Raw genomic sequence first — 56,607 nt, 5'->3', positions numbered from 1 at the left:
CGCCCGCAACCAACGACAGGCCCGCTGTCGTACGACAACGGCGCTGTCGCACCTTGCACACGCAACAGCCCGCGCCCGCAACCAACGACAGGCCCACTGTCGTACGACAACGGCGCTGTCGCACTTTGCACACGCAACAGCCCGCGCCCGCAACCAACGACAGGGTCGCTGTCGTACGACAACGACGGTGTCGCACCTTGCGCGCGACGACAGCCCGCACCCGCAACATCCTGCGCCCGCAATCAACGACAGGCCCGCTGTCGTACGACAACGACGGTGTCGTCCTGCGTCGACAGAGCGACCACGTCGAGTCGTCACGGCGACCCGACGACCCCGCGCGGACTCAGCCGGCGTAGCTCCCCACGAGCCGCACGGCGCCGCCGTCGACGCCCTTCGCCCCCTGCTCGAACCCGTCGAGGTCCCGCGCGGACATCGACACCGTGCCGACCTGCCACGCCGCGAGCCCGGCCGTCCCGAGCGCGTCGGCGACCGACGCAGCAGCCGAAGCGGACACGACCGCGAACATGCCGATGCCGAGGTTCCACGTGCTCTCGGTGTCCTCGATCGGCGTCCCCGCCATGGAGGCGAGCACGCGGAACACGGGGAGGGGCTCCCACGTCGAACGGTCGACCTCGACCCAGGAGCCGACGGGCAGCACGCGTGCCAGGTTCGCCGCGATGCCACCACCGGTCACGTGCGAGAGCGAGTGGACCGCACCGTCGCTCGAGGAGATCACGGAGAGCAGCGGGGAGGTGTAGAGCCGGGTCGGCTCGAGCAGCGCCTCACCCACGAGCCCTCCGAACTCCGGCAGCGAGTCGGTGTACCCGACCCCGCGGGTCGAGAGGATGTGCCGGACGAGCGAGTACCCGTTCGAGTGCAGACCGGAGGACGCGATCGCCAGGACGACATCCCCGTCGAGAACGCGATCGGCGCCCAGCACGGAGTCGGCCTCGACGGCGCCCACCGCCGCGCCCGCGACGTCGTAGTCGTCCGGCCCGAGGAGCCCGGGGTGCTCAGCGGTCTCGCCGCCGACCAGCGCGGTGCCGGTCTCGGCGCAGCCGCGGGCGATCCCGGCGACGATGTCGGCGATCCGGGACGGCACGACCCGGCCGCACGCGATGTAGTCGGTCATGAACATCGGCTTCGCACCGACCACGACGATGTCGTCGACCACCATGCCGACGAGGTCCTGGCCGATGGTGTCGTGCTTGTCGATCGCCTGCGCGATGGCGACCTTCGTGCCGACGCCGTCGGTCGAGGTCGCGAGCAGCGGCCGTGAGAAGTCCTTCAGGAAGGAGACGTCGTACAACCCGGCGAACCCACCGACACCACCCAGGACCGAGTCGTTGTGCGTCGCCGCGACTGCGGACTTCATCAGCTCGACGGCCAGATCACCTGCGGCGGTGTCGACCCCGGCCTCTGCGTACGGGTTGGGCATGCGGAGTCCTCCGTCGTGGCATGGCAGACTTGTTCGGTACCACCCGATTCTACGGTCTGGAGCACACCGCGAATGTGCGGCATCGTCGGCCTCGTTGCGCAGGGGCCTGCTAATCAATCCATCTACGACGCTCTGCTCCTCCTGCAACACCGGGGACAGGACTCGACGGGCATCGCCACGGTCGAGGGTCACATCCACCACATGCACAAGACCCGCGGGCACGTCCGCGAGTCCTTCCGCACCCGTGACATGCGTGCCCTCCTCGGCACCATGGGGCTCGGCCACGTCCGGTACGCCACGAAGGGTGCCGCCAGCAACGAGGAAGAAGCGCAGCCGTTCTACGTGAACGCGCCGTACGGCATCGTCCTCGTCCACAACGGCAACCTGACGAACACGCGGGAACTGACGCGTGAACTCTTCGACATCGACCGCCGGCACCTCAACACCAGCTCGGACACCGAGCTCCTGGTGAACGTCCTGGCGCACGAGCTCCAGGGCCAGGTGCGCGGGGCCGACCTCGACCCGGGCCAGGTCTTCGACGCCGTCGAGCGCGTGCACCAGCGGGTGGAGGGCTCGTACGCCGCCATCGCGACGATCGCCGGGCACGGACTGCTCGCGTTCCGCGACCCGTTCGGCATCCGGCCGCTGATCCTCGGCCACAAGTTCGACGACGCCGGCAAGTCCGAGTGGGTCGTCGCGTCCGAGTCGCTCGTGCTGGAGTCCGGCGGGTACGACATCGTCCGCGACGTCGCCCCGGGCGAGGCGATCTTCGTCGAGATGGACGGCACGATGCACGCCCGGCAGTGCGCGGCGAACCCGCGCCTGGTCCCGTGCTCGTTCGAGTACGTCTACCTGGCCCGTCCGGACTCGGTGATGAACGGCATCTCCGTCTACGACGCCCGCCTGCGCCTCGGCAACCGTCTGGCTGACACGATCGCGCAGCACGCCCCGACCGGCGACATCGACGTCGTGATGCCGATCCCGGACTCGAGCCGTCCCGCAGCGATGCAGGTCGCACAGAAGCTCGGCATCGAGTACCGCGAGGGCTTCTACAAGAACCGCTACGTCGGCCGGACGTTCATCATGCCGGGGCAGGCGGAGCGCAAGCGGTCCGTGCGCCAGAAGCTCAACGCGATGTCGTCCGAGTTCAAGGGCAAGAACATCCTCATCGTCGACGACTCCATCGTGCGCGGCACGACGAGCAAGGAGATCGTCGAGATGGCCCGTGCCGCCGGCGCGAACGAGGTCACCTTCACCTCTGCCGCTCCCCCGGTGCGCTTCCCGCACGTGTACGGCATCAACATGCCGACCCGCGCGGAGCTCATCGCGCACGACCGCAAGATCCCCGAGATCAACCGGGTGCTCGGCAGCGACCACCTGATCTACCAGGAGATCGGCGACATGCGGGACGCCATCATCGAGGGTTCCGACGTCACGGACCTCGAGATGAGCTGCTTCACCGGTGAGTACGTCACCGGCACGGTGAGCCCGGAGTACCTCTCCTGGGTCGAGGCGAACCAGCTCAGCTGACGCAACGAGACGACGGACGGGAGGGACGGTGCCAGCTGGCACCGGGCCTCCCGTCCGTTGGTCTGGTCGCGACTACCGCGCCTGGTCGCCGTGGTCCTCGATCTCGCCTTCCACGGTCTCCGGCGGCATCTCCACCTCGACGCGCTCCGCGGTGAGCCGCGCCGCGCGGCGGGAGAGCACGCGGTCGAGGACGATCGCGACGAGCGCGCCGACGAACCCGCCGATGGCGACGCCCCAGAGGCCGAAGTACCCCACCAGGCTCCCGAAGCTCTGCGTCTCGACCTGGTCGCCGCGGTCGAGGTTCATGGTGAGCGAGATCACGATCAGCGTGACGACGAAGCCGAGGAGCGCTCCACCGACGATGAAGACGCCGAACTTCGGGGCGCGACGGATGGTGACCTCGTCGGAGGAGGAGACGGTGCCGGGCGTCGGGACCGGAGCGTCGTCGGGTCGATCGGTGTTGCTCACGAGTCCATTGTCCCCCACTGTGGGACGTGCTCCGGCCTGTGTTCGCGTGCGGATCCGCGAGAGGATGGAGCGGATCGAGTGGTATCCCACGGGTGGAGGTGACGCGGGGTGAACGGATCGACGGCGGCTGACCGACACCCCGGTGTCCCGGCGCGCATCTCGTGGCCGATCGCGCAGCGGCGGGAAGAGGACCGCGCCGTCGCCGTCGTCGCCGACCACCGGTGCAGCGTCGCCCTGGTCGGCGCACCAGGGCTCGGGAAGAGCACCGCTGCCGCACGGGTGACCGACCGGGTCGCACGACGGGACACCGAAGGCAGGACGCTCGTCGTGCCGATCACCGCCGTGGCGACCGGGGCGTCGATGCCGTTCGGCGCCGTGTCCGAGCGCCTCGGTGAACTCCCGGAGGAGCTCCTCGCCGACGAGGCGGGCGCCGAACAGCGGCTGCGCGAAACGGCGGACCTCGTCGACCGCGACCTGCTGCTGCGGGTGGACGACGCCGACCACCTCGACGCGATCTCCGCCAGGTACGTCGCGTGGCTCGTGCGGAACCAGGGCGCCAGGATCGTGCTGACCTGCCGCGACTTCACCGCGCTCGCCGAGCCGCTCCGCGCACTGTGGCAAGACGACGTCCTCGAGCGGATCGACCTCGACCCGCTCGACGTCCACGACACCGCGGCGCTCATCGGCCAGGCGCTGGGAGCCCCGCTCGAGGCGGCGTCGGTCGAACGGGTGCACCGGGCGACCGCCGGGAACCCGCTCTACCTCCGAGAGGTCGTCCGTGCCGCGCTGACGTCGGGGGCCCTCGAGCACACGGCGTCCGGCTGGTACTGGCGCGGGCGCATCACCGCGTCCAACAGCCTCGCCGACATGTACCGCACGGAACTCGGCGCACTGCCGGAGGACCTCCGCGACGTCGTCGACATCGTCGCGCTCGCCGATCCGATCCCGCTGTCCCGACTGCTCGGGCTGGTGAGCGGCGGCGACGTCGACCGGGTCGTCGCGCTCGGACTCGTCCGGATCGACTCGCTCGACGAGGGCGCCCCAGCGGTCCGGCCGTCGCACCCCCTCGTCGGCGAGGTCGTCCGGTCCCTGGTGCCGGTCGCGCGCCGGACGATGCTGTTCGCCCGCGCGAACGCCTTCCGCGCCGACCTCGACTCCGGAGCACTGCCGGCCGCGCGGCTCCGGGCTGCACTGTGGGCGCTCGAGTGCGGGGTGCTGCCGCCGGTGCCGCAGCTGCTGGACGCGGCACACGTCGCCGTGCGGCTGCAGGAGCTCGAGAGCGCGGTCGCCCTGGCCACCGCCGCGCTCCGGGCCGAGCTCTCGCCGACCCAGCGGGTGGCCGCGCTCTGCCTGCGGTCGCTCGCCCACGGGTACAGCGACGGTCGAGAGGCCGGACGTGCCGATGCCGAGGCGGCGTGGGCGATCGCCGGTGCCGGCGCTGTCGACGACGACGCCGTCATCGAGGCGTGCGAGACGCTCGCGAACATCCGGCAGTTCCACGACGACGACACCCTGGCGGCCGTCGCCCTGACCGACGTCGCGATCGGGTTCGTCGGTCCCGAGGCCGCCGAACGGCTCCGCCTGCTCCGACTGTCGCACCTCGGCTGGGGCGGTCGGTTCGGGGAGATCCGTGCCGAGATCGAACGCTCCGGGATCGTGGACGCCCCGACCGTGCCGATGTCGTTCCTCTGCCTCGCGCCGTGCGCCGTGATGGCACTGGCGACGGCCGGCCGGCTCGACGACGCGATGCGCCTCGGCACAGCGGCGCTGACGACCGCGACCGCACACATCGAAGAGGCTCCGTGGAGCGTGGGCGAGCTGATGTCCGTGCTGCACCAGGTCCAGGTGTGGCGGGGCGACATGGACGGCCTCATCACCCAGGTCTCGCTCAACCGGTCGAGCCCGTTCCTGAAGTACGACTTCACCCTCGAGCTCATCGGTGCCGGCAACCTCGCGATCGGGCAGCGCCGGTGGGACGACGCGATCACGGCGTTCTCGGCCGCGTGCGAGCGGTACGCGGTGGCCGACCACGGTGGCTTCGGCGCCTACCCCTGGGCACGGCTCGCCATGGCGTACGCCTTCTCCGGCCGGGCAGAGGAGGCGAACGCCGCACTCGAGCACGCCCGAGCGACCCCGCCTCGGGCGATGCGCATCACCGGGGAACAGATCGCGACGACCATCTGCTGGACCGAGGCGGTGCTCGGCAACCCCGCTGGGCTCCGGCACGCCGACGAGCTGATGGACCGGGCGGCCGCGAGCGGGGCGTGGATGCACGTCCTGTACGCGCAGACGCTGCACTACTCGATGGACATGCTGAACGGGCGGGACTCCACCGCGTCACTCGACCGCATGCGCGAAGCAGCGACACGGGTCGACGGCCCGCTCGCGAGCGCGATCGTCGAGTACGCGGACGCCATCCGGTCGCGGGACCGCACGCGGATCGCCGACGCGCAAGCCGTCCTCGCGACGCACGGCATGGCCGTCACGGCGGCTCGGGCGCAGCGTCCTCCGCTCACCCGCCGCGAGTACGAGGTCGCGGCACTGGCTGCCCAGGGGCTCTCGAACCGGCGGATCGCCGAGCAGCTCGGGCTGTCGGTCCGGACGATCGACGCCCACCTGTCACGCGTGTTCGGCAAGTGGGACCTGCACGCACGGTCGGAGCTCGCCGAGCTGCTCTGATGCGCGCTCTGCGGGCCGGGAACCGCAGTTCCGTTGCGGAATGCAGCACGCCACGCCGAATGGTGCACACGAAGGGCCGGACATCGCGTACGGTGGTCGCTGTCGCCGGGTTCGGACCCGTTCGGGTCGGGTCCGAATCCCGGCGACTTCAACTCGGTTCCCACGCTACGTGCCAGGGTCTCCGTGCCACATCGGTAGGGACTACCTAATTCGATGCCGATCGGTATGCACTCGGCGTGTCGTCAGACGCCGGTCCGCACCGGCAGGTATGCCGTGAGGTCCGCCCGCGCGCCCGACGCACTCGCCCGCGCTGCCGAGACCGCCTCGGTCCAGGTCAGCGTGCCCGTCGCCAGCGCGATCCACGTGGCCGCGTCGGTCTCGACCACGTTCGGCGGTGTCCCGCGCGTGTGCCTCGGACCCGGGACCGCCTGGACGGCTGCGAACGGCGGGACCCGCACCTCGACGCTGTTCCCCGGGACGTCCTCGGCGAGACGCTGGAGCGTCCACCTGACCGCCATCGCCGTCGTCGGCCGGTCCGTCGCACCGGCGAGCACGGCTCGGAGCGCCACGGCTCCCTCGGCGTCGTCGATGGTCCTGCTCGGCATGTCCACAGGCTAGCCGGTGCATCGCGAGCCGGCGGTCGGGCTCGGTAGGGTGATCGGGTGCGAATCCTCGTCCTCGGTTCCGGTGCCCGCGAGCACGCGATCATCACGGCACTCCTGGCAGAACAGGCCGGCCACGTCATCACAGCGGCACCGGGCAACGCCGGCATCGCCGCCGACGTCGAGACCGTGTCGCTCGACCCGACGAACGGGCCCCTCGTCGCCGAGTACGCGATCGAGAACGGCATCGAACTCGTCGTGGTCGGTCCGGAAGCGCCGCTCATCGCCGGTGTCGCGGACCCCGTCCGCACCCGCGGCATCCCGGTCTTCGGTCCGAGCAAGGCCGCTGCAGCGCTCGAAGGATCGAAGGCCTTCGCCAAGCGCATCATGTCGGCGGCGAACGTGCCGACGGGCCGCCCGGTCTCCGCAGGCACCATCGACGAAGCCGTCGCCGCGATCGACGAACTCGGCGCACCCCACGTCGTCAAGGCCGACGGGCTCGCCGCCGGCAAGGGCGTCCTCGTCACCGAGGACCGTCAGGCCGCCATCGACCACGCGACCTACTGGCTCCAGCACGGTCCGATCGTGGTCGAGGAGTTCCTCGACGGCGAAGAGGTCTCGCTGTTCTTCCTCAGCGACGGTCACGACGTCCGCGCACTCAGCCCCGCACAGGACTACAAGCGTCTCGGCGACGGCGACGTCGGTCCGAACACCGGCGGCATGGGCGCGTACTCGCCGCTGCCCTGGCTCGCCGACCGATGGGGCTCAGAAGCCGCCTTCGTGGCAGAGGTCGCCGACCTCGTCGCGCTCCCCACGGTCCGCCGGCTCGAGCACGAGGGCACGCCGTTCGTCGGGCTCCTCTACTGCGGGCTCATCGTCACCGAGCAGGGCGTCCGCGTCATCGAGTTCAACGCGCGCTTCGGCGATCCGGAGACCCAGGTGGTCCTCCCCCGCCTCGCGACCCCGCTCAGCGCGCTGATGCTGGCGGCCGCGACGGGGCAGCTCGGCGGTGCTCCGGAGCCCGAGTTCCGCGACGACGCCGCGGTGACGGTGGTCCTCGCCAGCCAGGGCTACCCCGAGAACCCGCAGACCGGCCGTCCGATCTCCGGCATCGACGCGGCGAACGCCCGAGACGGCGTCGCCGTGCTGCACGCCGCGACGGGCCTGCTGGACGGCGACCTCGTCGCGACGGGCGGGCGCGTGCTCAGCGTCGTCGCCACCGGCTCCGACTTCACCGAAGCCCGCGACCGTGCCTACGCCGGCCTGCACGACATCACGCTCGACGGTGCCCAGTTCCGCACCGACATCGCCGCGAAGGTCACCCGATGAGCGCGCCCGCGGTCGACGGCTGGCAGCACGTCTCCTCCGGCAAGGTCCGCGAGCTCTACGTCCCGGCCGACACCGCCTCGGTCGCCACCGCGACCGAGCTGCTCCTCGTCGCGTCGGATCGCGTCAGCGCGTACGACTTCGCACTCGAGCCGCCGATCCCCGGCAAGGGCGAGCTCCTCACGCGCCTGTCCCGGTTCTGGTTCACCCAGCTCGGCGACGTCCCGAACCACCTGCTGACCCCGACGGCGACCAGCATACCGGTGCCCGACTCGGTGGCCTCCCGCTCGATGCACGTCATGCCCCTGCGGATGTTCCCCGTCGAGTGCGTCGTCCGCGGCTACCTCGTCGGCAGCGGCTGGGTCGAGTACCAGGAGTCGGGCAGCGTCTGCGGCGTGCCGCTCCCCGCCGGGCTCTCGAACGGCGACCGGCTGCCGGAGCCGATCTACACGCCCGCGTACAAGGCACCCCAGGGCGAGCACGACGAGAACATCTCCTTCGACCGGACCGTCGAGCTCGTCGGCGCCGAGGTCGCGACGCAGCTCAGGGACCGCTCGCTGCACGTCTACTCCGAGGCGGCGGCGATCGCCCTCGAGCGCGGTGTCATCATCGCGGACACCAAGTTCGAGTTCGGGCACGACGCCGACGGTCAGATCCGCATCGGGGACGAGGTCCTGACGAGCGACTCCAGCCGCTACTGGGACGCCACGACCTACGCCGAGGGCAACCGCACCAATTCGTTCGACAAGCAGATCGTGCGCGACTGGCTCAGCGCCAACTGGGACAAGCAGGGCACGCCGCCGGTCCTCCCCGACGAGATCGTCGAGCGCACGGCCGCCCGCTACCGCGAGCTCATCGAGCGCCTCGGCGCCTGACCGCGCCCGTCCCTCAGGGTTGCGCGTCGCGCGTCAGGCGTCGCGGGAGAGCACGACGACGGTGAGGTCGTCGCCCGGGTCGTGCGACGCCGCACGCGCCCGCACCCGCTCGAGGAACTCCTGCGACGACCCGGACGCGCGGTAGACGCCGCCGAGCCTCGAGAGCGACGCGAGCGTGGAGTCGAAGAGCTCGAGCGCCCCGTCGCTGACCACGATGAGCGTGTCACCCGGCTCGAGCAGCAGGGAGCCCGTCGAACGCGGAACCCCGGACGGGTGCAGGCCGATCGGCAGGTCGAGCGACCGGTGGATCGTCTCGGTGCCGTCGGCGTGCAGCTGCAGCACGAGCCCGTGGCCGGCATCGACCGAGTCGAGTCGGCCGGACGCCGGGTCGAGCCGTCCGTGGAACAGCGTGGCGAACGACGACGCGCGACCGAGCTCCGGCGCGACCTGGGCCTCGACCCCGGCGATCGCCGCCGACGGCTCGGCGGTACCGCGGGCGAGCACGGCCCCGCGGATGCCGGCGGCGAGGAGCCCGGCCGACATGCCCTTCCCCATCACGTCAGCGACGGTCACGTACAGCGCACCGTCCGACACGTGCCACTCGTGGAAGTCCCCGGAGACGACGCCGTGCGGCACCGACAGCCCGGAGATCGCGTAGCCGGGCACCGACACCTCCCGCGGGGACAGCCCGGCGAGCACCGATCGCATCCGGTCCTCGTCCGCGCCGGCTGCGAGCTCGCGCTCCGCCCAGGTCCCGAGCTCCTCGAGGAGCGCCAGGTCATCGGCGCCGAGCGTCCGCGGCGTCGGGTCGATGAGGCAGAGTGTGCCGACCTTGAGGGCGTCGCTCCCGACGCGCAGCGGGACGCCGGCGTAGAACCGGACGTTCGGGTCGCTGGTGACCATCGGCAGGTCCGCGTAGCGCGGGTCGGCCTGTGCATCGGGGACGAGGACCGGGCCGTCCTGCCCGAGCGTGCGACCGCAGAAGGTGTCCTCGAGCGGGATGAACGGGTCGAACCGCGCTTCGATCTGCTGCGACTTCAGGAGCAGGTGGGTCTCACCGGCGAGGTTGAGGAACGACCCGGAGACGCCGAAGGCCTCTCGTGCGATGCGGGTGATCCGCTCGAACCGCTCCTCGGCGCTGCCGTTCACCACGTCGAGCGCGGCGAGGAGCGCCCCGCGACGCACGGCTTCCGATGCGGAGTCGGGCGTCAGGGTCGTCGCGGTCTCACCGGTCATGCACCAACGCTAACGCGCCTTCCGGACATCGCCTGTCCCCCGTCCTGTGGACCAATGCCCCCAGTGCACGGGACAGCCAGCGCACGGGACACCCGTGACGGATGTCACGGTCGATCCGTGACGCCCGGCAGAGGCACGGGGCACCCGCCCGCACGACGCTGGGGTCATGGACAGCACACCAGTCATCCAGCTGAGCGGTCTCCGCAAGCGCTTCGGCGCCGTGACCGCGGTCGACGGCATCGACCTCACGATCCGTCCGGGCGAGGTCGTCGCCCTCCTCGGTCCGAACGGCGCCGGCAAGACCACCACGGTCGACCTCGCCCTCGGACTCTCCACGCCGACCTCCGGCTCGGTCCGGCTCTTCGGTGAGGACCCCCGCGCCGCCGTCGTCGACGGGCGGGTCGGCGCGATGCTGCAGGGTGGTGCGCTGCTCCCCGACATGACCGTCCGGGACATCGTCGCGCTGGTCGGCGCCGCCCACAGGAACCCGATGCCCGTCGACGAGGCGCTCCGTCGCGCACGGTGCACGGAGATCGCGGGTCGCCGGGTGAACAAGCTGTCCGGCGGGCAGCTCCAGCGCGCACGCTTCGCGGTCGCCGTGGTCTCCGACCCCGACCTGCTCGTGCTCGACGAGCCGACCGCGGCGATGGACGTCGAGGCGAGGCACGTGTTCTGGTCGTCGATGCGCGAGTTCACGGACGCCGGGCGCACGGTGGTGTTCGCCACGCACTACCTCGACGAGGCCGACACCTTCGCCGATCGCATCGTCATCATGCGATCAGGTCGCGTGGTCGCCGACGGCACGCCGTCCGAGATCAAGGCGATCGCCGCGACCCGCACGATCCGCTTCGGCGGGGTGCAGGAGTCCGCGCACGTCGCGCTCCGCGGTCTGCCGGGCACGGTCGGACTGGAGGCCCGTCACGGCTCCGTCACGCTCCGCACCGACCGTTCGGACCAGACGCTCAGAGCCCTCCTCGCCTCGTTCCCGGAGGCGCACGACATCGAGGTGGTCGCCTCCACGATGGACGACGCCTTCCTCGCCCTCACCGCAGACCAGCCAGACCAGCCAGGAGTCAGCGCATGACCACCACCGCCGCGGCGATCGCCGCCCCGCTCCCCACCACCGCCGTCCGCGGACGCATGCCGATCCGGTACGTGCTCCTCGAGACGAAGCGCCAGATGCGCAACGTCCGCGCGATGGTGTTCACGTTCGCCGTCCCGGTCGTCATGCTCCTCGTCTTCGGGGCCGCCTACGGCTCGACGAAGGACCCGACGACGGGGCTGCAGTACCTCGTCGTCACGACGCTCCAGATGGCCGCGTACGGCGCGATGATGGCGGCACTCAGCCAGGCGTTCGCGATCGTCAACGAACGCTCGATCGGCTGGAACCGCCAGCTCCGGGTGACGCCGCTGTCCGGCTGGGGGTTCCTGGTGTCGAAGGTCATCGCCGCGATGGCGTTCGCCGCGATCTCGATCACGATCACGACGCTCGTCTCCGTGCTCGCGCTCGGAGCGTCACTCGACCCGATGCGCTGGGTCGCCGCCGGGTTCGGGATCTGGTGCGGCGTCGTGCCGTTCGCCCTCATCGCGATCCTGATCGGGCAGTTCGCGAAGCCGACCTTCGCGCAGCCGCTGTTCATGGTCGTGTTCATGGGCCTGGCGATCCTCGGCGGGCTGTGGGTCCCGCTGTCGATCATGCCGAGCTGGATGGGCGGGGTCGCGCACCTGCTGCCGTCGTACTGGCTCAACCGCATCGGGCAGATGGGCGCGGGGGCCACGGGGACGAGCGGCATGCTCGAACCGGCGCTCGTGCTCCTCGGCTGGGCGATCGTCCTGGGGGCCGTCATCATGTGGCGCTACCGCCGCGACGCGGCGCGCCAGTGATGACGTGCCGGTGATGACGTGCCGGTGATGACGTGCCGGTGACGCTGCGCTCTACGCTGGCCGACATGGACCAGGCGACCGGGACGGCGGAGGCACGGGGCGCGGCGGACGCGCACCGGGCCTCCCGTCCGCGTCCCGACCGGTCCTTCCCGTGGGCCGTCGCACCGGGGCCGACCGACGACGAGGTCCGGGTCGCGCGGAAGCGCTGGTACGGCGGCGCCGTCTTCGGGCTGCTCTGGCAGGCGCTGCTCGTCGTCGCGGTGTGGACGAACGGCGGGTCCGTCGCCGACCGCGTCGTGGCGACGGCAGCGCTGCTCTGCTTCTACGCGGCGTACATGCTCGTCCCGGAGCTGCTGTGGCGCCGTTCCCTGTCGTTCCGCGTGGTGGTGCTCGCGGGCATGGCGCTCCTCGCCGGGCTGCTCCTCGTCCCGGTGGGACCGGCCGCGGTGTGGTCGTGGCTGCTCGTCGTCGCGCTCTGCGGGTTCGTCGCGGCGCGGCTCTGGCTGGTCGTCGTCATGGTGGCGGCGGTGTGCCTCGCGGAGTTCGCCGTCGTGACCGCCGTCGGCTGGAGCACGGCCGCGGCGAACGGCATCCTCTTCGCACCCGTCGTGACGGTGTCCATCGGGGCGTCGATGCTGTTCTTCGGGCGGCAGCGCGAAGCCGAGGACCGGCTGGGGGTCGCCCAGGACGAGATCACCCGGCTCGCCGTGGTCGAGGAACGCGCCAGGTTCTCCCGCGACCTGCACGACGTCCTCGGGCACTCGCTGACCGTCGTCGCGATGAAGTCCGAGCTCGCCGCACGCCTCGTCGACGTCGACACCGAGCGCGCGAAGACCGAGATGCAGGACGTCGAACGACTCGCCCGCGAAGCGCTCCAGGGGCTGCGGCAGGCGGTCAGCGGCTACCGCGAGGCGTCGCTCGGCGCCGAGCTCGTCTCCGCCCGCGCGGCACTGTCCGCCGCGTCGATCACCGGCACCGTCCCACCGGCGTCGGACGAGACCGTCGCCGCCACCGACGTGCGGAGCCTGTTCGCCTGGGTCCTCCGCGAAGGCGTGACGAACGTCATCCGGCACGCCTCTGCGTCGACCGTCCGGATCACGCTCACCCGCACGGCGCTCACGATCGAGGACGACGGCACCGGCCTGCTCGCGGTCCCGGCCGGCGGGCCGGTGCCCGCCGCCGGTCCGGTGCTCGGCGGCAACGGCCTGCGGGGACTCCACGAGCGCGCCGACGCCGTGGGGGCGACGATCACCACCGGCACCAGCGACCTCGGCGGCTTCCGGCTCCGGGTCGAGCGAGGACGACGATGACCGAACCGATCCGGGTGCTCCTCGCCGACGACCAGGCGCTCGTCCGGGGAGCGCTGGCGTCCCTGCTGTCCCTCGAGCGCGACATCGACGTCGTGGCGCAGGTGGCCAGGGGCGACGAGGTCCTCGACGCCGCACGTGCATCAGGTGCCACCGTCGCCCTGCTCGACGTCGAGATGCCCGGGGCCGACGGACTCACCGCCGCTGCCCAGCTCGCCGCGTCGCTGCCCTCGTGCCGGTCGCTCATCGTCACCACGTTCGGGCGTCCCGGGTACCTCCGACGCGCGCTCGAGTCCGGCGCGTCCGGCTTCGTCGTCAAGGACACCCCCGCCGAACAGCTCGCCGACGCCGTCCGCCGGGTCGCCGGTGGGTTCCGTGTGGTCGACCCGGTGCTCGCGGCCGAGTCCCTCGCCGCCGGACCGTCGCCGCTGACCCCGCGGGAGACCGACGTGCTCATCGCGTTCCGCACGGCGCCGACCGTCGCCGGGGTCGCGGGGGCGCTGCACCTGTCCGAGGGCACCGTGCGGAACCACCTCTCGGCGGCGATCGGGAAGACCGCGGCGCGGAACGCCACCGAGGCGCTGCGGGTCGCCGCCGACAACGGGTGGTTGCTCGGGTCGCGCTCGGGCTCGGGCTCGGGCTCGGGCTCGGCATCCGCTCGCTGACGCCTAGGCTGGTGGGGTGTTCCGCCGCTCCGTACCCGCTGCCCTCGTCCTGGGTCTCGCGGCAGCCATGACCCTCACGGGGTGCGGCGCCCAGGACTCCACCGGTCGCATCTCCGTCACGGTGTCCGGCAACGAGGCGGACCACCCGTACGAGGTGGAGGTCTCCGTGCCGAACGGCCGGATCGCTGCGCACCAGCGGGTCTTCCCGGGCGGCACGGTCGACTTCGCCGGCGTCGCCGTGGGCAAGGTCACTGTCCACGCGGACGAGCTCTGCCCGCAGGAGGCCACCGTGCACAGCGGCGAGGTCACCGACGTCACGCTGACGTCCAGCGGCTGCTGACCGCCCTCAGGCCCGGTCGCGCGGCTCCGACCGCACCAGGGTCTCGTGCGGGCTCTCCCCGAAGCGCTCCCGGTACGCGGCAGCGAACCGCCCGAGGTGCGCGAACTGCCACTTCCCCGCGACGTCCCGCACCGTCACCACACCGCGCGCCGGGCGGGCGAGGAGTTCCAGGTGCACCCGGTCGAGTCGCACCTCGCGGAGGTACCGCATCGGCGTCACGTCGAGGGTCCGGCGGAACAGGTCCTGCACGCCGCGCTCGCTGAGCCCCGCTGCCTGTGCGAGGTCACCGACCGCGATGTCGTCTCCGGCGTGGTCGTGGACGAACCGCACGGCACGACGGAGTCGGTTCTCGACGTCGGCACGGGAGCGGGTGAACGTCGAGAGCACGACCCGGGCGACCCGGCGGTTCACCGCGCGCCGCTCGGCATCGGGCAGCTCCGGGTCGAGGATCTGCGAGGTCAGCTCCCGCAGCAGGGTCCGGAGCGGCTCGAGTCGCACGTCGGAGGCATCGGGCTGGACGAACTCACCGGGTTCGGGATCGCCGACGTCCTCTCCTCGTGCGGCCACTGCGGCGAGGAACGCCGGCGAGAGGTGGAGCAGGGTCATCCGGCTCGCGTCCGTGTCGAACGCGTACGCGACGGGCGCGGAGAGCATGAGCGGCCGTCCCGGTCCGACCTCCCACCGGTCACCGGAGTCGGCGGTCACGACGGCGTGCCCGTCGGCGAGCCAGAACAGCACGTGCGTCGGTCGGGGCCCGATCGTGCCGGTCTGGGGTCCGCTCGTCCCGATCCGCCGGAGCATGACGTCGTCGTCGCCGCCCGTGACGTACTCGAATGGGTCCTGGTCCGCCAATCGCCGACCTCCCGTCCGCAGAGTCCGAGGGAACGCTACCGGATCAGCCCGCGTCGGGCACCTGGTCCCACTCGTTGCCGTACCGGGACAGCGCCGACCACCGGTTCGCCGGCCAGGTGATGACGAACGCCCGCCCGACGATGTCCGACTCGGGGACCGTCCCGTGCACGCGGGAGTCGGCGGACTCGTAGCGGTTGTCGCCCATCACCCAGATCTGCCCGGCCGGGACCTTCTCGGTGAAGTCCTGGCCGGAGACACGGTTCGAGCCGCTCTGCAGCACCACGTAGGGCTCGTCGACCGCGTGTCCGTTGACCTGCAGCCGGCCATCGGCATCGCAGCACGACACGGTGTCGCCGGGGAGCCCGATGACACGCTTGATGAGGTCGTCGCCCATCCCGGGGCCGAGCCAGCCGCCCGGATCCTGGAACACGACGACGTCCCCGCGCTGCAGGCCGACCGCCTTCGGCACGAGTTCGTTCACGAGCACCCGGTCCCCCACCAGGAGCGTGTTCTCCATCGATGCCGAGGGGATGTAGAACGCGCGCACCAGGTACGCCTTCACGAGGAACGAGGCGAGCAGCGCCGCGACGACGATGATCACCAGGTCCCGCAGGAACTTCCACCCGGGGCGCTTCCGCTCGGTCGACGTCTCACTCAATGCGTCAGCACCACCTTCACGAGTCCGATCACGAAGGCGACCGCGGCGAGCACGATGCCGCCCCAGAGCCCGAGGAACGTCGGACGCTTCCCACTGAACCGCTGCATGAAGACGCCGACCATGCCGATGCGCACGACCAGGATGACGAGCGCGGCGGTCTGCGCCCACGGCGAAGGGATCCACCCGACCCAGGCCGCGGCGTAGAGCACGGCGGGGATGAGCCCGGACGTCGCGATCGGGTTCGCGTTGCGCACGATCGTCACGACGGACTCCCGCCGTGCGTCGTCGTCCGTCTCGTCGTCGCCGATCCCGTGCGCGACGAGGTGCGAGAGCACGTGCGCCAGGTAGGTCAGCACCGCGGTCGCGAGGACGGCCCAGACCGCCGAACCGTGGTGGATCGCTGCGGGGTCGACGGCGATCGCCGCGGCGAGGACCGTGATGTTGCCGTAGATGTACGACGACATCCGGTCGCGCATCTGCTCGACGGGGAACGCCCCCGGGTCCGGTCGACGACCGCGGACACGGTCGGGCGCGCGGCCGCGGTCGGGCGCAGGTCGTGAGCGGGGCATCTCACCATCTTGGCCCTGTCGGGGCGCGCCTCGCCGACAGGACGCCGAGTGCGATGCCCATTTGGTTGACGCGTCAACCAAATGGGCGCACACTGATCCCATGCACACGGAGGACCTCCTCGCCGCCGACACCGGGATGGGTGCCGTCACCCTCCGCGTCGCGGACCTCGACCGGATGATCGGCTACTACCGCGAGGGCATCGGCCTGTCGCTCTTCTCGAACGAGGGCGGCATCGCCGTGCTCGGTCGGGGCGCCACGCCGATCGTCATCCTCGAGCACGCACCCGCGATGCAGCACGCCGGACCGCACGAGGCCGGGCTGTTCCACACCGCGATCCTCTTCGACAGTCGCGCGGACCTGGCGGCTGCGCTGTACTCCGTCGCGACGAAGTACCCGCAGACGTTCACCGGCAGCGCCGACCACCTCGTGAGCATCGCGTTCTACTGCACTGATCCCGAGGGCAACGGCGTCGAGCTGTACTGGGACCGGGACCGCACCGCGTGGTCGTGGACGCACGGCATGGTCGACATGGACACGAAGTACGTCGACCCGAACGCGTTCCTGCAGGAGCACCTCACCCAGCAGGCACTCCAGGACGCCGCGGCCCGACCCGGACGCGTCGGCCACGTGCACCTCTCCGTCGGGGACGTCGCATCGGCGCGGGCGTTCTACGTCGACACGCTCGGCTTCGAGACCACCGCGGGCTGGGGCGAGGCACTGTTCGTCAGCGCGGGCGGCTACCACCACCACATGGCGATGAACACGTGGAACTCCCGGGGCGCCGGACGCCGGCAGCTCGCGCTCGGGCTGGGGCTCGTGCGGATCGAGGTCCCGACCGCGGACGACCTCGGCGCACTGGTCGCCCGCATGCGGGACACCGGCGTGCAGACGGCCGACGACGGCCGCACGGTCGCCTTCGAGGACCCGTGGGCCAACCGTATCGAGGTCACGACCCCCGGTCGCGGCTGACCTGCGCGGCCGGCCCGCCGCCCAGCCAGCCAGCCCCGAGTCTCGGGCTGGGCGACATCTCTCGCACGGATCCCTGCGAGAGATGTCGGTGAGCCCGAGTCTCGGGATCGTACAGCGCCCCGGCCAGACGGTGGCAGGCAGGATGGACCCATGAGTGACGACATCCGATGGGAGGTGGTCGAGGAGAGCACGCTGACGCTCCCCGACCACGAGGCGGTAGCGGCGATGCTGGGGCAGGCGTTCCCGGACTGGTCGCACTGGTACGTGGGCGGCCGGAGCTGGTCCGGCATGCAGCCCGAACGCCGGGTGATCGCACGCGGCACGGACGGGGTCGTCCTGGCACACGTCGGGATCCGCCGGATGTACATCACGGTCGGCGGCGAGGACGTCCTCGTCGGGGACACCGGCCTCGTCGCCGTGGCACCCCGCCTGCAGGGAACGGGTGTCGGCCGCGAACTCATGGAGCGCGCGCACGCCGTCCTCGACGGGCTCCGCGTCCCCTACGGCTTCCTCGGCGCCGGCGAGAACCGCATCCCGTTCTACGCGAAGCTCGGGTGGCACGAGTTCCCCGACGCGGTGGGCACCTTCTCGGCGTTCACCGCCGAGGGTGCCGGCATCTCGAACACCGAGCAGGGCGGCTGGATGGTGCGGCCGGTGGCCGCAGCGCTCGAAGACTGGCCGGCCGGAGACATCTGGCTGAACGGCCAGCAGGTCTAACGGCTCCTGCGCAGCAGGACGACAAGTGCGCACGCGCCCGCGTGTGCACTTGTCGGCAAGGCGCGGAGGTGCTCGAGACGCACCCAACAGACGGACGGGAGGCACGGTGCCAGCTGGCACCGTGCCTCCCGTCCGTCTCGTGGGGACCGGGGACTACGCCTCGACCGCGACCGCCTCCGGGTCCTCGTTGGATCCCGGCGCGCTCGGCACGACCGCGGCCCGCACGCGCGCACCCAGGTCGGCGTCGACGTTGGTCCAGTACTGGAACACCCGCTCGCGCAGGTCGTCGCGCGTCACCTTCGCGACGTGCCCGGCGATGTTGCCGACGAGGCGCTCGCGGGCATCGTCGTCCAGGACCTCACGGACGAGCGTGCCGGCCTGGCCGAAGTCGTCGTCCTCGGGGTGGAGCGTCGCGGCCGCGCGCTGCAGCGTGCCGTCGGACTCCCAGCCGGGGGTCTCGTCGGTGGCATTCGGGTCGGCGTGCGCCCCGCCGAGCGAGTTCGGTGCGTACACCGGGACCTCGGCCTTCTGGAAGTCGAAGCGCATGGCGCCGTCCTTCGAGTACGAGTGCACCTCGTTCTTCGGGGCGTTCACCGGCAGCTGCTGGTAGTTCGTACCGACGCGGTAGCGGTGCGCGTCCGCGTAGCTGAAGATCCGCGCGAGGAGCATCTTGTCCGGGCTCGCGGCGATGCCGGGCACGAAGTTCGACGGCGCGAACGTCGCCTGCTCGATCTGCGCGAAGTAGTTCTCCGGGTTGCGGTTGAGCTCCATCGTGCCGACCTCGATGAGCGGGTAGTCGGCGTGCGGCCACACCTTCGTCACGTCGAACGGGTTGAAGCGGTACGTGGCGGCGTCCTCGTAGGGCATGATCTGCACCTTGAGCGTCCAGCGCGGGTTGTCGCCGCGCTTGATCGCCTCGTACAGGTCGCGGGTGTGGAAGTCCGCGTCCTCACCGGCGATCCGCTCGGAGTCCTCCTGCGTCAGGGTCTTGTGCCCCTGCTCGGAGATGAAGTGGTACTTGATCCAGGAGCGCTCGCCCTCGGCGTTGATCCACTGGAACGTGTGCGAGCCGTAGCCGTTCATCGTGCGCCAGCTCGCCGGCAGACCGCGGTCACCCATCAGCCAGGTCACCTGGTGCGCCGACTCGGGCGACAGCGTCCAGAAGTCCCACTGCATGTCGTGGTTGCGGAGGTTCGTGTGCGGCAGGCGCTTCTGCGAGCGGATGAAGTCCGGGAACTTGATGCCGTCGCGGATGAAGAACACCGGGGTGTTGTTGCCGACGAGGTCGTAGTTGCCCTCTTCGGTGTAGAACTTCAGCGCGAAGCCGCGGGGGTCGCGCCAGGTGTCCGGGGACCCCTGCTCGCCGGCGACGGTCGAGAAGCGTGCGAGCATCTCGGTCTGCTTGCCCGGCTGCAGGAACGCGGCGCGGGTGTACTTGCTCACGTCGTTCGTGACGGTGAAGGTACCGAAGGCGCCGCCGCCCTTCGCGTGGACGACGCGCTCCGGCACACGCTCCCGGTTGAACTGGGCGAGCTTCTCGACCAGGTAGTGGTCGTGCAGCGCGAGGGGGCCGTCAGCGCCGACACCCATGGAGTGCTGGTCGCTCGAGACGGGTGCGCCGCTGTTGGTCGTGGTCGTGGGGGTGACGGTCGGCGTGTTCTCTTCGGACACGGTTCCTCCTTGGTGGAACGGTTGGTTCGGTCAGGGATGCTCGGGTTGTCTGTGGGGCGGGTGGACCGCCTGGCGCGTACTGCGCGCGTCGGGCCGCTCGCGGGTCGGGGTCAGGCCATGACGGTCGTGGCGTCGTCACGCTCGGCCGCTGCGCACCGCTCGCAGATCCCCCAGTAGGTGACCTCTGCGGTGGTGACGGCGAAGCCGTGCGTGTCGGACGGGGTGAGGCACGGTGAGTGCCCGACGGCGCAGTCGACGTCCTCGATCGCGCCGCACATCGTGCACACGATGTGGTGGTGGTTGTCACCGGTGCGCCGCTCGTAGCGCGCAGGGCTGCCCGCCGGCTCGATGCGACGGACGAGTCCGACGCCGGTGAGCGCCGCGAGCACGCCGTAGACCGCCTGGTGGCTGGTCGTGGGCAACTCGGCGGTCAGCGCCGTGACGATGTCGTCCGCGGTGGCGTGCGGCATCGTGGCAGTGGCACGGAGGACCGCGAGTCGCGGCGTCGTGACGCGCAGACCGGCGTCGCGGAGCAGGTCGGCATCGACGTCCATCACGAACCCTTCTTTTGCAGCGATCAAGACAAGGACCACTGTACAACGAGTTCTCGTGGATGGTCACCAGGCTGACACATTCCCGCACCGGAATACGATGTGTCACGGTTTGATCGCGATCAACTGGAACGGGCCTGAGAGTCGCTGATCCGCCGGTAGCGTCCCGGCATGTCCACTCAGCAGGCACAGACCAGCGTGGACGTCCGGGGGATCATCGCGAAGCGTGACCTGGTCGTCGACCTCATCCGGACGGCATGCGTCGTCCTCGTCGTCTTCGTGCACGTCACGATGGTCGGGGTCGCGGCCGACGACGCCGGCATCCGGGTCACGAGCCCGCTCCAGGAACTCGACTGGTACATCGCGGCGACCTGGATCGGCCAGGTGATGCCGCTGTTCTTCGTCGTCGGCGGGTTCGCGAGCGCCGTCGGCTGGCGGAGCACCGTCCAGCGGGGTGGGGGTCCTCGCGACTACGTGGCCACGCGGCTCGTGCGGTTGTTCCGCCCGGCGATCCCGCTCTTCCTCGTGCTGGCGATCGGGCTGGTCACCGCGACACTGCTCGGCACCCCGCGGGATCTGCTGGCGGAGGTCGCGTTCGGCATCGGGTCGCCCCTCTGGTTCCTCGCCGCGTACGGCATCACCCAGTGCTGTGTCCCCCTGATGGCACGGCTGCACGAGCGGGCACCGTGGGCGACGCTCGCCGGACTCCTCGTCCTCGCGGCCGCGGTCGACGGTGTCCGACTGGCCACCGGGGTCGCCGACGTCGGGCTCCTCAACCTGGGCCCTGTGTGGCTCTTCGCCCAGCAACTCGGGTTCCTGTGGGCCGACGGGTGGTTCGCCCGACGCTCGAAGCTGCTGCTGCTCGGCGTCGCCGCTGCCGCCTACGCGGTGCTCGTCCCGATGACCTCGCTCGGACTCTGGGCGCCGGACATGCTGCAGGACCTCAACCCGCCGATGCTGCCGCTGGCGTTCCTGGCGATCGCGCAGGCCTGCCTCGTCCAGCTCGTACACGCGCCCCTCACCCGGCTGATGCGCACCCGGGCGGCGCAGGGCGCCGTCTTCGTGCTCGGGCGCGACGGCATGGCGATCTACCTCTAGCACCTGCCGCTGTTCATCGCGCTGAACGGGATCGCGCTGTTCATCGGCGTGCCGTTCCCCGACCCGGGATCGGCGACGTGGTGGGCGACCCGGGCGATCGCACTCGTCGTGGTGCTCGCCGCCGCACTCGGGGTCGCCAGGGGCCTCCGCCGGTTCGACCGCCCGCTCCCCCGGCTGGTCCCCGGTTCGGACCGCCCCGCGTGGCCGGTGATCGCCCTGGCCGTGCTCTGCACGATCGGACCGGCGTTCGCGGTCATGCAGCTGCACCTGTCGTTCTGGCTCGCTGCCGTCGGCGCGGTGCTGATCCCGATGGGGGTGTGGTGCCTGTCGCGGACGGTCCCCGCCGTCGGGGTCCGGCGTATCTGAACCGGTTCTCACCGCATCCGACCGTCCGTGCCGGACGACCGGGTCGAGGATGATCCTGCAGCGCGATCCGCAGGAGGCACCCCACGCCGTCACCGTCCGAGTTCTGGAGCACCTGGCAGTTCGACCCGTTCGCCGCCGCGCTCATCGTCGTCGCGGCGGTCGCGTACGGCTGGTGGGTCGTCACCGCTCGGCGACGCGGCACACGCTGGCCCTGGTGGCGGACGCTGTCGTTCGTGGCGGCACTGGTCCTGTTCGGCATCCTGCAGTTCGGCATCGTCGGTCAGTACGACCAGACGCTCCGATGGGCCTTCGTCCTGCGGCTGTCGCTGCTGTTCTTCGCGGTCCCGACGTTCGCCGCGTTCGCAGCGCCGCTCACGCTGCTCCGGACGGGAGGCCCGGCTCGCCTCGCCCACGCAGCCTCCGTGGCCATGGGGTCACGTCCGGTGCGCGTGCTCGGCAACGCGATCGTCTCGCCGTTGGTCGCGCTCGCGCTCTTCTGCGTGCTGCTCACCCCGTTGTCCGCGGTGATCCGCACGTCCCCGGCGTGGGCGGTCGCGATCACGGTGCTCGTGCCGATGCTGGGATTCGGCCTGCTGGCACCGCTGTCCGAGGCGGGAGCGCTGCGCTCCTCCACCTTCGTGACGGCGGAGTTCCTGCTGGCGTTCGTGGAGCTCATGCTCGACGCGATCCCGGGCATCGTCATGCGGATCACCGACCACGTGCTCGACCGGGCGACCGTGATGGCATCGGGTCCGGCGTGGTTCCCGTCACCGCTCCGCGACCAGCATCTGGCCGGCGACCTGCTCTGGTTCATCGCGGAGGTCGCCGACATCCCGGTGCTCATCTCGCTGTTCGTGCGGTGGCAGCGCACCGATCGCCGCGAGGCCCGCGCCGTCGACGCGCTCTCCGACGAGGAGATGGACGAACTCACGCGGGCGCACTTGTCGCGGCGGGGCTGAGGTGGCGCGGGCGCTCCCGACGCACCCCTTCCCCTGCCGACTCGGAACGACAACGTCGCTGTCGTACGACAACGACGTTGTCGCAACCCCGCGTGCGCAAGTGTTGCGCACGCGTGGGAGCGACAGAACCGAGGTCGTACGACAGCGATCCTGTCGTTCGGGGTCGGTCGGGAGGGTCTGGCGCGTGCACGCACGCAGGACGGAGCCCCCGACCGCTGGGCGATCGGGGGCTCTCGGTCGTGCGGGTCAGGCGTCGGCGTGACGACCGTGGTGGTCGGTCGAGGCCAGCTCCTCTTCCGGGCTGGTCGGCGCGGGAGCCGCTGCGTGCGAACCGTGCACGGCGACCGGCTCGGCCTCGGCCTCGGGCTGCTTCGCGACCGCACCGGTCTGGGCCCACGCCACGGTCTGCTTCGGCTTGCCGAGGAACAGCGCCGCGACGATCGCGACCACGAGGACCGATGCCGGCAGGATGAGCGACTGGCCCATCGCCTTCGAGAACGGGTCGAGCAGGAACGACGGCAGCGTGCCGACCTGCTGCTCTGCGCCGCCCGCCGACGCCCCGCCCGACTGTGCCGGGAAGTTCGCCGTGATGCGGGCCTCGATCAGTGCGGCGATGCCCGCGGAACCGAGCACCGCGCCGATCTGCCGGGTGGTGTTGTAGACGCCGGAGCCGGCACCGGCCAGGCGCGGCGAGAGGTTGCGCGTCGCGGAGACGGACAGCGGCCCCCACATGCAGGCGTTCGCGATGCCGAGGAGCGCGCTCGGCAGCAGGATGACCTGCCACCCGGCGTTCGCGGCGACGAGTCCGGCGAACCAGAACAGCCCGCCGGAGAAGCACGCGAGACCGAACGCCGCGACCCAGCGCGGGTTCCAGCGGTTCAGGTTCTTGCCGACGAGCGGGGCGAACGCCGCGGAGATCACGGCCATCGGGACCAGGAGCAGTGCCGCCTGGGTCGGGCTGAACTGCTTGACGTCCTGCGCCCACAGCATGAGCGGCAGCGCGAACGAGGAGATCGCGACGCCGACCGCGGTGATGGCGATGTTCGCGAGCGTGAAGTTGCGGTCCTTGAAGAGCCCGAGGGGCAGCAGCGGCTCGGACTTCTGCACGCCCTGCCAGACGACGAAGGCCGCGAGCACGACGATGCCGGCGATGATGAGCGACCAGACCGAGACCGGACCGGTGATGGTGCCCCAGTCGTACGTCTCGCCTTCCTGGATGCCGAAGACGAGCAGGAACATGCCGACCGCGGAGAGCACGATCCCGAGCACGTCGAAGCGGTGCTGGTGTCGGTCGAACGAGGGCACGAGGCGCTGCGCGAGGACGAAGGCCACGACGCCGACGGGGACGTTCACGAAGAAGATCCACTCCCAGCCGAACCCGTCGACGAGCAGTCCGCCCGCGATAGGTCCGACGAGCGAGGCGATCCCGGCGGTCGCACCCCAGAGGCCCATGGCCGCGCCGCGGTTCTGCGGCGGGAACATGCGCGTGATCACGGACATGGTCTGCGGCGTCATCATCGCGGCGCCGAGCCCCTGCACGACGCGGGCGACGATCAGCATCTCGATCGAGCCGGACAGGCCGCACCACAGGCTGGCGAGCGTGAACACGACGAGACCGGTCTGGTAGAGCACCTTCGGGCCGAAGCGGTCGCCCAGTCGGCCGGTGATCAGCAGCGGCACGGCGTAGGCGAGCAGGTACGCGCTCGTCACCCAGATGACGGCGTTGATGTCGGCGTCGAGCTTCGCCGCGATGGTGGGGGTGGCGACGGAGACGATGGTCGAGTCGACGAGGATCATGAAGAACCCGACGACGAGGGCCCAGAGCGCTGGCCAGGGCTTCTTCTCGGTCGTGGGCGGGTTCGTTGCGGTGGTCATGCGGAGGGTTCCTTGCTGTGGGGGGAAGTCGTGTCGTCGGGATGGGCCGGGCCGTCCCAGGGGATGTCACCGCTCGCGATGCGTTCGACGGTGGCGGAGAGCCACTCGATCTGCGCGGTGAGCATGGCATGGACGTACGACACGTCCAGCCAGTAGCGCTCTGCCAGTTCACGTTCGTGGACGCGCGCGAGTGCCGTGTCGATGTCGTCGCGCTCGCGTTGGAGGGCGACGACACGGGCCCGCACGGCATCGACCGCCTCCGGGACCGGGAGGTTCTCGAGCTCGGCGAGCGCGAGGTGGAACTCCGGGTACTCGTCCGCGGGTTCCGCCACCATCTGCCGGAGTGCTTCGGCGAGCGCGGTGCGGCCGGCGTCGGTGATGGCGTACGTGGTGCGCTCTGGTCGGTTGCCCTCGCGCTCGGTCCCGACGGCCTCGGCGTAGCCGAGGTCGGTCAGCCGGCCGACCTGGTGGTAGAGGGTGCCCGGCCGGACCTTCACGTTCCGCTCGTCACCGCGGAAGGTCATGGTCTGGAACATCTCGTAGGGGTGCATCGGCCCCTCGTTGAGGAGTCCGAGCGCGGCGAACGCGAGCGGCGTGAGCGACGGCATCCGAGCCTCCTGTCGGTGTTCCATGCGGACTATTCGACTTGGAATATACGCCTTGGAGGAGTTCTCCACAACCCGGTCCGGTGCGCCGCGCGCGCCGCATAGACTGGTCGGGTCCCACCCGACCCCCCGTGCTGGAGTGAACACGTGCCAACGATCGTCGTCGAGGTCATGCCGAAGGCCGAGATCCTCGACCCCCAGGGCAAGGCGGTGGGCAACGCCCTCGCCCGCCTCGGCAAGAACGACCTCACCAACGTCCGCATCGGCAAGCGATTCGAGGTGACCGTCGACGGCCCCGTCGACGACGCCAAGCTCGCCGAGGTCCGCGAGATCGCGGCCGACATCTTCTCGAACGCCGTGATCGAAGACGTCGTCTCGGTCAGTGTCGCCGAGACCACCGTCGCCGACGCGGAGTGACCTCCATGCGCATCGGTGTCATCACGTTCCCCGGTTCGCTCGACGACCGCGACGCCCAGCGCGCGGTCCGTCTCGCCGGAGCCGACCCCGTCGCGCTCTGGCACGGCGACCACGACCTGCAGGGCGTCGACGCCATCGTGCTCCCCGGCGGGTTCTCGTACGGCGACTACCTCCGTGCCGGCGCGATCGCGGCGAAGGCCCCGATCATGGCCGAGGTCATCGACGCCGCCGGCAAGGGCATGCCAGTGCTCGGCATCTGCAACGGGTTCCAGATGCTCGCAGAGGCCCGCCTGGTCCCCGGCGCGCACACGCGCAACGCGCACCAGCAGTTCATCCGTCGCGACCAGAAGCTCCGCGTCGAGAACGCGGACACCGCGTGGACGTCCGGCTTCGCCGCACAGCAGGAGATCACCATCCCGCTGAAGAACGCCGACGGGCGCTTCGTCGCCGACGCCGACGAGATCAAGCGCATCGAGGACAACGGCCAGGTCGTGTTCCGCTACGTCGGCGTGAACCCGAACGGGTCCATCGACGACATCGCGGGCGTCTCCAACGAGCGTGGCAACGTCGTCGGCCTGATGCCCCACCCCGAGCACGCGACGGAGCCCGGGTTCGGCCCGGACACACCCGCGGCGATGGCCTCCGGCACGGACGGCCTCACCTTCTTCACCTCCGTGATCGAGTCGACGCTCGTCAAGTGACGGCACCGACCGACGTGACCGACTCCACTGCAGCAGGGAACGACAACACCGTGACGACCTTCGTGCGCCCCAAGCCCGACACCGTCCAGGACGCCGCCGCGACGCCGGACAAGGACCAGCCGTACGAGGCCCTCGGGCTCAAGGCGGACGAGTACGCCAAGATCCGCGAGATCCTCGGCCGCCGCCCCACCTCTGGTGAGCTGGCGATGTACTCCGTGATGTGGTCGGAGCACTGCTCGTACAAGTCGAGCAAGAACTACCTCCGGCAGTTCGGCAAGAAGGTCACGCCGGAGATGACCGAGAACCTGATGGTCGGCATGGGCGAGAACGCCGGTGTCGTCGATGTGGGCAACGGCTGGGCGGTGACCTTCAAGGTCGAGTCGCACAACCACCCCTCCTACGTGGAGCCCTACCAGGGCGCCGCCACTGGTGTCGGCGGCATCGTCCGCGACATCATCTCGATGGGTGCCCGTCCGGTCGCCGTGATGGACCAGCTCCGCTTCGGTGCCATCGAGCACGAGGACACGGCGCGCGTCGTGCACGGCGTCGTCGGTGGCATCTCGTTCTACGGCAACTGCCTCGGCCTGCCGAACATCGGCGGCGAGACCTACTTCGACGCCGTGTACCAGGGCAACCCGCTCGTCAACGCCCTCGCGGTCGGCGTCCTCCGGCACGAGGACCTGCACCTCGCCAACGCCTCGGGTGCCGGCAACAAGGTCGTCCTCTTCGGCGCCCGCACCGGTGGCGACGGCATCGGCGGAGCGTCGATCCTCGCCTCCGACACCTTCACCGAGGGCGGCCCGACCAAGCGTCCGGCGGTCCAGGTGGGCGACCCCTTCGCCGAGAAGGTCCTCATCGAGTGCTGCCTCGAGCTGTTCCAGAAGGAGCTCGTCGAGGGCATCCAGGACCTCGGCGCCGCGGGCATCTCGTGCGCCACGTCCGAACTCGCCAGCAACGGCGACGGCGGCATGCACATCTCGCTCGACGACGTCCTGCTCCGCGACCCCACGCTCACGGCAGAGGAGATCCTCATGTCGGAGAGCCAGGAGCGCATGATGGCGGTCGTCACCCCCGAGAAGCTCGACGCCTTCCTGGCGGTCGTGAACAAGTGGGAGGTCGAGACCAGCGTCCTCGGCGAGGTCACCGGCACGGGGCGCCTCGTCATCGACTGGCAGGGCCAGGAGATCGTCAACGTCGACCCGCGCACCGTCGCCGTCGACGGCCCGGTCTACGACCGCCCGGTCGCCTACCCGACGTGGATCGACGCGCTGCAGGCCGACTCGGCGTCCGCGCTCGACCGCCCGGACACCGGCCCCGCGATCAAGGCCCAGTTCCTGCAGCTCCTCGGCTCGCCGAACCTGTCCTCGAAGAACTGGGTCACCAACCAGTACGACACCTACGTGCTGGGCAACACCGCGCTCTCCTTCCCCGACGACGGCGGCATGATCCGCGTCGACGAGGAGACCGGGCTCGGCGTGGCCGTCGCGACGGACGCCAACGGCCGCTACTGCCAGCTCGACCCGAAGCAGGGCGCCCGTCTGGCCCTCGCCGAGGCGTACCGGAACGTCGCGGTCACCGGCGCGGTCCCGGCCGCCGTCACCGACTGCCTGAACTTCGGCTCCCCGGAGAACCCCGAGGTCATGTGGCAGTTCTCCGAGGCGGTGGAGGGCCTGGCGGACGGCTGCATGGAGCTCGGCATCCCGGTCACCGGCGGCAACGTCTCGTTCTACAACCAGACCGGCACCACCCCGATCCACCCGACCCCGGTCGTCGGTGTCCTCGGGGTCATCGACGACGTCGCCAAGCGCGTCCCGTCCGGCTGGCAGGACGACGGCCACAACATCTACCTGCTCGGCACCACGAGCCTCGAGCTCGACGGCTCGGCCTGGGCCGGCACGGTGCACGGACACCTCGGCGGGCGTCCCCCCGCGGTCGACCTCGGCCGCGAGAAGGCCCTCGCCGAGCTGCTCCGCGCCGCCGCGGACGAGCAGCTTCTCACGAGCGCGCACGACCTGGCGGACGGCGGCCTCGGCCAGTCGCTCGCCGAGTCGGTGCTCCGCTTCGGCGTCGGCGCCCGGGTCGTGCTCGACGAGCTCGAGAGTCGTGACGGTGTCGACACCGCGACGGCACTGTTCTCGGAGTCGACCGGTCGTGTCATCGTGACCGTCCGGCGCGAGGACGACGTCCGCTTTCAGGGTCTCTGCAACGGCCGGGGCTTCCCGGTCCTGCGCATCGGCGTGACCGACGGCACCTCCCAGGCGCTCGAGGTCCAGGGCGTGTTCGAGGCTTCCGTGGACGAGCTCCGCGGCACGCACGGCGCGACCCTGCCGACCCGCTTCGGCGACGTGATCGAGGAGACCGTGACCGAGGGCGTCCTGGGCCGCGGCCCGCTGGCGTCCGACGGCACCTTCTCGCCGCGCACCGACGGCTGATCCGCACGCCGTGAGCACCGAGAACGGGAACCGGATCGTCACGCTGCCCTTCGCCGAGCTCGTCGACCGGTTCGGGCCCGTGCCCGACGGCATCGAGCTGGACGTGTGGGACCTCGAAGCGCCGTACCCGCGCGCGGACGAGGTCGCCATCACGTTCCTGCCGTTCTACTTCCGGGGACGGCACCGGTGGCAGTACGTCCACGACCTGCCGAACCTCGAACTGCTGCAGCTCCCGAGCGCCGGGTACGAGCACGCCGTGCCGCACGTGCCCGGCCACGCCCTGCTGGCGAACGGTCGCGGGATCCACGACGACGAGACGGCAGAGCTCGCCGTCGGCCTGGCGCTGACGTCACTGCGGGAGATCGGGCAGTTCCAGTTCGACCGCGCGAACGGCGTCTGGGATGCCCGGCAGACGCGGTCGTTGGCGGATCGACGCGTGACGGTCGTCGGCTACGGCGCCATCGGCAGCGCGATCGCGACCCGGTTCGAGGCGTTCAAGACCGACGTCACGGTGGTCGCCCGTACCGCCCGCGAGCAGGACGGCCGGCAGGTGCACGCCTTCGGCGAACTGCCGGAGATCGCCAGGACGACCGACCTCCTCGTGCTCATCGCCCCGCTCACCGACGAGACCGAACGGCTCGTCGACGCCGACCTGCTCGCGGCGCTGCCGGACGGTGCGCTCGTGGTCAACGTCGCACGGGGCAAGGTCGTCGACACCGACGCGCTGGTCGCGGAGCTCGCGAGCGGTCGCCTGTCCGCCGGACTCGACGTCACCGACCCCGAGCCGCTCCCCGAGGGGCACGCACTCTGGACGACGCCGAACACGGTCCTGACGCCGCACGTCGGTGGCAACACGGACCTCAGCGTGCCGCGGTCGATCGAGCTCATGCGCCGACAGGTGGCAGCACTGGCCGAGGGCCGCACGTTCGAGAACCTCATCGAGGTCTGAAGCGCGGAGCGAGCGCTACAGGGGGACGATGCAGGCGGGGCTGCCGACGGCGATCTGACCGGCGGGCTCCCCCACCACGCCGTCGTCGCCGACGGGCAGGACGGCGATCGCGTCGGACATCTGGTTGGCGACGAGCAGGTACCCGGGCACCAGGGCGAAGTGTCGCGGCCAGACCCCGCCGCAGGACCCTGATCCCACGACGGACAGGCCGCCGTCCGCCGCGGACAGCGTGACGATCAGGTCACGCCCGCGGACGGCGACGAACACGAGACCGGCCTCGTCGACCTCGATGTGGCTGAGGAGCGACTCCCCCACGGCCCCCTCGAACGTCGGGGCCGATGCGATCACCCGGAACGACCCGGACTCGTCACGGCGCAGGCGGTGCACCCTGCCGTCGAGCTCGCCGGCGATGATGAGGTCGCCGTCGTACCAGGCCATGTGGCGCGGTCCGACGCCGGGCGCCACGTGGTGCACCCGCACCAGATCCAGCGACAGCGACGCAGACGACGACCCGGCCGAAGCCCCAGGGGCCCCCACCCGGAACTCGTGCAGGGCGTCCCCGCCGAGATCAGCGACGAGCAACGTGCCGTCGGGCGTCGCGACCGACTGGTGGGCGTGCGGCCCCTCCTGCCGGTCCTCGACGGGCCCCGTGACGTCCGGCAGCACCGCGGTCACGACGGCATCGGACGGCACCACGACGGTGTCACCGGCCCCGTGCACCGCCGTCCCGACGACCCCGTCGCTCGCGAGCACGGACGCGGCGAGCGACTCGGCCGCGGCCAGGGACACCGCGGTCACGGTGCCGGAGACGTAGTTCGTGACGACGAGCGCGCCGGACGGGTCGACCCGCACGTGGCACGGAGCGTCACCACCGGACGGCGCGTCCCAGAGGTGCTCGAGCGCGCTGCCGGTGCGACGGAACGCACTGACGGACCCGTCGGCGGTCTCGGACACGGCGTAGACACGGTCACCCGAGACGGCGAGGAAGGACGGGTCGTCGAGCACGGCGACGGTCGACGCCGCCCCGGACTCGACGAACGAGATCCCGGTCGCGGTCCCGCCCCCTGTTGCCGTGTACGAGCCGACGAGCAGCGGCGGGAGGGCGGGCAGCGTCACGCTTCTTCCTCGGCGATCTGCTCGTGGTGGTGGATGACCTCGGCCACGATGAAGTTCAGGAACTTCTCCGCGAAGGCCGGGTCGAGGTGCGACTCCGCAGCGAGCGACCGCAGGCGTGCGACCTGGATCTGCTCGCGCGCCGGGTCGGCCGGCGGCATGCCGGCGCTGGCCTTGAGGTACCCGACGCGCTGCGTGTACTTGAAGCGCTCGGCGAGCATGTGGATGACGGCGGCGTCGATGTTGTCGATGCTCTGCCGGATGCTCTGCAGTTCAGCCACGGCCGCTTCGTCGTACTCGCTCATGTCCAGAGCCTAACGGCCGGACCCTGGCCACCAGGTGTCGGTTACGTCGGGAGCGCGAAGCCTGGGACAATGGAGTCCATGTCGGTGCTCCTCGTCATCTCGAGTGTGTTCGCAGTCCTCGCCGGGCTGGTGCACGTGTACATCTTCTTCCTCGAGTCGGTGGCGTGGACCAGCCCCCGCGTGCGGAAGATCTTCGGCATCGCGTCCGACTCCGAGGCCCGGGCGACCAGGTCCCTCGCGTTCAACCAGGGCTTCTACAACCTGTTCCTGGCGATCGGCGCGATCCTCGGTGTCGTCTTCGCGTTCACGGGCAACGGCGCGACGGGCTGGACGCTCATCGTGTTCGCGACCGCGAGCATGCTCGGCGCCGCGGTGGTCCTCGTCGGTACCGGCCGCCGCTACCTCAACTCCGCGTTCGTGCAGGGGGCCTTCCCACTCATCGCCCTGCTCTTCGCGTTCCTCGGCTCGATGTTCGTCAGCTGATCCGAGCAGCGCCAGGAGCGCAGCACCGGTCCGGCAGACCGCGGGCCGCAACGCACTGGAGGCCCGACTCGCCACGTGCAGACCGCATGCGGTTCTGCAGATGGTGAGTCGGGCCTCCAGTCGGTTCGGCGGCGTCAGCCCAGCTTGGACTCGAACTGGTCCGGCAGGCGCTTGAGCGCCCACTCGATCGCTGCGGTGGTCCCCATCGAGAACGCCGACGACACGCCCTTGTCGTCGAAGACGATGTAGTGACCGGCCTCGACCGACGGCACCTTCTGGAACAGCGGGTCGGACTCGGCAGCGGAGGCCTCGACGTAGATCGGCAGGATCACGGTCAGGTCGGCGTCGAGCAGGTCGAGGTTCTCGTTCGACAGGTGCACCGAGAACTCCTTGCCGGCTTCCTTGTCGATGCGGGACGGGATCGTGAAGCCGAGCTCCTGCATGAACTGCGCGCGGCTGTCGGCCGAGGCGTAGGCGCCGAAGCCCTCGGACGTGTACGCACCGATGACCGCGGTCTTGCCCGCGAAGTCCGGGTGGGCCTTGCGCGCGGCGGCGTAGGCGGAGTCGACGCCGGCGAGCAGCTTCTTCCCCTCGGCCTCCTTGCCGAGCGCCTTCGCGATCATCGTGGTCTGCTGCTTCGTCGACGCCAGGTAGTTCGACGCACCCTTCGGGATCGCGACGGTCGGCGCGATCGCGGACAGCTTGTCGTACCGGTCCTTGTCACCGGAGGACTTCACGTCGAGGATCACGTCCGGCTTGAGCTTGAGGATGTCCTCGTAGCTCGGCTCGAGCGTGTTGATGATCTTCGGGGACTTGTCGTACGCACCCTTGAGCCACGGCCCGACACCGTCGCCACCGAACGCCAGCCAGTCGCTCGCGCCGACGGGCTGCACCCCGAGTTCGAGCGCCGTCTCCGCGTCACCCCAGCCGAGGGCGACGACGCGCTTCGGCTGGGACTTGATCGTCGTCGTGCCGAGCCCGGTCGTGATCGACACCGGGAAGGCGCCGTCGCCGGACGAAGCGGAGGAGGACGAGTCGGACGGGCTGCCGCCAGCGCATCCGGCGAGGACGAGCGAGGCGGCCACGACGGCACCGGCCGCGGCGAGCACGCGACGGAAGCGCTGCTTGGGGAGGGAGGATCGGATCACGAAGGTAAGGCTACCCTAATACCGGGCGACACTAGGCTGGCGATGTGGCTCTCTCGTTCCCCGACCCCGCCCGTACGCACCTCGACGTGCTCGGCTCGCCGATCGCGCACTCCCTCTCGCCCACGTTGCACACAGCGGCCTACGACGTGCTCGGGGTGCCGTTCACGTACGGGAGGCACGAGGTCGCCTCGGGCGGACTGGACGCGTTCGTCGCGGGACTGGGGCCGGAGCAGCGCGGGCTCAGCCTGACGATGCCGCTGAAGCGCGAAGTCCTGCCGATGCTCGATCGCACGACGGCGCTCGTCGACGAGCTCGGGGTGGCGAACACCCTGGCGTTCCGGGACGAGGGCGGCCGGGTCGTCCGCGCGGGTGCGAACACCGACGTCGAGGGGATCGTCCGCCCGGTCGAGGCGCTCGGGCACGTCCCCGGCGAGGCCACGATCCTCGGCGGCGGTGCCACCGCTGCGAGTGCGCTCACCGCGTCGTTGCGACTCGGCGCCCGGCTCGTCCGGGTGTTCCTCCGCGACACGACGAAGGCGCGGGATCTCGTGGGCCTCGCCACGCGACTCGGCGTCTCGCTCGAGGTCCATCACCTGGCGGACCTCGAGCAAGCGGGGCCGCTCGGCTTCGTCGTGTCGACACTCCCGGGTGGTGCCGCGGATTCGTTGCCGCTCGTGCCGTCCGGCCCCGATGCGCTGCTGTTCGACGTGGCGTACGAGCCGTGGCCGACCGCTGCCGCGTCGCGCTGGGAGGCAGTAGGTGGTCGCGTGCTGAACGGCCTCGACATGCTGACCGAACAGGCCATCGGTCAGATCCGGTTCTTCCTGACCGGGGACGAGGACGAGCTCCTGCCGTCCGAGGCACTCGTCCGGCGTGCGATGCGCGTGTCCGTCGGCCTGCCGGAGACGATCGGGGCTTAGCCCGCGGCGACCACGCCGTCCACGTAGAACCAGCGGCCCTGCTCACGGACGAAGTCGCTCGTCTCCTCGAGCGTGCCACGCCCGGTGTCGGTCCGCCACCACGCGCGGAACGTGACCTGTCCCCGGGAGTCGAACGGGCCTCCGTCCCGGGTCGACAGGATGTCGAGCCGTGTCCACCGCTGGTCCTCGTCGGGCTCGAGCGATGCCGGACGCGTGCTCGGGTGCCACGACAGCAGCAGGTACTCCGGCAGCACGAGCGCGAAGGCGGAGAAGCGCGAGCGCGTGAGCCGCTCGGCCGTCGGCGCTGCGGCACCCGCGTGCAGGGATCCGCAGCACTCGCCGTACGGGTTACCGCTCAGGCACGGGCAGCGCGAGGGCGCGTCCATGTCAGTCGACGAGGGAGAGCGTCACGGTGATGTTGCCGCGGGTGGCGTTCGAGTACGGACAGATCTCGTGCGCCCGCTCCGCCAGTCGCTGCCGCGAGGCACCGTCGACGGCCGGCGCGTAGATGTCGAGCTCCACCGCGAGCCCGAACCCGCCGTTCCCGTTCCCGCCGATGCCGACCTCGGCCGAGACCTCGGCGTCCGTGGTGTCGAGCGACAGCTCGCGACCGGCCGCGTGCAGCGCCCCGAGGAAGCACGCAGCGTACCCGGCGGCGAAGAGCTGCTCCGGGTTGGTGCCCTCGCCGCTTCCGCCCATCTCCTTCGGCGGACGGGTGTCCAGGTCGAGCCGGTCGTCCTCGCTGCGGACGTGGCCGTCGCGGCCACCCCCGGAGGCGTGGGCGACGGCGGTGTAGACGATGTCGAGACTCATGGCAGCAGGTGACCGCTCCAGTCTGGACGATTCCTGACGAGCGGCTCCACTTCGGGGACCGCACCCGTCGCCATCGCGCCGCCTCGGGCGTGTCCGAGCGATCCTCGGGGACACCGAGTAGAACGGACGGCGTGTTCCAACTCGGATGGCAGGCTTACCGCACCCACTTGGGTGATGCCGTGTCCGTCGTCAAGGTCCGTCGCGCGCTCGTGCTCGGTGCCGTCGCCACGGTCGTCGCCGCCGCGGTGATGACCGGGCTCGACCTCGCGTTCGACTGGACCGGTCCCGGGGCCGGTCGCGCGACACTCGCCGTCGCGCTGCTGTCCCTCGGCGTGGGGCTCGTCGCCGTCGCCTGCTGCCCGATCGGCCGGCCGCTCGACCCCGCCGCGACGATCAACGGCCGGCAGGTCCGACCGGACACCGCCCGCACGGTCCGCGGCAGCGTGCAGCGGTACCTGGTTGGGACGATGCCCGCGATGCGGCCGGAGGACCGGGAGGCGGTGCTCACCGACACGCTGCTGTACCGCCGCGGCGTGATCAAGGACGTCACCCAGTGGACCCCGCTCGTCGTCGGTGGCCTGCTCGCGAGCCTCGCCGCACTGCGGCTCGGGACGTTCTCCTGGTTCATCCCGGTCTGGTTCGTCGTCTACGCGAGCAACATCGTCACGTGGCTCCACCGTCTGGGGCGGGCCGAGCGTACACGGCTGGTCGCCGAGACGCTCGACCCGGTCCGCGAGTCCGCATGAGCCCGTACTCCCTCGGATGGTCCGTCTTCCGAGCGAACGTCGATCGGGCGATCCCCGCGGAACGCCGCCGCTGGATGGTGCTCGTCGGCGTGCTGACCGCCGTGGCCGCCGCCGCCGTGCTCGTCGTCGTCGGCTCAGTCGCACCGTGGCCGGACCTCCACGGCCCGGCCGCCTGGGTCGGCGCAGCACTCCTCGCCCTCGCGGCCGGTGCCGTCGGCGTGGCAGTCGTCCCGCTCCGACCCCGAGCGGCCGACGGCACGCGCCTGTACTGGTCGGGGTCGCAGATGGCGGCGCCGGACCCGATCGAGCGGTACTTCCGCGCGAAGGACGCTCCGACGATCGATCCGCGTGACCGGGACGACGTCCTCCGTGACGCCGAGGCGGTGCGCGCCGGGATCGTGCCCGAGGTGTTCCGCGGACTGGTCCTCGCGGCGGTGGCGGTGCTCGCGTTCGGGGCGATCCTCCTGCTCCACGCTCCTGCGGTCTTCCCCGTCTGGCTCGGTGTCCTCAGCGCTGGCCGCACCGTGGCGAACGTCATCCGACTCGGCAAGGTCGAGCGGGCCAGGGCCCTCGCGGCGACCCTCCCCGATGTTCCTCCTGCGGCGACGCACTCCGGCGAGCGCCGACGCACCCCGAACGGCTCGAAGATCCGCCTCCCCGGCGACTGATGTCCGCGGGCGCACTGTCGGGGGCGCGGGGCAGACTGGGCGCATGTGTGGCCGCTTCGTCGTCTCCGACACCACCGCCGACCTGCTCCCCGAGCTCATCGGTGAACTCGCCGATCGCACCGAACACGTCGACGAGGACACGGGCGTCGTCGGCACCGGGCTCGTCCCGAGCTGGAACGTCGCCCCGACCGACCCGGTGTTCGCGGTCCGGCAGCGCCACGGCGAGCGCGAACTCCCGCAGATCAGCTGGGGCTTCGTGCCGAGCTGGGCGAAGGACTTCGTCAAGCAGCGCCCGAAGCCGATCAACGCCCGGATCGAGACGGTGGCGACGAGCGGCATGTTCAAGCGGGCGTTCGCCACGAACCGGTGCATCGTCCCCGCGCAGGGCTACTACGAGTGGGTCGTGCGCGACGACGGCAAGGAACCCCACTTCGTGCACGAACCCGGCGGCGCGCTGGCGATGGCCGGTGTCGTGAGCGCCTGGCCGGACCCGACCAAGCCCGAGGGTGACCCGGACAAGTGGAGGCTCTCGCTGGCGATCATCACGCGGGACGCCCACGTGGCTCCTGGCGAGGTCCACGACCGCATGCCGGCGTTCCTCACGCCCGACGGCTACGACGACTGGCTCGGCGGCGACCTGCACACCGACGACCTGCTGTCCCTGCTCGACCACGAGTCGCTCGCGGTCGCGGCGGGCCTCGAGCAGTACGAGGTCTCGCGCACGGTCAACAGCGTCAAGAACAACGGCCCGGAGCTCATCGAGCCGGTCGCCTGACCGCACCCGTCGCGCCCGGCGCGACCACGGACCACGGACGGGAGGCCCGGATCACGTCCGCCATGTGGCGGACGTGATCCGGGCCTCCTGTCCGGTACGTCAGTCGGTTCCGCGGATCCGGCGGCGGACGATCAGCAGGACACCGGCCAGCAGCAGCGCGAGCGCTGCGAGCGACAGCCCGACCAGGCCGGTGGTGCCCGTGAAGGCGAGCTCGGCCGCGTGGACCTTCGCCGCGAGTCCGACCGGGTAGACCACGGTGATCGTCGCGAGGACCTGCTGGCCGTCGCTGTCGACGATGCTGTAGCCGACCTGCACGGTGCCGGTGAAGCCGTCCACCGGTGTGAAGACGACCTTGCCGTCCCGGATCGTCCAGGTGCCCTTGCCGTCGACCGTGATGCTGTGGACGAGTGCACCCTTCGGGTCGACCAGGTGCAGCGTGCCGCGGTCGAACGTCGCTCCGCCGGTCGGCGTGTCGTTCGTGAGCGGGTCGATCGTCACCGGCTGGTTCGCCGTGCCGGTTGCCTTGTCGTCGGTCGCGACGGCGTGGGCGAGGACGGTGATGGTCGTCGTCACGGTGGTCGTCTGCCCGCTCTCGTCCGTCACGATGGCCGTGAAGGAGTCGACCCCGGTGAAGCCGGCGGCCGGGGTGTAGACCCAGGAGCCGTCCTGCTGCAGGGTGACGGTGCCGTGCGCGGGCTTCCGGTCGACCTTCGCCCAGAGCGCCACGCCGTCCGAGCCGGCGAGCACACCGTGCGCACCGTCACGGCCGACCGCGGTGCCGGCGATGGTGGTCGCCTTGCCGTCCTTGGCCATGATGCCCACCGTGATGGTGACCGTCGCGCTGGCGCGCTGCCCGGAGGCGTCCTGCACCGTGTAGGTGACGTGGTCGGTGCCGGAGAAACCGGCGGCCGGGGTGTAGACGAACGTGCCGTCGGCGGCGATCGTCACGGTGCCGTGCTCCGGGGTGCCGGAGCCGACGACCGTGAGCTCCGTGCCGTGGTCGTTGCCGAGGACGCCGGGGCCCGTGACGGTGACGGTCTTGCCGGCCGGGGTGCTGGTCTTGTCGTCACCCGCGGTCGGCGTGACCGTGATCGTCACGACGCCCGTGGCGGTGTTGCCGTCGGCGTCGGTCGCGGTGTAGGTGAAGGTGTCCGTGCCCGACCAGTCCTTCGTCGGCGTGTAGGTGTAGCCGCCCTTCGCGCCGAGCTCGACGTCGCCGTGCGTCGGCTTCCGGTCGAGCGTCGCCGTGAGACCGGTTCCGAGGTCGTTGCCGAGGACGCCGTTCGCCGTGGTCACCGTGAGCGTGCCGTTCGTCGTGGTCGTCCCGGAGTCCGGCATGGCGACCGCACCGACGATCACGATGACCGTCGAGGTCGTCGTCTGGCCGCTGCTGTCGGTGGCCGTGTACGTGAACGCGTCCGTGCCGGAGAAGCCGGGGGTCGGCGTGTAGACGAGGCCGCCGTCCGTGCCGGTGGTCACGTCGCCGTGCGCCGCGTCGCCGTGGCCGTGGCCGGTGACGGTGAGGCCGGAGCCGTTGTCGTTGGCCGTCAGCGTGGCGCTCGCGATCGGCAGCGGGGTGCCGGCCGGTGTCGTGACGAGGTCCTGCTTCGCGGTCGGCGACACGGTCATCGTGACCGTCGTGGGCTGCGTGCTGCCGCCGGTCGGGTCCGTCGCCGTGTAGGTGAACGTGTCCGTTCCGGAGAAGCCGTCCTTCGGCGTGTACGTCACCGTGCCGGGGCCGGTGATGACGACGGTGCCGTTCGTGCCGTTCGTGACGGTCGCCACGGTGAGCTCCGTGCCCGAGTCGTTCTTCGTGACCGGGACGTCGACCGGCGTGGAGGCCGGGGTCGAGGCGGTGTCGGCGACGCCCTTCGGCAGCACGGTGATCGTCACGGTGCCGGTCGTCGTGTTGCCGTCCTTGTCCTTCACCGTGTAGTCGAACGAGTCCGGACCGGAGTAGCCGGGCTTCGGCGTGTAGGTGTAGCCGCCCTGCTCGCCGACCGTGGCGGCGCCGTGCTCCGGCTGCGTGTTGTCGGTGACCTCGAGGCCGGTGCCGTCGGAGTCCTTCAGGACGCCGTCCTCGTCGGAGACCGTGACGGGCTCGTCGGTGGTGGCCGAACCGGTGCTCGCCGCGACGACCGGGGTGACCGTCACGGTGACGGTGCCGGTGCCCTCGTTACCGTGGGCGTCGACGACCGTGTACGTGAAGGTGTCCGTGCCGGAGAACCCGGCGTGCGGCGTGTAGGTGACGGTGCCGTCGTCGGCGACCGAGAGGTCACCGCCGGCAGCGCCCTGGGCGCCGATGACCTTCAGGCCTTCGCCGTGGTCGTTCTTCGTCAGCTCCCCGGAGGTCACGGAGACGGGCTGGCCCGCCTTCGTCGAGATCGCGTCCTTCTCGGCGCCCGGCTTCACCGTGATGGTGACCGTGCCCGTAGAGGTCCGGCCGGAGCCGTCCGTCAGCGTGTACGTGAAGGTGTCGGTTCCGGAGAAGCCGTCGTGGGGCGTGTACGTGTACGACCCGTCGGTCGCGAGATCGAGGTCGCCGTTCGTCGGCTTCTGGTCGACCGCGGCCTGCTTGCCCGTGCCCTTGTCGTTCGCGAGCACGCCGTCGTCCTTCGAGACGGTCAGGGTCTGGCCGGCCGTCGCGGTGGCGGTGTCCGGCGTGGCGGTCGGACCGACCACGATCGTGACGACGCCGGTGCTCTTCTGGCCGGAGGCGTCCGTGACCTCGTAGGTCACGGTGTCGGTGCCGGAGAAGCCGTCCTTCGGCGTGTAGGTCACGGCGCCGGTGGTCGGGTCGACCGAGACGTCGCCGTTCCCCGTGCTCGTCGCACCCGTGACCTGGAGCGTCGAACCGGCGTCGTTGCGGGTCAGGTCGGCCGCCGGGATGGTCAGCGAGTCGCCGGCCTTCGTGCTCGCCGTGTCCGGGTTCGCGACCGGTGTGACCGAGACGGTGACCGTCGCCGGCTGCGAGGTGTGCCCGGAGCCGTCCGTCACCGTGTAGGTGAAGGTGTCGGTGCCGGAGAAGCCGTCCTTCGGCGTGTACTGCACGGTGCCGTCGGGCTGCACGACGGCGGTGCCGTTCGTGGGGGTCGTCGCGACGGTGGTCGTGAGGCCCTTCCCGTGGTCGTTGCGCTGCACGTCGACCGTCACCGGGGTGTTCGCCGGCGTGGTCGCGATGTCGTCGGTCGCGGTCGGGGTGACCGTGACGCGCACGGTGGCGGTCGTCGGGTTCCCGGCCTTGTCCGTCGCCGTGTAGGTGAAGGAGTCCGAGCCCGAGAAGCCGTCGTTCGGGGTGTACGAGTACGTCCCCGTCGCCTTGTCCACGGTCAACGTGCCGTTCTTCGGCGCGGTGGTGCTCGTGATGGTCAGGCCGGTCCCGAGGTCGTTGCCGAGCAGCCCGGTCTCGCGGGTGGTCGTGGTCGCCGTGGAGCCCGCGCCGACGGTGATGGTGTCGTCGACGGCCTTCGGCAGCACGGTCACCGTGACCGTCACGGTGTCGGACTTCCCCACGCCGTTCGCATCGGTGACGGTGTAGTCGAAGGAGTCCTGGCCGGAGTACCCGGTGGTGGGCGTGTACGTGTACGAGCCGTCCGCGTTCACGGTGACGTCACCGTGCGCGGGCGTCGTGTTCCCGGTGACGACCAGGTCGGAGCCGAGGTCGTTGCCGAGCAGGCCGGGGGCGTTGCCGCTCGTCGAGGAACCGGAGGTCGCGGTGATCGTCTCGGTCTTCGCGGTCGGCAGGACCGTGATGGTCACGGTGCCCGTGATGGTCGAGCCCGCGGTGTCCTTCGCCGTGTAGGTGAACGAGTCCCCGCCCGAGAAGCCCGCCTTGGGCGTGTACGAGTAGGTGCCGTCCGTGTTCAGCGTCAGGGTGCCGTTCGTCGGGTCGGTGTGGTTCGTGACCGTCAGGCCGGTGCCGCGGTCGTTGCCGAGGACGCCGGTCTGCTTCGACGTGGTGGTCGCGGTCGAGCCGGCGTGCACGCTGAACGCGTCGTCGACGGCCTTCGGCGCGACGGTGATCGTCACGGTGCTCGTCGAGGTCCGGCCACCCCCGTCGGTCGCGGTGTAGGTGAACTGGTCCGTGCCGGAGAAGCCGTCGTTCGGGACGTACGAGAAGCTCCCGTCCTTCGCGGTCATCGTGAGCGTGCCGTTCGCGGGGTCGGTGTGGCTCGTGACCGAGAGGCCGTCGCCCGTGTCGTTCGCGAGGACACCGGGGGCCGCGACGTCGAGCTTCGTGTCCACCGCGATGGAGTAGGTGTCCGCCGCCGTCGCGACGTGGACGCGCTGCAGCACGTTGGCGAAGGTCACGACGACGTCGGTGCCGTCGGAGGAGGTGGCGGCCGGGAAGGTGAAGGTCGCCGTGTTCCCGGTGCCCTTCGCGACCTCGGCGCCGCTGTTGACGTTCACCGCCCGCCACGTGGTGGCGTAGTTCGCCAGGTTCGTGGTGCCCGCGGCGGTCTGGGTGACGGTGTAGTCCTTGCCCGGCGTGGTGAGCACGGCGCCGGCCTGCTGGTCCTGCACGCCGTTCTTCGAGCCGCTGGTCGTCGCGGTGGTGCCGCTGTTCGTCGAGGAGATGCCGCCGCCGGTGATGGCGAGGCCGAACTGGTCGCCGGAGTTCCACCGGTCGTCGACGCTCGAGGCGCCGGTCACCGTGTCGGCGTAGTTGCAGGTCGCGAGGTCGCTCGCCCGGAAGGTGGCGTTGACGGCGAAGTTCCTGACCGGCTGCCCCGTCGTCGGGTCGAGCTGGTAGAGCGTCGTCGACTGGACCGACGTGTCCGCTGGCGACGACGAGAGGTACAGGTAGCCGTCGGACGAGAACGCGATGCCGGGGCTGTTCGTGCCGCTCGGCAGCGTCGCGATCGCGGTCGTCGTGAGCGCCGTGGTCCCGGAGGCCGTCGGCAGCGTGGGGGTGTTCACGCGGTAGACGGTGTCGGCCGCGACGACGAAGAGCAGACCGCGCGAGCTGAACGCGAAGTCGCCGTTGCCCGCCTTGAGACCGTTGATCTGACCGACCTGACCGAGGTACTGCTTGGTGTTCGGGTTGTACGCGCCGAGCCAGCCGGTGTTGTCGCCGTAGTAGTAGATGCCCGTCGTCGGGTCCACCGCGCCGCGGATCACGACGCGCTTGCCGTCGGTCGTGATCGTCTTGGACACCTCGGCGGTGCTACCGTTCGCCGGCGTGTACTCCTTGAGCGTCGAGTTGACGTTGTTCGACGCGGCGTACATCTTCAGGCCCTCGCGGGAGATGCCGAGACCGTTGTTCGCATCGGTTCCGAGGGACGTGACGTCGGCGGTGGTGCCAGCGCTCGCGGTGTTCGTCACGTCGATCGCGATGACCTTGCCGGTCGAGTCCGTTGCGTAGACCGTGTTCTGGTCGCAGATGAACGCACCGTTCGCGGTCGCCGTGACGGCCGATGCGGGAGCGGCGGTGACGACCGCGGTGGTCGCGGTGATGCCGGCACCCGCGAGGAGCGTGGCGCCCACCATGGCGACGAGTCGGAGCCCCTGGCGGGCTCGGGACACACGGGTGTCCAGGGAATGGCGCATCGGTCTCTTTCGGGTCGGGACGTGCTCGGCGACGGGACGCGCACCGGGCTCCGGTTGCGAGCTCGGGCGTCCTCCGCCGACTCCGATACTGGCAGTTCGCCGCATGCCGATGGGGACATCGCGGTCCCCAATAGGGGGGACCCTCCCCGAACTGGTGTCACGCAGCGGGCACGGTCCGGCACGGTAACGTCGGCCGACATGACCTCGGCATTCCGCACGGCGTCGGCGCGGACCTCGTTCGCCCGCGCGGTGCTGACCGTCGGTACCGCGGTGCTGATCGCCCTGGCGTCGCTGCCGTGGGTCGCGACCGCGGCGGTGGAGGCGTTCCGCGCGGTGGTGACGGTGCTCCGGGGAGCCGGGCACGGCCTCCTGTCCGTGGAGGACGGCTTCGTCACGGCGATGGCCGTGACGGCGGTGACCATCCCGCTCCCCGCGCTCGTCGCCTCGGCGGTACCCACCGGTGCCCGACGGGCGACGGGCTGGGCTGCACTCGGGTCGGTGTTACTCGGCGGGCTCGTCGCGCTCCGGACGCCGACTCCGGCTGCGACGTGGGTGTCGCTCGTGATCGCGGTCGTGGTCGGGCTGGCGCTCGGGTGGCTCGTGCTCGCCGCGATGCGGGCGCCGCTTGCGCCCGCGACGCCGCGCAGTCGTCGGATCGCGGCGTGGGTGATCGGCGTCTACGGCGTCGGGGTGCTGTTCGTGGGATTCGCCGGCTCCCCGATGGACGCCGGGGCGCATCCGTTCATCATCCGGGCGCTCGATGCCCTCCACCGCCTCGGGGTGCCGGGGTGGTTCGGGTACGGGGCGCTCGAGTTCAGCGCGAACGTGGTGTTCTTCTTGCCGCTCGGGCTGCTCGTGGTGCTGCTCGTCGGCGGCCGGCGGTGGTGGGTCGGCGCGACGGCCGGGCTCGTCGTCAGCGCGTGCATCGAGACCGGGCAGGCGGTGTTCCTGCCGGCGCGGTTCGCGTCGCTGGACGATGTGCTGTCGAACACGAGTGGGGCGGTGATCGGGGCGCTGGTTGGGGTCGTCGTGCTCGGGTGGGCCGTTCGGCGTCGCGCTCACTGAGGGCTGCGGCGCTGGGTGATGGGCGCCGGCCGACTCGGGACGACGGACTCGTCGTCGTACGACATCGACTCTGTCGCCCGTACGCGCGTGCAACTGTTGCAGGCGCGTACGGGCGACAGAGCCGCTGTCGTACGACATCGACTCTGTCGCGTACCCGGCCCGCGCCATCACGCCAGAGCACGCACCGGCCGCCGGTTCGCCCCCGCAAAGCGGCTCACTGCGACGGGACGATACGCGCCACCCACCGTGCCAGCTTGTGGCTCGGACGCTCAACCGCCCAGTAGAACGCCGTCGCGACGGCGAGTGACACCGGGATGCCGACGAGGAAATCGATCGCCCGATTACCACCGAGGTAGTCGACTGTCGCGATGATCGGGTCGTGCACGAGGTAAAGGCTGAACGACACGGTCCCGAGCAGCAGGACCACCCTGGATTCCAGGGCGTGACGCAATCGTCGATCAAAGGTCACGACGAAGACCAATCCGGCCGCACCGACGAGTTGCACGGTGTCGGTCATGTCGAGGAAGTGCTTGTTGCCAGTCGTGAGGAGCGCGAACCAGTAGGCGCAGAGACCGAGAAGACTGACCGCGAGCACGAGGGTCCAGACCAGGTTCGGTCGCGTGCTGCGGGTGATCTGTTCGGCCAGCGTCCGGAGGTCGTCGAGATGAGCCGCCATGAGGACCCCGACGGCGAACATCGACATGAAGAGGAGCAGGTTCCCGATCGGTGGGTGGGAACTGCGCAGGTAGGCGCCGACGGTCGTTGCGGCGAGGGATGCGGCGAGCTTCCAGCCGAAACCGATCCGGAACCGGACGATCACCAGGATGTACAGCGGGAGCAACAGGGAGAAGAGCACCTCCCACACGATCGACCAGAGCGGTCCGTTGTAGAAGTTCGAGTCGTGGAGGAAGATCGACCGCTCGATGAGCTGTCTGACGTCGATGGTCGTGCCACGTTCACTGGTCCATGCTGCGCCCGCGGCAGGATCGATCGATCGGGTCAACAGGAACAAACTCAGTGCCCACGCGATCGCGACCCACACGGGCAGGTAGAGCCGGATGAGTCGTGCTGGGTAGTAGGCGATCCAGCGGAACTTCGCCGACCGGAGGACGGGGAGCGTCAGCACGAGGCCGCTCAACACGAAGAACACGAACACGGCCTCGCCTCCGGCCCACACGAGGTGGAGCGGGGTGTGCACCATCAGCCAGGCGAGCGGATGGCCCGAAGGGACGGCTGCAGGCTCCGAGTAGGTGGACGTGTAGATCGGGAAGCGGAGCATGCAGTGATGGATCACGACGACGAGTGCGGCGATGCCTCGCAGCCCGAGCAACGAAGCGATACGTCCGGTGGTCGAGGGCACGCTCACGTCGGACGGCACGCCGTTTCGCGGCGAAGTGGTGTTGGTCATCGCCGCTCGTTTCGGTTGGGTAGGGCAGGGCAGGGCAGATGCGTTCATGGGGACACCACAAGGCCCCCGGAGCGGACGCTCCGGGGGCCTTGTGGTGTCGAGCAGAGGTCAGGCAGCCGTGCGCTGGCGACGCACCGAGGTGCGCACCGCGAGGAGGCCACCGCCGAGGACGACGGCCCCACCGGCGACCCAGAGGGCCAGCGCGGAGATGGTGCCACCGGTGAAGGCGAGCGTGCCGTTGCCCGAGGCAGCGGCCGCAGCAGCGCCGTCGGCCGGGACGACCGTGAGAGCCGTGGTCGCGACGTTGCCCGAGGTGGCGCCGGTCGCGGTGAGCGAGTAGGTCCCCGAAGCGCCGGCCGGGAGCGTCACGCGGACGGTCGCAGCGCCGGTCGAGGAGGCCACGTAGGTCTTCGAGACGGTCGTGGTCGGCAGCGCGCCGAGCGTGGCGGCGCCAGCACCCGTGACGGAGACCGTGACGGTCTCGTCGGCGATGAAGGAGCCGGCTGCGAAGCCGACGGTCGCGGTGCCACCGGCGACGGCGGAACCGGAGACCGAGACGTTCGAGGCCGGGACGTAGCCCGCGGCGTTCGCGGCAGCCGGCGTGGCGATCAGTGCCGCGGACGCGAGCACGATGGCAGCGATGATCTTCTTCATGGTGCTCCCCTGATGGTTGTGGCTTCGCAAGGACGATGCGGGTCTGCCCTGAACTCCATGCAGTCGCTATGGCGAAGTTGTCTCAACCTACCGGGTCTTCACAGTCAATTGCCACGTGTTTCGTATCGTTCACGTTAATTCCTGGTGTGCTCGTGACGTCGACAGCGGTGCGCGCTGCACTGGCCGGGCCGAGGAAGGACACTTTCAGGGTGGTACTTTCCCCAGGTGAGAGCAGGGTTTGGAACTGTGCGACGGGGTATTTGCCGTCCGTTGCGGTCTGTGGGGACGCAACCTTTTCGTCCTGAGAGGCCTGGACGTAGACACCCGAAGTGGGGGCGTACACGGCGACGTTTGTCCGGATCGCGCCGGGAGTGACGCCGTACTCTCCGCCCCCGGTCACGTACTCCGGCAGGCTCGTCGCCGCATCGGCCGGCGCGGTGCTCTTCAGCGTGACTTCGACGACCCACGTCGGACGGCCGTCCTTCCGGCACACCTGGCTGCCCAGTCCGACCGTCTTGTCCAGGTAGTAGTCCATCTTCGCGCCGGTCGCGTCGTTGAGGTAGACGCCGAAGCGCTGCGTGTCCTTGTCGCTCGTCGGCAGGTCTCCTGACACCGCCGTGCCCGCGAGCTGCTTCTGCTCATCGGCGTTCGCACTCCAGAGCCGCACCCGCCCCTCGTCCACACCGGTACCCAGCGCAGCGATGAACGTCTTCGGGTCGAATCCGCCCTCGGACACCTTCGAGAACACGGCATTCGCCGCCGACGCGAAGAACGCGTCCTGCACGGTCGGGTCCGGGTACTTCGCGTACGCGTCGCTCAGCAGCAGCTGCACCGCGTTGTCCGACGTCAGGGTGTCCCCCGTCGCGAGTTGCACCGGGCCCGTCGCCTTGAGGATGTAGCCGAGCGTCACCGGGTCGATCGCGAGGACACCGTCCACCGTTTCCCCGTACTTCTGCTTCCACATCTCGCGCGCGAGTTGCGCCGACGTCTCGAAGCGCGGCGTCAGGGTGACGTCCTGGATGTACTCTCCCGTGATCCCGCCGTACAGCCCCTGCGTGTCCGTCGCGAGCGGTAGCACCGGCTGGTCGGCGATCGCGAAGTCCGACGTCGATGCCTGCCGCCCGAGCGAGATCGCGCCATCGTCGACCGTCAACTCGGCGACCGCGCCGGGGATCCCACCGCCGGCACGTAGCTCCGCGTTGTTCTGGAACAGCACCAGGTAGTGCCTCGCACCACCGTCGCCGAGCATGCTCGGTGCCAGCGCGACCGCGCGGTTCGCAGTGTCGGCCTGCGTCGAAACACTCGACAAGGAGGCTCGGAGCTGGTCGACCGCGCCCGTCACCGCTGACAGGGTGCCGCTCGTGTCGATGCGGTCGGCGTCGCGCGACGCCGCGGCGAGCGTCGTGGTCGCCTTCGCAACTGCAGGCTGTGCCTTCACGATGGGTGCGAGGTCGACTTTGCCGTTCGTCGGCTTGAACGCGTCGACGTCGACATCTCCGACGACGCCTGCGACCGGCCGGACTGCGTCCTTCGCGACCTTGTCGACGATCACCGAGACCTGGCGTACGGCGCTGAGGTTCGTCCCGAAGAAGGGCACGACCTCCGCTGCACGCCACACCGGGTCGCCCGTGAGGGACCTCGCGTGCGCAGCGCTCTGCTCGAGTTCCGTTGCTGTCCGCTCTGCGCCGGCGGTGTCACCACTGCTCAGCTCGGTCTTCAACGAGTCGACCTTCGAGACAGACGTCTCGAGAGCGTTCTTCGCCATGACTCCGCGCACGCCGACCCACGCCACAGCGAGCAGCAGCAAGAGGATCAGAGCGAGGACGCTCCACAGGACGTAGCGAGGTCGGGACCTCCGGGGCCGGGTGGCGCGTCGGGACTCGGGCAGGTCCGACATGGAGTCAGCTTAGGAGGACGACGTCGGCGTGGTGGCTACAGACCCAGGGCCACGCGATTTCCGGACGAGCAAGACGCACTGCGGGATGAAGGCGATGAGCTCGCCGACCGCCACAGCCGCGGCAGCACCAACGGCCCCGAACGCAAGGACACCGACGACGACGAGCGGCACGGTCGCGATGCCGCCGACCAGGGTGTAGCGAGCCAACTGGCGACCCGCTCCCAATGCGAGCAGACACACCAGACCGACAACCTGTGCGCCGACCAGGAGCACGAGAACGACAGCGAACGCCGCGACGAGTACCCAGGGCAACCGGATTCTGCCGTGGCTGAGGAGGTCGGCGGCCCACGGGGCGACGACGAGGAAGGCCGCCGAGCCGACGACGACGAGCGCGGTGCCGACGATCGCCGCTCGACGCACGCGGCTCCGCACCCGGCCAGGGCCGCTTCCTGGGACCCACCCCTGCAGGAACTGGACGAAGGGGGATGCCGCGGTGGTGCCGAAGCGCAGGAGCTTGTCAGCGAGGGCATAGGCGGGCAGCGCGGCCGGAACCAGACCCGCGACGAGGATCGCGGGAAGCGCTGCATTCGCAGCCGACACGAGCGCCAGTACCAGTCCGTCGGACTGGCCTCGGAGGACGGTGAGCGACCGTCGAAGACGGACACCGGCGGCCACGCCACGGATACCTGCGATCGTGACGGTCGACAGAGCGACCCCGACCAGGATGCCGACCAACTGGAGCGCGGGATACCAGAACAGGGGTGCGCCGATCACGACGGCCGCGACGCCGGCTGCACCCCCGATCACGCGAGGCGCAGTGTCCAATGCGACGAACCTGCCAGGCTGCGCGGTCCCGGTGAAGAACCATCCGGCGAGCAAGCCGGTACACGCGTACGCGGCACAGTTGAGCGCCGATTCCCACGGAGCGGACGGTACGACGAGCGCAGTGACGAGTACCGCGAGGACCGCGATCGGCAGGGTGAGCAGGAGCCGTGCCCGGTACGACTCGATGTAGATCCGCGGACGCTCGGCAGGGGCGGCCCGAGCGACGTCCGTGGGTCCCGTGGTCCCCCACCCGAAACCGATGAGCACGGAGGCGCCGGTTCCGATGGACTGTCCCGCTGCCAGACCTGCCCACGCCGACGGTCCGGCCACGGCGATGACGATCGGGATGCTGATGAGCGTGACGAGGGCTGAGACCGCGACGGATGCTGCGTAGGTCCCGACTACCCGGACGTGTCGGGAGCGCCCGGGAGCCATCATCGCCGATCAGACAACGTGCGCTGCAACGACGGTGCCGCTTTCCCACGCACGCCGAGGGCACCGTGCACGATGCCGATCACCGTCCCGAGCGCCTGCTTCGACCTGCCAGGACCGAGCACGAGCGACAAGGCGAGCGTCTTGCTCTCAGCGAGCGTGTCGCGGACAAGCCACCGCAGGGCCACCTGCGTGAACCGGGGGTAGACGAGCAACCGATTCCTCGTGATGTAGTAGCGCCGAAGGGGCGAGTGGTGGGAATACGAGCGCGTCCGTCCGCCGATACGGACGGGGCGGCCCCCAATCGTGATCGGCATCGGATCTCCTACCGGATGGAGCATCGAGGCGCCGTCTGCGAGGACGACGAGTCCACCTCGTCGACGCGCACGGAGCACCCAGTCCGTCTCGACCGCATCGATCACGAGGGACTCGTCGAACAGTCCGATCTGGTCGAGGCTCTCCACCGAGAAGAGCATCCCGGACTGCGCGACCTGGAGGGCCGTTCGGAGTCCGCTCACACGGCCATCCGCCGCCGCTCGCCTGTCGTTGTACTGATCTGCCGCCGTCGCGACCACGTCGAGTCCACGGGCTCGCGCGGCCGTCATCGCTCGGATCGACGCGGCGACGTAGTCCGCGCCGAGCTCCGAGTCCTGGTCGACGGTCAGGACGTACCCGAGATCGGGCACCTCCGTACGCGCCCTGCGGATGCCGGCGTTGAGGGCGGCGGCGATCCCTGCGTTGCCCTGGGTCTGGAGGACGACACCGGGGATCCCGTTCAGTTGCCCCACCGGCTTGCGCGATCCGTCATCGACGACCACAACCGCGGCCACTTGGCGCCGGAGCTCCGCGATGCGCTCGTGCAGACCCTCGCCGGGGTCGTACACGGGCATGACCGCAACGGTTGAACGAGCATTCATCGCCGGACCCTGCCCGCATCCAGGAGTCGCTTCCGGATCGCGCCGAAGCCCGGCACGCGGGCTTTGAACACTGCGAACTCATCGGGGAACGAGTACTTGACCGCAAGGGAGGCGTCACCGATCGTCAGTCCGATCCGCGCCCCGATGGCGCGGCGCTTCCACGCTCGGAACCGAGCGGACTCGCTGCCGATGAACGGCGAAGGGAGCGTCCGCCCCATCGGCATGCCCAGCAGGTGCTTCCGGTACGTGCGACGCGTCCGCTTGGTCAGGACACCGCCGTCCGCATCCCGTGCGAATCCGTATTCCGGAGACGCTCCGAGCATCCCGCGGGCGGAGTTGACGAGCCCGGCGTACTTCCGGCTGACCTCGCGCAACGCCGGGAAGTCGTCACCGACCTCGCGCAGGTCGACCGACAGCCGCACGCTGATCGCTTCCGGGTCCGAGGGATCGAACCCGCTGAAGTGCAGGAGCCGCAGGTCATCACCGGAGTCGAGTGCGTATCCCGATCCCTCGGCTTGGAATCGACGTTCGTGGAGGTTCCACGGTCCGACGTTGTACCCGCCGTGCCGCAACGAGTGCGCGTCGAAGAAGTTCGCTCCGACGTCGACCCACTTCTGGTCGACGAACACCCCGAGGAGCGGGTAAATGAGACACTCGCGCTCCAGGTGCGACCACCACCAGTCGAGGAACTGCACCGCAGACCGCCCGACAGCGCAGAAGCCCAGGTTGAAGATCCCCACCGTGAGGTCGTGTCCCTCGGTGATGTGGTCCACGGATCGCTCGATCGGTTGGAGGAAGTGCGGTGTGAGGACGATGCCGTGCTCCGCCACCAAGCCCTCCAGCTCCGCGAGCGGCGAGACGACCATCATGTCGGGATCGAGGTAGACGACCGTGGGCGCTTCCTCGAGGAGGGCCTTGAAGAACAGTGGCTTCACGGAGGTCGAGAACTCGACGACGTCGTAGATCGCCGCGAGCTCCAGAACCTGGCGCTCGGACAGGCCGAGTACCTCGGTGGTCACGACACGCAATCCCGAACGGTCCTGCTCGAGGTCTCGACGGTCACCGTCCACGACCAGGATGACGAGTTCCTTGTCAGGCTCGATCTCCTGGATGCTCGCGTAGAGCGCGAGCGCTTGTGGGAGGTAGTTCTGGGCGACGACGGTGCAGTAGAGCACCTTGCCGGTCGGTTCAGGCACTGAGTTCACTCTCTATCGATTGCTGGACGTTCGCGGCGACCTCGTCCCAGGAGATCGGTGTGGACGCTCGGGCGAACGTCCCGCTCCACTCGCCACCGGCCAGCTGGTCCATGCTCTCGGCCCAAGCGCTCGGAGACTCGTCGTCGACGACTCCCACCCCGCACTCGCCGACTGTCTCCCCGACCACCGCGCAGCTCGCAGCGAAGGCAACCGGTACCCGGCCGACACGCGCTTCGAGAGCGGGGAGCCCGAACCCCTCGAGTTTCGACGGGAAGACCAGGCCCGCAGAAGTGGCGTACAGGCCGGCGAGTTCGGAATCCGTCATGCCTGTCCGGACAGACACCTGTTCACCGAGGCCGCTCTCGTCCGTCCAACGGCGCGCCTGGGCGCCGTCACCAGTGACGACGGTGAGCCGGTAGTCCGGGCGCTGGCGGAGGGCCTCCCAGAGCACTCGCGCGTTCTTGTGCGGCTTGAGGTTTCCCACGTAGAGGAATTCCTCCTGTCGTGCTCGCCGTTCCAGCGCCCCGAACACACCGACGTCCACGGAGTTCCCGACGTTCACGACCCGCACCTTGTCGTCGGCAAGCCACGTCTCGATACGCCGCTTGGAGTACTCGGAGACGGTGTGGACGATGCCGGTCCGGCGTATCGCTGGTCTGAGCACGCTCTCGTAGTACGCAGACTTGGCCCTCGACGCTTCAGCGGGCTCGTCCAGGTGGATGAGGTCGTGGACGGTGAGGATCTGTCGCCGACTCAGTGACACGTTGAATCCCGGCGAGTACCGGGTCTTCGACACACCCTGGAACGGCGACCATGGCGACCCTGAATCGAGTCGCGGCCATTCGGACGGAAGCCTCCGAAGCACTTCCCGGCCGAACCGGGCGATGCCGAAATGCCCTCTCCATCTGCCGTCGAGAACCGGGTTCACCGCAAGACCTCCGATCTGGGCTCAGCGCAGAACTCGATGATCAGCGAGATCGCGACGAGGGCGTTCAGTGGGAAGACCGACTGCAGGGGCAGGTTCGTGAGCCCGACGAGCATCGCAACGGAGAGTGTCGCGGATGCGAAGTGCAGGGCGCGCCCGGGGCCGCCGATCACCGAGGCGCGAGCGTTGCGCATCGACCGGACGAGCAAGGCGAGGAGGATCACGACGTAGATCAGGGCGTAGACGACGCCCTCGGTACCGATCATGTCCACGTAGCCGCTCTCCACCGTGACGGCCATCGGGTCAAACCCGGAGAGCTGACCTGCGCCCAGATCGGAGAGGATCGAGAAGGCGTTGAGGTGACCCTGCACGCTTCCGGCCTTGCCCTGGACGAAGGACTCGACGACCGGGTTCGACACCAGCGAAGCAACCTGCACAGCAGCGCCGGCCGCGATCACGACGAGGAGCGCCGGGATCCATGTCGACGAGACCTTGAGTTGCAGTACCCAGACGATCACCACCGCCGCGAGGGTCGACACGACCCCGGTGACGGACTGGGTGAGGAGCAGCGAGCCGAGGAGCAGCAGGACAATCGGGATCCGGAACCGCCTGAAGCCGAGCGCAGCGATCGGGAGCACGAAGGCGATCGCTATCGCGAATCCGTTCGGATCGTCCCAGAGGGATCCGAAGCGGATCGAGATGGTTCCTTCGTAGGCGAGGGCAGGAAGACGGCCGATCGCCAGGTAGAGGAGGACCTGTATCCCGTTCACGACGATGGCGATGACGGTGAACCACTGCAGCACCCGGACGACGGGTGCCGGTTGGATGATCGGCGCTGCGAGGAGCACCACGACGCTGAGGGAGAAGAAGATGCCGTTCTCGACCAGGTCAGCGCGCTTGAAGAGGATCGCCTGCGCGACCGGCCAGACTGCGACGCTCGCTGCGCCGAGCACGATCGCTGGCGGAACAGTGGTCCGCGCGAAGGGCCGGAGGGATCGAGATGTTCCGAAGTAGAGGACGGTCAGACCGACCAGCACCGCGTAGAGCAGGTACTTCGCGGCTTGCAGGCTCGACGGAGTGTCGCTGTAGGACGGGCTCGTCGTCGACGAGTTGATCTGCAACGGGTACCGGTAGGAGAGGTAGTAGAGCACGAGCAGGAGCGCGAACACGACGAGGCGCGTCGCGCCTCGGTCGTGCGGGTCGAGTGCCGGGTCCGTCCCGCTCCTGACCGAGGGCAGTCGCGGCCGCAAGACGTCAGCCATCGCGTTCCTCTCCGACCCACTCGCGGAGGCGATCGATGAACGGAGCGTGGCCGAACAGCCGCGCTCGTTCCTCGGCAGCGCCGCTGATGTCCTGCCGAGACAGGCCGTCCAGGGCAGCCCGGATCTGGGAGTGGTCGTCGGCCTGGACGTGCACACCCGAGATGCCGTCTTCGACGGACTCTGCCGCTCCGCCGAACGCGTTGACGATCACCCGGCCGCCAGCCGCAAGCGCCTCGACGGGAACGATGCCGAAGTCCTCCACCGCGAGGAACAGCAAGGCGAGCGCCCGTTGGTACAACGTGCGTATCACCGGGGTCGACGGGGCGATGAGGAAGTGGGCATCCGCTCCGAGATCCAGCGCGAGCCGACGGAGACGGGCTTCGTCGGGCCCTGAACCAGCCAGCACGACCGGGATCCTTTCCTCGGCAGCGAACTCGACGACAGCATCGAGCCGCTTGTACGGGACGAAGCGCGACACGCCGAGGACGAACTCGGCGGGGAGGGAACCGAGCTCGACGGCCTCGTTCTCCGTGAGCTCGGTCGACCAGTCGTCGACCGCTTGGATCGCTTCGACAGGCACAGGCGGGTGGATCAGTCGACTCTCGACGCCCCAGGCACGCCGCATCCGGTCCTGCACGAACAGGCTGTTCGCAGCGAACGACGCACTCCTGTCGACGGCGCCACGGTCGTAGGCACGGAAGAGCGGGCGCACTGCCCGAACAGCCCGACTTGCCGACCGCTGGTCGAGCGCCGGGTCCCAGATGTACCGGGCGGGCGAATGCGTGTAGACGTACTTCCTGATGCCATGTTGACCCCGCACCCGTGCTTGGTGTGCGAACGCGTTCGAACTCACCAGCATCCAGTCGAACGACCGGGGATGCCGGATGTCCCGCCACACCAGTGGCATCAAGGGCAGCGCTGCTGCTTTGTGTCGCCGGAACGGCGTCCGGGCAAGCCATGACTCGTCAACCGTCGTCCGGCTCGAGAAACGGTCGCCGGAGTCGTCCCAGAGCGCGAACATCTGTGCTCCGGGGAACGCGTCGAGCATCCCGTCCAGCACCACCTCGGCACCACCTCGCCGCTCGAGCCAGTCGTGCACGATGAGGCCCGTCATGACCGTCCCCGATCTGTTCCGAAGTCAGTACGCACCGCTGCTCCGAACCACTGCACGGAGCGTCCTCCAGAGGATCACGAGGTCACCGGTCATCGACCAGTTCTCGACGTAGAACAGGTCCAGTCGAACCGAGTCCTCCCACGACAGGTCCGATCGACCACTCACCTGCCACAGCCCGGTCAGACCCGGCTTGACGAGGAACCGACGGTGCACGTGCAGGTCGTAGCGTTCCACCTCCCGCTGCAGGGGTGGCCGGGGACCGACCAGGGACATGTTCCCGGCGAGGACGTCGAAGAGCTGGGTGAGCTCATCCAGGCTGTACCGACGCATGAACGCCCCGACGCGGGTGACACGGGGATCGTTCCTCATCTTGAAGAGGACGTTGTTGCCTTCGGCACGGTCCAGGGCGCTGAGTTCCTGCAGACGGTCCTCGGCGTCGACGACCATGGTCCGGAACTTGACCATGGTGAACGTGCTCCCGTTCAGCCCGACACGCTCTTGCCTGAACAGGACCGGACCCGGGGAGGTCAGCTTCACCGCGAGCGCCAGCACCAGGAGCACCGGCGACAGGACGACGATGAGCACGGCCGAGACGACCACGTCGAAGATCCGCTTCGTGTACAGCTTCCGACCCTCGTACGTCGGCGTCTCGACGTGGATGAGAGGCAGGCCCTGCACGGGGCGCGTGTGGATTCGCGGCCCGCCGATGTCGGTGAGGCTCGGCGCCACGACGAGGTGCTGCCGTCCCGGCTCGAGCGACCAACTGAGCTCTCGGACGCGTTCGGGAGGCAGGTCGTCGGCGCTCGTGATCACGACGGTGTCTGCGCCGCTCTCGGCCAAGGCCTCGTGGATCTGGTCCAGGCCGCCGTAGCTGACGATGTCCGTGCTGCTGAGGACCCCGACCGAGCCGCTGGTGACCGTCGCACCGACCACCTGGTAACCGGCTTCGGGCGAGCGTGCGAGCTGACCACCGATGTGGATGACGCTCGCGGTCGAACCGACGAGCAGGACCTTCGCGGAGTATTGGCCGGATTTCCGCTGGGCCACGAGCCACTGGCGCCAGATCCACCGGGACAGCAGCAGCACGAGGATGCCCACCGGGAACGCGATGAGGACGTACCCACGCGCGAGGTCGACGTGGAAGAGGAAGGCGGCGATCGCGATCAAGCCGAACACCCGAACGCTCGAATCGGCGATCAGGCGGTACTCGGCACTGCCGACCCCGATGACGCGGTCGCCACGGGTGTCGTACATCGCCAGGGCTGCCATCCAGACCGCGATGACGACGACCGAGATGCCGGTGTAGCTCAGGCGGAGGTCGTTCTCGTTCGCGGCGAGGTTCGAGTCGATGCCGAGCCACGCGATCTGCACCCCGAAGACGACCCAGATCAGCACGAGCAGGTCGGTGAAGATGACGCGGCGACCGTACGCCCGACTCCACTCGTGGGTCGATCGCCCGATGGTGGCGGACTGCTCGGCTTGCGTCGTCATGGCCGACCCCGGCTCACCACGTGACACCACCGTCACCCGACACCTGCACCGAGTCACCGGCCCACAACCACACGTGCTGGCCGCTCCTGGCGATGGTGACCGCCCCGCTGGCGTCGGCACCGGCCGCACAGCCGACGGCCGTGGGCTCGGTGGTGGCGGTGACCTTCGCCGCGGGCATGCTCGCGATCTGCACGCCGTCGCACGACGCGATGCCGGTGCGGGCGAGCGTGTAGGTGTTGCCGGCGTCGGCGAGGGACCGGACGCCGTCGATCGGCGCAGCGACCCACGCTCCGGTGCCGGATCGCCACTGGACCTCGCCGTCGCAGGTGACGGCGGTCGTGTAGGTGCCCTCGAAGACCTCGATCGGGTCCGGGCAGGGTGCGTCGACGGTGCCGCTCTTCAGGAGGAGCCCGTCGGTCCCGATGGCGGCGCCGGCCGCTCCCTCCGTCCCGTCCTTCCACGTGGCACCGTCGTCCGTGCTGGTACGGACGGTGGGGGCGCAGTCGTCACCGGTGCCGGCGACGACGGCGACACCCGTGCTGCTGGCGCGGAGCGCCAGCACGGTGCTCGCACCGTCACCGAGACCGACGGAGGTCCACGACTTCCCGCCGTCCACGGTGTGCTGCAGCACCGCCTCGTCACCGCCACAGGTCCCACTGGAGGCTCGCCATGCCTCCAGGCCGTTGGTGGCGGACAGCAGGTGGCGGCCTGGCGTGACCATCGCCGCGGTCCCGCTGGTGGCGGTGGGCTGCGGAGCAGCCGTGCCGGTCCCTGTCGGGATCGGCGTGCTGGAGAAGGTGGGGATCGGACCGGCCGTGCCGCTCATCACGGGCGCGGTGCGCGCGACGGCGAGACCGACCAGGACCACGTCGATCACCACGAGGGCGACGACGACGATCCCGACCCAGACGAGGGTGCGACGCGAGATCGCTCGGCCGAGGCTGCTGGGTCCTCGGCGCGGGCTCACGGGGAGACCACCCTCACCGCTCCGCCTTCCGGAGCGCTCCGACGCGACCGCGGCGAGCCTGTTTCGGGGGCTTCGGGGCGTCTTCCTCGTCGGTGCCGTACCCGTAGGCGTAGCCGTAGCGGCCGTAGCCGTAGGCCCCGGGTCCCCTGGTCGGCATCATCGTCATGACGAAGCCGGCGATCGGGGCGCCGAC

At 70.2% G+C, this 56,607-nt stretch carries 53 protein-coding genes (1 of these 53 running past the window's edge); 24 read left to right on the top strand and 29 right to left on the bottom strand.

Annotated features, from left to right (window positions below; all coding sequences use genetic code 11):
* Positions 1 to 343: 343 nt before the first annotated feature.
* The gene (gene purM, locus AAEP80_RS06665) at positions 344 to 1,438 is read right to left on the bottom strand and encodes a phosphoribosylformylglycinamidine cyclo-ligase (protein WP_420366445.1); all 1,095 of its coding nucleotides are present in this window, start codon (positions 1,436 to 1,438) and stop codon (positions 344 to 346) included.
* Between the two features lie 72 nt (positions 1,439 to 1,510).
* On the opposite strand from purM, the gene purF reads away from it, so the two are divergent.
* Positions 1,511 to 2,968, top strand: coding sequence for an amidophosphoribosyltransferase (gene purF, locus AAEP80_RS06660; RefSeq protein ID WP_420366444.1), 1,458 nt, complete (start codon positions 1,511 to 1,513; stop codon positions 2,966 to 2,968).
* 72 nt (positions 2,969 to 3,040) lie between these two features.
* Here the strand turns inward: purF and AAEP80_RS06655 are convergent, their stop codons facing one another.
* Positions 3,041 to 3,436 carry a hypothetical protein gene (locus AAEP80_RS06655; RefSeq protein ID WP_420366443.1) on the bottom strand — a complete coding sequence of 132 codons (396 nt, stop codon included), beginning with the start codon at positions 3,434 to 3,436 and terminating at the stop codon, positions 3,041 to 3,043.
* A gap of 108 nt (positions 3,437 to 3,544) precedes the next feature.
* Here AAEP80_RS06655 and AAEP80_RS06650 point away from each other — a divergent pair, with 108 nt between their 5' ends.
* Positions 3,545 to 6,115, top strand: a complete 2,571-nt coding sequence (locus tag AAEP80_RS06650) for a LuxR C-terminal-related transcriptional regulator (protein WP_420366442.1) — start codon at positions 3,545 to 3,547, stop codon at positions 6,113 to 6,115.
* Between the two features lie 242 nt (positions 6,116 to 6,357).
* On the opposite strand, the gene AAEP80_RS06645 is transcribed toward AAEP80_RS06650, so the two are convergent.
* Positions 6,358 to 6,720 (bottom strand): sterol carrier family protein, encoded by a 363-nt coding sequence (locus AAEP80_RS06645; protein ID WP_420366441.1) that lies wholly within the window; start codon positions 6,718 to 6,720, stop codon positions 6,358 to 6,360.
* A gap of 57 nt (positions 6,721 to 6,777) precedes the next feature.
* On the opposite strand from AAEP80_RS06645, the gene purD reads away from it, so the two are divergent.
* Positions 6,778 to 8,046: a phosphoribosylamine--glycine ligase gene (gene purD / locus AAEP80_RS06640; RefSeq protein ID WP_420366440.1), complete on the top strand. Its 1,269-nt coding sequence runs from the start codon at positions 6,778 to 6,780 to the stop codon at positions 8,044 to 8,046.
* Entirely contained in the window at positions 8,043 to 8,918 is an 876-nt protein-coding gene (locus tag AAEP80_RS06635) for a phosphoribosylaminoimidazolesuccinocarboxamide synthase (protein WP_420366439.1), read from the top strand. The genes purD and AAEP80_RS06635 overlap by 4 nt, the downstream gene beginning before the upstream one ends.
* 33 nt (positions 8,919 to 8,951) lie before the next feature.
* On the opposite strand, the gene AAEP80_RS06630 is transcribed toward AAEP80_RS06635, so the two are convergent.
* On the bottom strand, positions 8,952 to 10,154 hold the full coding sequence (locus AAEP80_RS06630; RefSeq protein WP_420366438.1) for a PP2C family protein-serine/threonine phosphatase: 1,203 nt from the start codon (positions 10,152 to 10,154) through the stop codon (positions 8,952 to 8,954).
* Between the two features lie 166 nt (positions 10,155 to 10,320).
* Here AAEP80_RS06630 and AAEP80_RS06625 point away from each other — a divergent pair, with 166 nt between their 5' ends.
* The 5 genes from AAEP80_RS06625 (at position 10,321) to AAEP80_RS06605 (ending at position 14,350) form a co-directional block, all read left to right on the top strand.
* Complete coding sequence (locus AAEP80_RS06625; RefSeq protein ID WP_413602841.1) at positions 10,321 to 11,238, top strand: ABC transporter ATP-binding protein; 918 nt, start codon at positions 10,321 to 10,323, stop codon at positions 11,236 to 11,238.
* A complete protein-coding gene (locus AAEP80_RS06620) occupies positions 11,235 to 12,038 on the top strand; it encodes an ABC transporter permease (protein ID WP_420366437.1) in 804 nt (267 codons plus the stop codon). Before AAEP80_RS06625 ends, AAEP80_RS06620 begins: the two co-directional genes overlap by 4 nt.
* Positions 12,039 to 12,103: 65 nt before the next feature.
* Positions 12,104 to 13,348, top strand: coding sequence for a sensor histidine kinase (locus AAEP80_RS06615; RefSeq protein ID WP_420366436.1), 1,245 nt, complete (start codon positions 12,104 to 12,106; stop codon positions 13,346 to 13,348).
* A complete protein-coding gene (locus tag AAEP80_RS06610; RefSeq protein WP_413602844.1) occupies positions 13,345 to 14,010 on the top strand; it encodes a response regulator in 666 nt (221 codons plus the stop codon). The genes AAEP80_RS06615 and AAEP80_RS06610 overlap by 4 nt, the downstream gene beginning before the upstream one ends.
* Positions 14,011 to 14,026: 16 nt before the next feature.
* Complete coding sequence (locus AAEP80_RS06605) at positions 14,027 to 14,350, top strand: hypothetical protein (RefSeq protein WP_420366435.1); 324 nt, start codon at positions 14,027 to 14,029, stop codon at positions 14,348 to 14,350.
* A 6-nt stretch (positions 14,351 to 14,356) separates the two neighbouring features.
* On the opposite strand, the gene AAEP80_RS06600 is transcribed toward AAEP80_RS06605, so the two are convergent.
* The 3 genes from AAEP80_RS06600 to AAEP80_RS06590 are packed head-to-tail and all read right to left on the bottom strand — an operon-like array spanning position 14,357 to position 16,429.
* On the bottom strand, positions 14,357 to 15,202 hold the full coding sequence (locus tag AAEP80_RS06600) for a helix-turn-helix transcriptional regulator (protein WP_420366434.1): 846 nt from the start codon (positions 15,200 to 15,202) through the stop codon (positions 14,357 to 14,359).
* A gap of 43 nt (positions 15,203 to 15,245) precedes the next feature.
* On the bottom strand, positions 15,246 to 15,860 hold the full coding sequence (gene lepB, locus AAEP80_RS06595) for a signal peptidase I (protein WP_420366433.1): 615 nt from the start codon (positions 15,858 to 15,860) through the stop codon (positions 15,246 to 15,248).
* Positions 15,857 to 16,429, bottom strand: coding sequence for a hypothetical protein (locus AAEP80_RS06590; protein WP_420366432.1), 573 nt, complete (start codon positions 16,427 to 16,429; stop codon positions 15,857 to 15,859). The genes lepB and AAEP80_RS06590 overlap by 4 nt, the downstream gene beginning before the upstream one ends.
* 100 nt (positions 16,430 to 16,529) lie before the next feature.
* On the opposite strand from AAEP80_RS06590, the gene AAEP80_RS06585 reads away from it, so the two are divergent.
* Both AAEP80_RS06585 and AAEP80_RS06580 read left to right on the top strand, forming a co-directional pair.
* Positions 16,530 to 17,399 carry a VOC family protein gene (locus AAEP80_RS06585; RefSeq protein WP_420366431.1) on the top strand — a complete coding sequence of 290 codons (870 nt, stop codon included), beginning with the start codon at positions 16,530 to 16,532 and terminating at the stop codon, positions 17,397 to 17,399.
* A 150-nt stretch (positions 17,400 to 17,549) separates the two neighbouring features.
* Complete coding sequence (locus tag AAEP80_RS06580) at positions 17,550 to 18,116, top strand: GNAT family N-acetyltransferase (protein ID WP_420366430.1); 567 nt, start codon at positions 17,550 to 17,552, stop codon at positions 18,114 to 18,116.
* 153 nt (positions 18,117 to 18,269) lie between these two features.
* On the opposite strand, the gene AAEP80_RS06575 is transcribed toward AAEP80_RS06580, so the two are convergent.
* Both AAEP80_RS06575 and AAEP80_RS06570 read right to left on the bottom strand, forming a co-directional pair.
* Positions 18,270 to 19,787: a catalase gene (locus AAEP80_RS06575; RefSeq protein WP_420366429.1), complete on the bottom strand. Its 1,518-nt coding sequence runs from the start codon at positions 19,785 to 19,787 to the stop codon at positions 18,270 to 18,272.
* A gap of 110 nt (positions 19,788 to 19,897) precedes the next feature.
* Complete coding sequence (locus tag AAEP80_RS06570; RefSeq protein WP_281267666.1) at positions 19,898 to 20,341, bottom strand: Fur family transcriptional regulator; 444 nt, start codon at positions 20,339 to 20,341, stop codon at positions 19,898 to 19,900.
* A 168-nt stretch (positions 20,342 to 20,509) separates the two neighbouring features.
* Between AAEP80_RS06570 and AAEP80_RS06565 the strand changes: the two genes are divergently transcribed.
* The 3 genes from AAEP80_RS06565 (at position 20,510) to AAEP80_RS06555 (ending at position 22,761) form a co-directional block, all read left to right on the top strand.
* A complete protein-coding gene (locus tag AAEP80_RS06565) occupies positions 20,510 to 21,436 on the top strand; it encodes an acyltransferase family protein (protein ID WP_420366428.1) in 927 nt (308 codons plus the stop codon).
* 48 nt (positions 21,437 to 21,484) lie between these two features.
* Positions 21,485 to 21,802: a hypothetical protein gene (locus AAEP80_RS06560; RefSeq protein ID WP_420366427.1), complete on the top strand. Its 318-nt coding sequence runs from the start codon at positions 21,485 to 21,487 to the stop codon at positions 21,800 to 21,802.
* Between the two features lie 143 nt (positions 21,803 to 21,945).
* Positions 21,946 to 22,761 (top strand): cytochrome c oxidase assembly protein, encoded by an 816-nt coding sequence (locus tag AAEP80_RS06555; RefSeq protein ID WP_420366852.1) that lies wholly within the window; start codon positions 21,946 to 21,948, stop codon positions 22,759 to 22,761.
* 246 nt (positions 22,762 to 23,007) lie between these two features.
* On the opposite strand, the gene AAEP80_RS06550 is transcribed toward AAEP80_RS06555, so the two are convergent.
* Together AAEP80_RS06550 and AAEP80_RS06545 are read right to left on the bottom strand one after the other, a co-directional pair.
* Complete coding sequence (locus tag AAEP80_RS06550; RefSeq protein WP_420366426.1) at positions 23,008 to 24,636, bottom strand: DHA2 family efflux MFS transporter permease subunit; 1,629 nt, start codon at positions 24,634 to 24,636, stop codon at positions 23,008 to 23,010.
* Positions 24,633 to 25,268: a PadR family transcriptional regulator gene (locus tag AAEP80_RS06545; RefSeq protein ID WP_413602855.1), complete on the bottom strand. Its 636-nt coding sequence runs from the start codon at positions 25,266 to 25,268 to the stop codon at positions 24,633 to 24,635. Before AAEP80_RS06545 ends, AAEP80_RS06550 begins: the two co-directional genes overlap by 4 nt.
* 120 nt (positions 25,269 to 25,388) lie before the next feature.
* On the opposite strand from AAEP80_RS06545, the gene purS reads away from it, so the two are divergent.
* The 4 genes from purS to AAEP80_RS06525 are packed head-to-tail and all read left to right on the top strand — an operon-like array spanning position 25,389 to position 29,740.
* Positions 25,389 to 25,658 carry a phosphoribosylformylglycinamidine synthase subunit PurS gene (purS, locus tag AAEP80_RS06540; protein ID WP_281266893.1) on the top strand — a complete coding sequence of 90 codons (270 nt, stop codon included), beginning with the start codon at positions 25,389 to 25,391 and terminating at the stop codon, positions 25,656 to 25,658.
* Positions 25,659 to 25,663: 5 nt separating this feature from the next.
* Complete coding sequence (gene purQ / locus AAEP80_RS06535) at positions 25,664 to 26,359, top strand: phosphoribosylformylglycinamidine synthase subunit PurQ (protein ID WP_281266892.1); 696 nt, start codon at positions 25,664 to 25,666, stop codon at positions 26,357 to 26,359.
* Between the two features lie 50 nt (positions 26,360 to 26,409).
* Positions 26,410 to 28,791, top strand: coding sequence for a phosphoribosylformylglycinamidine synthase subunit PurL (gene purL / locus AAEP80_RS06530; RefSeq protein ID WP_420366851.1), 2,382 nt, complete (start codon positions 26,410 to 26,412; stop codon positions 28,789 to 28,791).
* 10 nt (positions 28,792 to 28,801) lie between these two features.
* A complete protein-coding gene (locus AAEP80_RS06525; RefSeq protein ID WP_420366425.1) occupies positions 28,802 to 29,740 on the top strand; it encodes a 2-hydroxyacid dehydrogenase in 939 nt (312 codons plus the stop codon).
* Between the two features lie 15 nt (positions 29,741 to 29,755).
* Here AAEP80_RS06525 and AAEP80_RS06520 read toward each other — a convergent pair whose 3' ends face one another.
* Entirely contained in the window at positions 29,756 to 30,856 is a 1,101-nt protein-coding gene (locus AAEP80_RS06520) for a lactonase family protein (protein WP_420366424.1), read from the bottom strand.
* Positions 30,853 to 31,158 carry a chorismate mutase gene (locus AAEP80_RS06515; RefSeq protein WP_413602860.1) on the bottom strand — a complete coding sequence of 102 codons (306 nt, stop codon included), beginning with the start codon at positions 31,156 to 31,158 and terminating at the stop codon, positions 30,853 to 30,855. Before AAEP80_RS06515 ends, AAEP80_RS06520 begins: the two co-directional genes overlap by 4 nt.
* A gap of 78 nt (positions 31,159 to 31,236) precedes the next feature.
* Here AAEP80_RS06515 and AAEP80_RS06510 point away from each other — a divergent pair, with 78 nt between their 5' ends.
* The gene (locus AAEP80_RS06510; RefSeq protein ID WP_420366423.1) at positions 31,237 to 31,641 is read left to right on the top strand and encodes a DUF1304 domain-containing protein; all 405 of its coding nucleotides are present in this window, start codon (positions 31,237 to 31,239) and stop codon (positions 31,639 to 31,641) included.
* 134 nt (positions 31,642 to 31,775) lie between these two features.
* Here AAEP80_RS06510 and AAEP80_RS06505 read toward each other — a convergent pair whose 3' ends face one another.
* Complete coding sequence (locus AAEP80_RS06505; RefSeq protein WP_420366422.1) at positions 31,776 to 32,789, bottom strand: iron-siderophore ABC transporter substrate-binding protein; 1,014 nt, start codon at positions 32,787 to 32,789, stop codon at positions 31,776 to 31,778.
* 44 nt (positions 32,790 to 32,833) lie between these two features.
* Here AAEP80_RS06505 and AAEP80_RS06500 point away from each other — a divergent pair, with 44 nt between their 5' ends.
* Positions 32,834 to 33,709, top strand: a complete 876-nt coding sequence (locus AAEP80_RS06500) for a shikimate dehydrogenase family protein (RefSeq protein WP_420366421.1) — start codon at positions 32,834 to 32,836, stop codon at positions 33,707 to 33,709.
* Here the strand turns inward: AAEP80_RS06500 and AAEP80_RS06495 are convergent.
* Positions 33,706 to 34,095: a YchJ family protein gene (locus tag AAEP80_RS06495; RefSeq protein WP_420366420.1), complete on the bottom strand. Its 390-nt coding sequence runs from the start codon at positions 34,093 to 34,095 to the stop codon at positions 33,706 to 33,708. The two genes, AAEP80_RS06500 and AAEP80_RS06495, sit on opposite strands and share 4 nt — an antisense overlap.
* A 1-nt stretch (position 34,096) precedes the next feature.
* A complete protein-coding gene (locus AAEP80_RS06490; protein ID WP_402728105.1) occupies positions 34,097 to 34,522 on the bottom strand; it encodes an organic hydroperoxide resistance protein in 426 nt (141 codons plus the stop codon).
* 179 nt (positions 34,523 to 34,701) lie between these two features.
* On the opposite strand from AAEP80_RS06490, the gene AAEP80_RS06485 reads away from it, so the two are divergent.
* From AAEP80_RS06485 to AAEP80_RS06475, 3 genes are read left to right on the top strand one after another with little or no spacing between them, the layout of a single operon-like run.
* Positions 34,702 to 35,268 carry a hypothetical protein gene (locus AAEP80_RS06485; protein WP_420366419.1) on the top strand — a complete coding sequence of 189 codons (567 nt, stop codon included), beginning with the start codon at positions 34,702 to 34,704 and terminating at the stop codon, positions 35,266 to 35,268.
* Positions 35,265 to 35,936, top strand: a complete 672-nt coding sequence (locus AAEP80_RS06480) for a hypothetical protein (protein ID WP_420366418.1) — start codon at positions 35,265 to 35,267, stop codon at positions 35,934 to 35,936. The genes AAEP80_RS06485 and AAEP80_RS06480 overlap by 4 nt, the downstream gene beginning before the upstream one ends.
* 43 nt (positions 35,937 to 35,979) lie before the next feature.
* Positions 35,980 to 36,711, top strand: coding sequence for an SOS response-associated peptidase (locus AAEP80_RS06475; RefSeq protein ID WP_420366417.1), 732 nt, complete (start codon positions 35,980 to 35,982; stop codon positions 36,709 to 36,711).
* Positions 36,712 to 36,810: 99 nt separating this feature from the next.
* Here AAEP80_RS06475 and AAEP80_RS06470 read toward each other — a convergent pair whose 3' ends face one another.
* Positions 36,811 to 42,261, bottom strand: coding sequence for a beta strand repeat-containing protein (locus AAEP80_RS06470; RefSeq protein WP_420366416.1), 5,451 nt, complete (start codon positions 42,259 to 42,261; stop codon positions 36,811 to 36,813).
* 198 nt (positions 42,262 to 42,459) lie between these two features.
* Between AAEP80_RS06470 and AAEP80_RS06465 the strand changes: the two genes are divergently transcribed.
* Positions 42,460 to 43,326 carry a VanZ family protein gene (locus tag AAEP80_RS06465; protein WP_420366415.1) on the top strand — a complete coding sequence of 289 codons (867 nt, stop codon included), beginning with the start codon at positions 42,460 to 42,462 and terminating at the stop codon, positions 43,324 to 43,326.
* Positions 43,327 to 43,540: 214 nt separating this feature from the next.
* Here AAEP80_RS06465 and AAEP80_RS06460 read toward each other — a convergent pair whose 3' ends face one another.
* From AAEP80_RS06460 to AAEP80_RS06405, 12 genes are all read right to left on the bottom strand, one after another.
* On the bottom strand, positions 43,541 to 44,734 hold the full coding sequence (locus tag AAEP80_RS06460; RefSeq protein ID WP_420366414.1) for an acyltransferase family protein: 1,194 nt from the start codon (positions 44,732 to 44,734) through the stop codon (positions 43,541 to 43,543).
* Positions 44,735 to 44,842: 108 nt separating this feature from the next.
* On the bottom strand, positions 44,843 to 45,388 hold the full coding sequence (locus tag AAEP80_RS06455) for a sortase (RefSeq protein ID WP_420366413.1): 546 nt from the start codon (positions 45,386 to 45,388) through the stop codon (positions 44,843 to 44,845).
* Between the two features lie 82 nt (positions 45,389 to 45,470).
* Positions 45,471 to 47,153: a DUF4012 domain-containing protein gene (locus AAEP80_RS06450; protein ID WP_420366412.1), complete on the bottom strand. Its 1,683-nt coding sequence runs from the start codon at positions 47,151 to 47,153 to the stop codon at positions 45,471 to 45,473.
* A 141-nt stretch (positions 47,154 to 47,294) separates the two neighbouring features.
* The gene (locus AAEP80_RS06445; protein WP_420366411.1) at positions 47,295 to 48,548 is read right to left on the bottom strand and encodes a hypothetical protein; all 1,254 of its coding nucleotides are present in this window, start codon (positions 48,546 to 48,548) and stop codon (positions 47,295 to 47,297) included.
* Positions 48,545 to 49,432 carry a glycosyltransferase gene (locus tag AAEP80_RS06440; protein ID WP_420366410.1) on the bottom strand — a complete coding sequence of 296 codons (888 nt, stop codon included), beginning with the start codon at positions 49,430 to 49,432 and terminating at the stop codon, positions 48,545 to 48,547. Before AAEP80_RS06440 ends, AAEP80_RS06445 begins: the two co-directional genes overlap by 4 nt.
* 23 nt (positions 49,433 to 49,455) lie before the next feature.
* Complete coding sequence (locus AAEP80_RS06435) at positions 49,456 to 50,655, bottom strand: hypothetical protein (protein WP_420366409.1); 1,200 nt, start codon at positions 50,653 to 50,655, stop codon at positions 49,456 to 49,458.
* Positions 50,648 to 51,583, bottom strand: a complete 936-nt coding sequence (locus AAEP80_RS06430) for a glycosyltransferase (protein WP_420366408.1) — start codon at positions 51,581 to 51,583, stop codon at positions 50,648 to 50,650. The genes AAEP80_RS06435 and AAEP80_RS06430 overlap by 8 nt, the downstream gene beginning before the upstream one ends.
* Positions 51,580 to 52,842 carry a hypothetical protein gene (locus tag AAEP80_RS06425; RefSeq protein WP_420366407.1) on the bottom strand — a complete coding sequence of 421 codons (1,263 nt, stop codon included), beginning with the start codon at positions 52,840 to 52,842 and terminating at the stop codon, positions 51,580 to 51,582. The genes AAEP80_RS06430 and AAEP80_RS06425 overlap by 4 nt, the downstream gene beginning before the upstream one ends.
* The gene (locus tag AAEP80_RS06420) at positions 52,835 to 53,956 is read right to left on the bottom strand and encodes a glycosyltransferase (protein ID WP_420366406.1); all 1,122 of its coding nucleotides are present in this window, start codon (positions 53,954 to 53,956) and stop codon (positions 52,835 to 52,837) included. The genes AAEP80_RS06425 and AAEP80_RS06420 overlap by 8 nt, the downstream gene beginning before the upstream one ends.
* 24 nt (positions 53,957 to 53,980) lie before the next feature.
* Positions 53,981 to 55,447, bottom strand: a complete 1,467-nt coding sequence (locus AAEP80_RS06415; RefSeq protein WP_420366405.1) for a sugar transferase — start codon at positions 55,445 to 55,447, stop codon at positions 53,981 to 53,983.
* A 13-nt stretch (positions 55,448 to 55,460) separates the two neighbouring features.
* The gene (locus AAEP80_RS06410) at positions 55,461 to 56,414 is read right to left on the bottom strand and encodes a WD40/YVTN/BNR-like repeat-containing protein (protein WP_420366404.1); all 954 of its coding nucleotides are present in this window, start codon (positions 56,412 to 56,414) and stop codon (positions 55,461 to 55,463) included.
* Positions 56,415 to 56,427: 13 nt separating this feature from the next.
* On the bottom strand, positions 56,428 to 56,607 hold the end of the coding sequence (locus tag AAEP80_RS06405) for a polysaccharide biosynthesis tyrosine autokinase (RefSeq protein WP_420366403.1). Its footprint extends 1,260 nt past the window's final position; the window shows 180 of its 1,440 coding nt (coding positions 1,261-1,440); its start codon lies beyond the right edge, outside the window; the stop codon is at positions 56,428 to 56,430.

Source organism: Curtobacterium sp. L3-7, assembly GCF_048756585.1.
Lineage (GTDB): Bacteria > Actinomycetota > Actinomycetes > Actinomycetales > Microbacteriaceae > Curtobacterium.
This window is presented reverse-complemented; position numbering and strand designations above follow the sequence as displayed.

Bases quoted from the DNA above. Each gene is read 5' to 3' on its own strand.
- purM (WP_420366445.1), bottom strand. From the start codon at position 1,438: ATGCCCAACCCGTACGCAGAGGCCGGGGTCGACACCGCCGCAGGTGAT.
- purF (WP_420366444.1), top strand. From the start codon at position 1,511: ATGTGCGGCATCGTCGGCCTCGTTGCGCAGGGGCCTGCTAATCAATCC.
- AAEP80_RS06645 (WP_420366441.1), bottom strand. From the start codon at position 6,720: ATGCCGAGCAGGACCATCGACGACGCCGAGGGAGCCGTGGCGCTCCGA.
- AAEP80_RS06635 (WP_420366439.1), top strand. From the start codon at position 8,043: ATGAGCGCGCCCGCGGTCGACGGCTGGCAGCACGTCTCCTCCGGCAAG.
- AAEP80_RS06630 (WP_420366438.1), bottom strand. From the start codon at position 10,154: ATGACCGGTGAGACCGCGACGACCCTGACGCCCGACTCCGCATCGGAA.
- AAEP80_RS06625 (WP_413602841.1), top strand. From the start codon at position 10,321: ATGGACAGCACACCAGTCATCCAGCTGAGCGGTCTCCGCAAGCGCTTC.
- AAEP80_RS06620 (WP_420366437.1), top strand. From the start codon at position 11,235: ATGACCACCACCGCCGCGGCGATCGCCGCCCCGCTCCCCACCACCGCC.
- AAEP80_RS06615 (WP_420366436.1), top strand. From the start codon at position 12,104: ATGGACCAGGCGACCGGGACGGCGGAGGCACGGGGCGCGGCGGACGCG.
- AAEP80_RS06610 (WP_413602844.1), top strand. From the start codon at position 13,345: ATGACCGAACCGATCCGGGTGCTCCTCGCCGACGACCAGGCGCTCGTC.
- AAEP80_RS06590 (WP_420366432.1), bottom strand. From the start codon at position 16,429: ATGCCCCGCTCACGACCTGCGCCCGACCGCGGCCGCGCGCCCGACCGT.
- AAEP80_RS06585 (WP_420366431.1), top strand. From the start codon at position 16,530: ATGCACACGGAGGACCTCCTCGCCGCCGACACCGGGATGGGTGCCGTC.
- AAEP80_RS06580 (WP_420366430.1), top strand. From the start codon at position 17,550: ATGAGTGACGACATCCGATGGGAGGTGGTCGAGGAGAGCACGCTGACG.
- AAEP80_RS06570 (WP_281267666.1), bottom strand. From the start codon at position 20,341: ATGGACGTCGATGCCGACCTGCTCCGCGACGCCGGTCTGCGCGTCACG.
- AAEP80_RS06565 (WP_420366428.1), top strand. From the start codon at position 20,510: ATGTCCACTCAGCAGGCACAGACCAGCGTGGACGTCCGGGGGATCATC.
- AAEP80_RS06550 (WP_420366426.1), bottom strand. From the start codon at position 24,636: ATGACCACCGCAACGAACCCGCCCACGACCGAGAAGAAGCCCTGGCCA.
- AAEP80_RS06545 (WP_413602855.1), bottom strand. From the start codon at position 25,268: ATGGAACACCGACAGGAGGCTCGGATGCCGTCGCTCACGCCGCTCGCG.
- purQ (WP_281266892.1), top strand. From the start codon at position 25,664: ATGCGCATCGGTGTCATCACGTTCCCCGGTTCGCTCGACGACCGCGAC.
- AAEP80_RS06515 (WP_413602860.1), bottom strand. From the start codon at position 31,158: ATGAGCGAGTACGACGAAGCGGCCGTGGCTGAACTGCAGAGCATCCGG.
- AAEP80_RS06510 (WP_420366423.1), top strand. From the start codon at position 31,237: ATGTCGGTGCTCCTCGTCATCTCGAGTGTGTTCGCAGTCCTCGCCGGG.
- AAEP80_RS06495 (WP_420366420.1), bottom strand. From the start codon at position 34,095: ATGGACGCGCCCTCGCGCTGCCCGTGCCTGAGCGGTAACCCGTACGGC.
- AAEP80_RS06490 (WP_402728105.1), bottom strand. From the start codon at position 34,522: ATGAGTCTCGACATCGTCTACACCGCCGTCGCCCACGCCTCCGGGGGT.
- AAEP80_RS06480 (WP_420366418.1), top strand. From the start codon at position 35,265: ATGAGCCCGTACTCCCTCGGATGGTCCGTCTTCCGAGCGAACGTCGAT.
- AAEP80_RS06475 (WP_420366417.1), top strand. From the start codon at position 35,980: ATGTGTGGCCGCTTCGTCGTCTCCGACACCACCGCCGACCTGCTCCCC.
- AAEP80_RS06470 (WP_420366416.1), bottom strand. From the start codon at position 42,261: ATGCGCCATTCCCTGGACACCCGTGTGTCCCGAGCCCGCCAGGGGCTC.
- AAEP80_RS06465 (WP_420366415.1), top strand. From the start codon at position 42,460: ATGACCTCGGCATTCCGCACGGCGTCGGCGCGGACCTCGTTCGCCCGC.
- AAEP80_RS06460 (WP_420366414.1), bottom strand. From the start codon at position 44,734: ATGACCAACACCACTTCGCCGCGAAACGGCGTGCCGTCCGACGTGAGC.
- AAEP80_RS06455 (WP_420366413.1), bottom strand. From the start codon at position 45,388: ATGAAGAAGATCATCGCTGCCATCGTGCTCGCGTCCGCGGCACTGATC.
- AAEP80_RS06450 (WP_420366412.1), bottom strand. From the start codon at position 47,153: ATGGCGAAGAACGCTCTCGAGACGTCTGTCTCGAAGGTCGACTCGTTG.
- AAEP80_RS06445 (WP_420366411.1), bottom strand. From the start codon at position 48,548: ATGATGGCTCCCGGGCGCTCCCGACACGTCCGGGTAGTCGGGACCTAC.
- AAEP80_RS06440 (WP_420366410.1), bottom strand. From the start codon at position 49,432: ATGCCCGTGTACGACCCCGGCGAGGGTCTGCACGAGCGCATCGCGGAG.
- AAEP80_RS06425 (WP_420366407.1), bottom strand. From the start codon at position 52,842: ATGGCTGACGTCTTGCGGCCGCGACTGCCCTCGGTCAGGAGCGGGACG.
- AAEP80_RS06420 (WP_420366406.1), bottom strand. From the start codon at position 53,956: ATGACGGGCCTCATCGTGCACGACTGGCTCGAGCGGCGAGGTGGTGCC.
- AAEP80_RS06415 (WP_420366405.1), bottom strand. From the start codon at position 55,447: ATGACGACGCAAGCCGAGCAGTCCGCCACCATCGGGCGATCGACCCAC.